This window comes from Brotocaccenecus cirricatena (assembly GCF_020687045.1).
Lineage (GTDB): Bacteria > Bacillota > Clostridia > Oscillospirales > Oscillospiraceae > Vescimonas > Vescimonas cirricatena.
Map to the genome: position 1 here is coordinate 1 of NZ_JAJEPW010000006.1, position 55309 is coordinate 55309.

Below are 55309 nucleotides of genomic sequence, written 5' to 3' on the forward strand. Positions count from 1 at the left end.
ACATTTTTGTCTGTACCATCAAGCGAAGTGCCGAAAACAGAATAACCACTCATATTCGGACGATAGGCTTTGTTATCTTCGTTTTTATCGCCCCTTGCCCGAAGCCGCCGGATGTGCTACACTGATAGGGAATCGTACACACGGAGGACCCCCGCATGAAACGTATTGCCAGTATCCAGGATATCTCGTGTCTGGGCCGCTGCTCGCTGACGGTGGCACTGCCGGTGATCTCCGCCATGGCGGTGGAGTGCGCCATCGTACCCACGGCGGTGCTCAGCACCCACACCATGTTCCCCGGCTTCATCAGCCGGGACCTGTCGGACCAGCTGCTGCCCATCGCCCGCCACTGGAAAAGCCAGAACGTGACCCTGGACGCCATCTGCACCGGCTATCTGGCCTCCCCCCGGCAGACGGAGGAGGTCTGCGACTTTTTCGACCTGCTGGCAGGGCCGGACACCCTGCTGTTCGTGGACCCGGCCATGGCCGACGGCGGACGGCTGTACAGCGGCTTCGGCCCGGATTTTCCGGCGTATATGCGCCGGGTGGTGAGCCGGGCCCATGTGGCGGTGCCCAACGTGACGGAGGCCTGCCTGCTGACGGACACCCCCTACCGGGAGACGGAGGACCTGTCCTGGTGGCGGGACCTGCTGCGGCGGGTGGGGGACCTGGGGCCCCGCTGCCCGGTGCTCACCGGGGTGCCCTTCGGGCCGGACCGCCTGGGGGTCATGGCCCTGGACCCGGAAAGCGGCGGCATCTTCCAGTATCACACCCCCCGGGTCCACGACCACTTCCACGGCACCGGCGACATCTTCTCCGCCGCCTGCGCCGGGGCCATGGTCCGGGGCAAGGGGCTGCCCGACGCCCTGCGCCTGGCGGCGGATTTCACCCTGGCCTGTATTCAGGCCACCCAGCGGGACCCCAACGCCCCCTGGTACGGGGTGGAGTTTGAGAAGGCCCTGCACCTGCTGCCGGGGCTGCTGGAGCGGTGATTTCCCCCCTGCCCCGGGAGGTTTTCCGGAAATTTTGCTGAAAATCCCTAAAAATATAGTTGTCAGAACCGGCAAAATATTATATAATCCATATGTTGAACGAATGCACGGCGGGAAAAGCCGCGCTTGCACAGAAAACGAAGGGAGAACAACCATTATGACTGCCAACGACATCCGCAACATCGCCCTGCTGGGCCACGGCGGCTCCGGCAAGACTTCTCTGGCCGAGCAGATGCTCTTTATGACCAAGGGCACCGACCGCCTGGGCCGCACCGCCGACGGCAACACCACCTGCGACTACGACGCCGAGGAGATCAAGCGCCAGATTTCCATTTCCCTGGCCTTTGCTCCCGTGAATTATAAGGGCGTGAAGATCAACGTGATGGACGCCCCCGGCAACTTCGACTTCTCCGGCGAGGCTCTGTCCGCCATCCGTGCCGCCGAGTGCGCCGTTCTGGTGGGCGCCGCCAAGGACGGTCTGTCCGTGGGCATGGAGCGCTCCTGGAAGATGCTGGGCAAGAAGCCCCGGATGATCTTCATCAACCGCACCGACGAGGACAACAGCGACTACGCCTCCTGCCTGGACGCCCTGAAGGGCAAGTTCGGCCAGGCCATCGCCCCCATCGTTGCCCCGGTCATCGACGGCAACAAGAAGGTCACCGCCATTGTGGACCTGCTGCACAACACCGCCTATGAGGTCAAGGGCGGCAAGGCCGCTGCCTGCGCCATCCCCGCCGACATGGCCGACGAGGTGGAGGCCCTGCGCGCCGAGCTGATGGAGGCCGCCGCCGGCGCCGACGAGGAGCTGATGGAGAAGTTCTTCGACACCATGGAGCTGTCCGCCGAGGATATGGCCAAGGGCCTGAAGATCGGCGTCCGGGACGGCAGCGTCTGCCCCGTGCTGTGCGGCTCCGCCAACACCGGTCTGGGCGTGGAGATGCTGCTGCAGACCATCCTGGACCTGGCTCCCGTGGCCACCGATATGCCCGCCGAGGCCGCTCAGGATGACGACGGCAACGACATCGAGGTGGCCTTCGATCCCAACGGCCCCACCGCCGCCATCGTGTTCAAGACCATCTCCGACCAGTACGGCAAGTATTCCATGATCAAGGTCATCCGCGGCAAGGTCACCGGCGACATGGCCCTGTATAACCCCACCACCGGCAACACCGAGAAGCTGGGCCGCCTGTATGTCATGAAAGGCAAGAAGGGCGAGGAGACCAAGGAGATCTGCTGCGGCGACATCGGCGCCATCGGCAAGATGGACAAGGTCAAGACCGGCGACACCCTGTGCGATGCCAAGAACATCGTCCGCCTCCACGGCATGGACTATGCCCAGCCCTGCTACAGCCGCGCCATCTCCCCCAAGACCAAGCAGGAGATCGAGAAGCTGGGCACCGGCCTGAACAAGCTCAACGAGGAGGATCCTACCTTCCACGTGGTCAACAACGCCGAGACTCACCAGACCGTGATCTCCGGCGCCGGCGATATCCAGATCGACGTGCTGTGCGCCAAGCTGAAGACCCGCTTCGGCGTGGACGCTGAGCTGTCCGCCCCCCGGGTCGCCTACCGCGAGAAGATTCGCTCCACCGTCCGCAAGCAGGGCCGCTATAAGAAGCAGACCGGCGGCAGCGGCCAGTTCGGCGACGTCCATATCATTTTCGAGCCCCAGAGCGAGCAGGAGGATATGATCTTCGAGGAGAACGTGTTCGGCGGCTCCGTGCCCAAGAACTACTTCCCCGCCGTGGAAAAGGGCCTGCGCGAGAGCTGCCAGCACGGCGTGCTGGCGGGCTATCCCGTGGTGTTCCTGAAGGCCACCCTGGTGGACGGCTCCTATCACCCGGTGGACTCCTCCGAAATCGCCTTCAAGCTGGCCGCCAACCTGGCTTTCAAGGCCGCTCTGCCCGAGGCCAAGCCCGTGCTGATGGAGCCCATCGGCGAGCTGAAGGTCACCATTCCCGACAGCTACCTGGGCGACGTGATGGGCGACCTGAACAAGCGCCGGGGCCGCGTCATGGGCATGAACCCCACCGGCGACGGCGAGCAGGTGCTGGAGGCCGAGGTCCCCATGGCCGAGATGATGAGCTATGCCATCGACCTGCGCTCCATGACCCAGTCCCGCGGCACCTTCACCTTCAACTTCGTCCGCTACGAGGATTGCCCCGCCGCGGCCCAGGAGAAGGCCATTGCCGAGGCCAAGGCTCTGGCCGAGGCCGAGTAAGTCTCTCCCCCAATAAGCATCCAAGGCCCCCGGCTTCCGCCGGGGGCCTTGTTCTGTCCTGGGGATTATTGACTTTCCCCGGTGGGTAAACTATAATAGGCTGCGGCAAGAGTTTCTTCAACCGTTCCGATTTTCCGTCGGACAGACCCATCGGGGGCTTTATTTATGAATTATCGCATTATTTTCCATATGGCGGGACGGGTCCTGCTGGCGGAGGCGGGGCTGCTGGTCCTGCCGCTGGCGGTGTCCTTTCTGTATCGGGAGGACTGCGCCTGGGCGGTGCTGGCCTCCATGGCCGTGGCCGCCGTTCTGGGCGGGCTGCTGACGCTGCTGGCCCGGCCCCGCAGCCACAAGTTCTTCAGCCGGGAGGGATACATCATCGTGGCCCTGGCCTGGGTGCTGCTGTCGGCGGTGGGGGCCCTGCCCTTCTGGTTCAGCCGGGAGATTCCCTCCTATGCCGACGCATTTTTTGAGACGGTCAGCGGCTTCACCACCACCGGGGCCTCCATCCTGACGGACGTGGAGGCCATGAGCCACGGGCTGCTGTTCTGGCGCAGCTTCACCCACTGGGTGGGCGGCATGGGGGTGCTGGTGTTCATCACCATGCTCTCCGGCAGCACCGACCGCTCCATGAACATCCTCAAGGCGGAGATGCCCGGCCCGGTAAAGGGCAAGCTGACCCCCCGGACCCGGGACACCGCCCGGGTGCTGTACCTGCTGTATTTTCTTATCACGGCGGTGCTGGTGGGCATGCTGCTGCTGGGGGGTATGCCCCTGTTTGACAGCCTGGTCCACGCCTTCGGCACCGTGGGCACCGGCGGCTTCGGCATCAGGGCCGACTCCATTGCCTCCTACTCCCCGTATATCCAGGGGGTCATCACCGTTTTCATGATCCTGTGCGGCATCAACTTCAACCTCTATTATCTGCTGTTGCTGCGCCAGTGGCGGGCAGCCCTGCGCAGTGACGAGCTGTGGACCTATCTGGGACTGGCAGTCGTGGCCACCGGCGTTATCACCCTGGACCTGCGGGGGGTGTACGGCGGTCTGGGCACCTGCCTGCGGCAGGCGGCGTTCCAGGTCAGCTCCGTCCTCACCACCACCGGCTATGCCACGGCGGACTTTGACCTGTGGCCGGGACTGTCCCGGGCCATCCTGTTCGCCCTGCTGTTCATTGGCGGCTGCGCCGGGTCCACTGCCGGCGGCCTGAAGGTGTCCCGGGCCATGATCCTGCTGCGCACCATCCGGCGGGAGGTGAACCGCCTGGTCCATCCCCGGCGGGTCACCGCCGTCCGCTGCGACGGCAAGGCCCTGAGCAGCGAGGTCCAGCGGGGCGTCAGCATCTATTTCGCCCTGTACTGTCTGTGCATCCTGATCACCTTCCTGTGCCTCAGCGGGGAGCCCTTCTCCCTGGAGACCAACCTGTCGGCGGTGGTGTCCTGCTTCAACAACGTGGGTCCGGGCCTGGGGGCCGTGGGCCCCGCCGGAAGCTACGCCGGGTATTCCGTCCTGTCCAAGCTGCTGCTGTCGGCGGCCATGCTGATGGGGCGGCTGGAGATCTATCCCATGCTGGTGGCCCTGTCCCCCTCCGTCTGGAGGAAGGACTGATTTCATGCAGGACAAACGCGGGACGCGCCGGGTTATTCCGGTGCGTCCCGCGTTTTTGCTATGCAAAAGCATAGCAAAAAATAGAATGTGCCATTCCCTCGCCCCTTCGGGGCAACCGGGAATGATGCACAAATCTTCATGCACAGAAGATTTTGCCTGTTTTCGCGGTGCGCCGCACAGTGCATGAAGTTTTATGCCCGGCTGCTTCACAGCCATTTTTTCCACTTGAAGATCACCAGCTCCACCAGAATGCACACCGCGCTGACGATGCACACGGCCAGATACCCGTGCCGGGCGGTGAGCTCCGGCATGTTCACAAAGTTCATGCCGTACCACCCGGCGATCAGGGACAGGGGCAGAAACACCGTGGTAACGATGGTCAGGATCTTCATGATCTGGTTCTGCCGCATGTCCAGCTGGGTCTGGTGCATTTCACGCAGCTGTAAGGCGTACTCCTTCTCCTGCTCCGTGGCGGACAGCAGCCGCTGGGCCCGGCCCGTCAGGTGGTCGAACAGCCGGGAGGCGTGGGGGTCTCCCTCCTCCGTCTCCTCCGACAGCACCGCAAACAGGTCGTCCAGCTGCTCATAATACGCCGCGAACACCGACAGCTCCCGGCGGATGCGGAACAGCTTCTTGTCCAGGTCCTGGGCCTGGTCCTGCATCAGGTCCTCCTCCAGGGCTGTCAGCCGCTTTTCGTATTTCTGCAGGGTGGGCATGTCCTCCTGCAAAAGCCGGGTAAACAGCTCCGCCAGGGCCTGGGCCGGGGTCCCGGCCTCCAGGTCGTCCGCCAGGCCCCGCAAAAACTCCCCGTCCTCCGCCAGCAGCAGCCGCCGCTGGGTCAGATAGAAGCCGAAAAAGTGCTTCTCGCCGGTGGGGGCCATGGGCCGGGGCATGGCATAGGTCCCGGCGGCCCCGCCGCCCTTGAGCCGCTCCGCCCGGCAGAAGGCGCCGCCGGAGGGGGCAATGCGGTGCTGCTCCAGCTGGGGATACCGCTGGCGCATCTGGTCAAAGGTCACCAGCTCCACGCAGGATGCGCACATCTCGCCCATGGCCTTACAGGAAAAACTTCCGGTGCAGGGACCGGCGCAGGGGCTTGCACACGGCAATGATCAGCAGCATGGCCCCCAGCAGCACTCCCGCCGCCAGGGGATAGAAGGACCAAATGAACGTGTGATGCAGCCCGAAGGTCAGGTTCAGCAGGAACTCGATGAGCACCGCCAGTCCGCCTCCGGCTATCAGCGCCCCGCCGAAGATATACAGGTGCCCCCGGCTCAGATACCGCAGCAGCGTCACCACCGTAGTCACCAGAACCCCGATGGTCCCCGTGACCGGAAGGGCGAAGGTCAGGAACCAGTGTCCGCCGGTGGCGAAGTTGATATACAGCAGATACAGCCCGATGGCCACAAAGTCCGCCGGGACGAAGATCACCGGGTTGGGCCTTCTGAACCACAGGGGCAGCACCGCCAGGATGTACAGCAGCGCCACGCCCCCTGCGGCGTACCCGGACCACAGGATGGCCCCGTTGACGCTCCAGTCGCACAGGATGCAGATCACGATGGGCAGCACCGCCAGCATGGTCAGGATAAACAGCACGCCGGAGCGGTTCACCTCCTCGGGATGGCCCATGGGATCCGGCGGAAAGGGAGGCTCCCCCTGCTGCCGGGGCATATCCGGGTGAAACACCCGGGTCCCGCACAGGGGACACACGGTTTCGCTGTCGGCCAGCTCCACGCCGCAATTGATGCAATACATATCGGACACTCCTTTCCCTTATCCCCGGCCCCGGCGGTTGCTCTCCACCTTCACAGGCAGACCCAGCCGCTGCAGGACCCGGTAAAAATGCAGCTCCAGCTCCGGCTCCTGGATGCTGCGGATGCAGTTGATATACATAGTCCCGTTCCAGGACACCACGCCGCAGTCGTGGGGCGCGGCGGCCTGAACGCCGATGATGAAGTCCAGCCTCTGCACATACGGGGCCATGGCCTCCGGCAGCTCCACCGCCCCCAGATTGGACAGGCACAGACAGGATTTGCGCTCGCCCACGGCGTTAAACACCGCCTTCATGGCGATGTTTTTGATGAACAGGGGCATCACCTTCAGCACCGGGGACTTCTCGCTGGCCACATTGGCGGCGAACTTGGAGCGCAGGGTGTGGGTGTTGTTCTCCAGGCCCATCCGGTGGTGCACGGCGGCGCAGATCTCGGAAAAGCTATAGTCCCCGGTGCGGGGGTCGATCTCCGGGGTGATATACGAGGCAAAGTTCCGCAGGCTGCGGCTGGGGAACAGAGTCCGCAGGTTCACCGGCAGCAGCACCTTCACCGGCTTGCGGCGGCTGCGCCGGGGCACCTTCTCCGCCTGCAGGTCGGCGATGGCCTGCATCATGGCGGCGCACAGCAGCTCCGTCACGGACACCCCGTATTTCCTTGCGCATACCCGCACCCGGTCCACCGGCACCATCATGGTCACCAGGTTCTTATACCCGTCCTTTTCCGGGGTGCCGCTGAGGTGATAGGCGGTGCTCTCCGCCCGGCTGGCGGTAACGTCCCCGGCATAGCGCAGGAAGCTGTCCTCCAGCTCCTGGGGGCTTGGCTCCTCCAGCCGGCCCAGAACGCCCTTTTCCGCCGGAACGGTGATGCCGTACTTCTGGCACAGATACTCCGCCACCAGGGTTTTCAGGAAGATGAGCCCCCCGGTGCCGTCGGTGACGGCGTGGAAAAACTCCACCGCCACCCGGTTGTGATACACCAGCACCCGGAAGGCGCAGCGCCGCACCTGGCCGAAGGGAACGTGGGCCAGGGGACAGCTTTTCTCCGGCTGGATGTCCGGCGCCTGGGGAATTTCCTCCAGATAGTACCAGAACACCCCCCGCCGCAGCCGCACGGCCATGGACGGGAACCGCCGCACCGTCACGTCCAGAGCCGCCCGCAGCACGGGCACGTCGATGGGCTCCGTCAGGGTGGCGGACAGGCGGAAGAAGTTGTTCCAGTTCCGGCGCTTGGCGGCGGGATAGATCTTGGCGGCGTTGTCCAGCCGCATCCACCGCAGGCTCCGGGCCGGGGACAGGGTCCGGTCCAGGAAGTGGTTGATGGCCTCAAAATCCTGCTCCATATTCTCGTTCAGGCAGTACAGCACATAGGCGTGCCACCGCTCCGGGGCAATATGCAGACTGCTGCGGCACCCGGCGGCCAGGAGCTTTTCGTGCAGGGCCCGGGTGTCGTCCAGCATCACCTCGTCCCCGCCCACAAACAGCAGAGACGGCGGCAGGCCCGTCAGGTCGCCGAACAGCGGCGAGCACAGGGGGTTCGCAGGGTTCTCCGTATAGCACTTGGCGTAAAATTGCAGCAGCTCCGGAGTCATGGAGGGGTCCTTCTCCCGGTTCTCCCGATAGGAGTCCCCGGAGCCGGTCAGGTCCGTCCAGGGAGAGATTCCCACAAGCCCGCAGGGCAGGGCCATGCCCAGCTGCTTGAGCCGCAGACACAGGCAGTAAATGAGCCCGCCTCCGGCGGACTCCCCCGCCAGCAGGATCTGCCCCGGCTCATAGCCCTTTTTCAGCAGGTATTGATAGCTCTCCAGCGCGTCGTCCAGAGCCGCCGGATACGGATGCTCCGGGGCCAGGCGATAGGCCGGGCAGAACACCCGCACGCCGCACTCCGAGGCCAGGGCGGCGGCAAAGCCCTTGGCGTATTCCAGACTGCCGCAGGTATAGCCCCCGCCGTGGAGATACAGGATCACCCCGGTGCGGCGCTGGTCCTTGGGCATGACCCACGCCCCCTGAAAATGCTCAAAATCGTGGTCCCGCACCAGCACCTCCCGCCGGTGCAGGGCGGTCATCAGCTCGCCCAGCTTGTCCTGGCCCTTCCGGGTGGCCTCCAGAGACAGGCCCGCCACAAAGGGCTTGAAAAAAGACAGCTGCGAGCGAACCAGCTTTGCGTGCAGCTCCATGCAATGTCGTTCCTTTCCTGAAAATCTTCTGAACCCTTTTATTATACCAGTTATCCCGCGTCTTCACAAGGCGTGAAGGCCGCAATTTTTTTCCGTTGCGTTTTCCCGCCGGAGACGCTACAATAGCCTGGGCGGAACATCCGCCGGATTTTCAATTGCGTTTGTGGAGGGATTTTCATGCACAAATATGCCTTGGTGGTCATCGACATGCAGCGGGGCTTTCTGGACCCGTCCAGTCCCCTGTATATCGCCGGAGCGGCGGACACGGTGCCCGCCTGCGCCCGGGCCATCGACTGCTGCCATCGGGCCGGGGTGCCGGTGGTGTTCGCCGTGCGGCACTATCGGGCGGACGGGTCCGATGTGGAGCGGGCCCGATATGACGTGTGGGCCAAAGGCGGGAAGCCCCTGTCCGAGACGTGCCCGGCGTCCATGTCCGACGCCTGGCCGAAGGAGTTCCGCCGGGCCCCGGCGGACTACGTCATCGTGAAGCCCCGGTTTTCCGCCTTTTTTCACACGGAGCTGGACCTGATCCTCCGCCGCCTGGGGGTGGAGACGGTGCTGCTGGCCGGGACCACCACCCCCAACTGCATCCGCTCCACCTTCTATGACGCCCTGTCCCTGGACTATGACGCCGTGGTGCTGTCGGACTGCACCTCCTCTGTGACCCCCGCCGTGCAGCAGGCCAACCTGGCGGATATGCAGCGGGTGGGCGGCCACATTATGACGGCGGCGGACCTGGAGCAGCTGCTGGGCTGACCCGCGCACCAACTTATCCGCCGCCTGCGGGCGGCAAACTCTGCGAGGCTTTTTGACAAGCTGAGGAATCCATCCGGCCCAGGCCGGAGGGGTTCCTGTTTCCGCAGGGGCGGACAAATCTGTCCGCCCCTCTTTTTATATCGTGTACACAAACGGGTCCCCGGGGTTTTTCAGCACCGGGGCCGGGGCGGCGGCGGGGTCGGACTCAAAGGTGGCGTCCGGGTCCTCCAGCAGCAGCTTCTGCACCTGGGGCAGGCGGCGGGCAAACTCCCGGGTGATCTCCTCCGCCCGATCCACCTGGTCCTCCGGCAGGGCCAGCTTCAGCTGCTCGGTGAGCTTTTCACAGATGCGCTCCAGCAGCAGGGCGGCGTAGTTCTCCGGGGCCAGGGACATCAGCGCCGGGTCCCCGAAATAGGCGGGAAACAGCAGGCGGCGGACCTCCTTCACCAGCTCGATGACCGCCCGGCGGTCCGGCAGGCGCAGGCCGCTGCCATACAGGGGGGTGGCGCTTTCCGTCAGGGTGCGGCCCATGGCCGCGGCGGCTTCTTGGATGTGTTGGGGATACATAAGCAGGCTTCCTTTCCGTGTGTGGAAAAATCAAAGCGGCAGAGAATGCGTCATGCATCCTCTGCCGCTGCTTTTACGCGCTTTTCCCGGACGCGTCAGGCCCGGGCCTTCTGGGCAAACCATGCATGACCGTTCCGGGCATGACAACAACAGGCCATGGTACAAATGGCCCGGCAGCTGTTCATGGAAACGTTGCGGTTCATGGCGTTTGCTCCTTTTGGAATCTGGCCCTATTATATGCTCCCCACGGCCCCGCGTCCATTGTCATTTTGGACAAAATGCGCTTTTTATTCTCCCCGCACCCGGCGGTACAGGGTCCCGCAGGCAGGCTGCACCCCCTTGACGGCGAACAGCTCCTCCACGGTGACGAACTGCACCCCCCTGGGCTGCAAGCGGTCCACGATCTCCAGGGCCGCCGTGACGCTGGTGGCGTAGCAGTCGTGGAGCAGGAGGATATCCCCGTCTCCGGCCTGCCGCAGCACGATGTCCAGGATGCTGTCCACGTTCCGGCTTTTCCAGTCCTCCGTGTCCACGGACCAGCAGATGGCCGGAGTCCCCAGGGCCCGCAGCTCCTCCTGTGATATGAAGCCGTAAGGGGGCCGCAGCCAGTAGCTTCCCGGCCCCAGCACCTGTTCCAGGGCCCGGCTGCATTTGTCCAGGTCCGCCAGGGCCTGGGCGGCGGACAGGTCCGTCAGGTCCCCGTGGCCGAAGGAGTGATTGCCGATCTGGTGGCCCTCCTGCCGGATGCGCCGGACCAGGTCCTCCCGGCCTTCGATCCGACTGCCCACCAGAAAGAACGTGGCCCGGACGCCCCGCCGGGAAAGGCCCTCCAACAGCCGGGGGGTGTTGGACGGGGAGGGGCCGTCGTCAAAGGTCAGGGCCATGTACACCGGCTCCGCCGCCGGTTCCGCCGCCGGGCCTGCCGGTTCCGCCGGGGTGCAGCCCGTCAGCACCAGCAGCAGGGCCAGAACTATCCCCGCCCGTCGCCTCATACCGGCCCCTCCAGGGCCACCGCCTGCATCCCCAGCTCCCGGTGCCGCTGCCACACCGTCTCCCGGGGCCAGGCCGCCATGCCCCGGTCCTTCCAGGGGTCGCAGCAGATATAGTGCTCCCGGTCATACCCCGCCAGCACCACGCAGTGCTCGTTGGAGATCCACATGAAGGGCTCGCCTCCCGGCTCCAGACGGTACCAGGGTCCGTTGACGGTGGGGCGCAGGTCGATGCTGACCCACAGCAGCACCGGCAGGTCCCGGTCGATGTATCGGCGGCACAGATAGCCCAGCTCCGCGCCGGTCTCGTTTTTGACCCGGTATGTCCCGGCTCCGTCCCGGGACTTAGCCGCCAGAAACCGGGACAATCCGGTCTGTACCGCGCTGGCCCAGCAGCCCAGGGCCTCCGGGTCGTGGGGGTCCCCCACAAAGGCCCGGCGGGGGTCCGGCCCGTGGCGGACGCCGTTCTCGTCCCGGTAAAACCGGCCCCGGGGCAGCCACTCCCGGGCGAACTCCTCCGCCGTCACGGAGAAGCCCAGGTATTGCAGCACCATGGCGGCGCTGACGCTTTCGCAGCCGGTGGGCAGGTCCTGCCCCTGGCCGATAAAGGGCACCGGAAGCCGCTTCATACCGCCTCCCCTGCCCGCCGCCGGGAAAGCCGGTTCAGCAGGAACACCTGCCCCGTTACCAGCGCAGCCCCGATGGCCAGGGGCACCCAGGGATTTCCCAGCGCCGGGGCCAGCAGATAGCACACCGTGCAGTCGGCGGCAACCGCCAGGCCGTACCACAGCTGGGTGTTCACATGGGCCATGTGGTCGCAGCCGGCTCCGGTGGAGCTCATGATGGAGGTGTCGGAGATGGGGGAGCAGTGGTCCCCCATGACGGCCCCGGCGCACACCGCCGCCACCGCCATGGGCAGCAGCGGGCTTCCGGCAAACACCGGCACCGCCACGGGAATGAGAATGCCCATGGTGCCCCAGCTGGTGCCGGTGGCAAAGGCCAGCACCCCGCCCACCAGGAACAGGGCCAGGGGGAACAGGGCCGTCAGGGTCTCCCGGCCGTCAAACAGCTCCCGGACAAAGGCCGCCGTGTCCAGCCGGGCGGCAAAGGATTTCAGCCCCCAGGCGAAGGTCAGCACCAGCAGCGCCGGGGTGATGAGCTTGAATCCGTCCAGAAAGCCCTCCACAAACCCGGAAAAGCTCATGACCCCCCGGGGGATATACAGCAGGGCCATCACCAGCAGGGTGACGGAGCAGCCGAAGCACAGGGCCATGGGGGCGTCGGTGTTGGCAAAGACGTTGGAGGCCGTCAGGGCCAGGCCCGTCTCCCGGCAGCTGCGGCGGCCCAGCACCGCCATGCCCCACACCACCGTGACGATCAGGCACGCCGTGGGCAGCAGCAGGTCCACCGCCCGGCCCCGGGGACGGTCCCGGCCCTCCGGCGCAGTCTTGGGCCGGGGCGGCTCCTACCGGATGGCCAGCTGCTCCCGGCGGTACATGGGGCCGAAATCCCGGCCCGTCAGGGCCACCAGAAACACCAGCCACAGCATCAGCAGGGCGTAGAAATTATACGGTATGGCCTGAATAAACAGGGCGAAGCCGTTGACATGGCTGTAATCCGCCGGGATGTACGACGACACGGCGGCGGCCCAGGAGCTGATGGGGGCCAGGATGCACACCGGGGCGGCGGTGGCGTCGATGATAAAGGACAGCTTCTCCCGGGAGACCCGGCAGCGGTCGGTGATGGGCTGCATGATGGCCCCCACCGTCAGGCAGTTGAAATAGTCGTCCAGGAAGATCAGGCAGCCCAGGCCCGCCGTGGCCGTTACCGCCCCCCGGCGGGACCGCACCCGGCGGGAGGCCCACTCCCCGAAGGCCCGGGAGCCGCCGGACCGGGCAAACAGCACCACAATGGCCCCCAGCAGCACGTCAAAGAAGAAGATCTTCAGGTCGATGCCCTCCATCAGGGTCAGGAACAGGGTCTCAAAGCTGCGCCAGGGGGCAAAGCCCTCCGTCAGCAGTGCTCCCACCACGCACCCGGCCAGCAGGGAGGAATACACCTCCTTGGTGGCAAAGGCCAGCACAATGGCCACCGCCGGAGGCAGCAGCGCCCAGCCGGTGGCCGCAAAAGAGGCCGGGCCGCCGCGATCGGCAAAGGAGACGGCGCACAGCAGCACCAGCGCCGCCGCCAGCACCGCCCCCCGCCTGCGGAAGGTTCGTTTCATGGTCAATATCCTCACTTTCCCCATAAGTCGGCGCCCCGGCGGGGCAGGCCGCTTACTATGAGTGTATGCGGGAGTATGACAGGGATATTTCCGGGGCATGCACCGTCCGTCCCCCAGGTGCATTTGACTTTTTACATAAATTTTCCTGGCGTTTCTTGTAAAAATCGTTGGTTTTTTGGAAGCCTATTGACACGGCCCGGTAAAGTTCATATAATCATTTATAGATTTGTCGGACATAGAACAAATGACAAAGTTTGAACAATCTTGGAGGGAACCGTAATATGAAGCACGGAAGATCAATTGTCGCTGCGCTGTTGGGAACTGCCCTGCTCATCGGCAGTCTGTCCGGCTGCGGCAGCACCGAGCCGTCCGGCGGAAGCGACGGCGAATATCAGAAAATCAACCTGTCCATGGCGGTCAACGGAACCGACACCCAGATCGACTCGCTGGTGGCCCACCACTTTGCCGATCTGGTGGAGGAGCGCTCCGGCGGCAACGTGGTGATCGACGTATTCTCCAACGACACCCTGGCCGGCGGCAACAGCACCAAGGGCGTGGAGTACATCGCCGTGGGCGGCTCCGACCTGGGCGCTTACGCCACCTGCGTGCTGGCCAACCTGGAGCCGAAGATGTCCGTGGCCACCCTGCCCTGGTCCTTCACCTCCTATCAGCAGGCCCGCCAGGTCATCGACACCACCGGCGGCGCTTACTATGCCAAGCTGCTGGAGGCCAAGGGCATCACCTATCTGGGCTCCTTCCACAACGGCTTCCGCCAGCTGACCAACAGCAAGCACCCGGTGACCAAGCCCGAGGACCTGAAGGATCTGAAGATCCGCGTGCCCGGTTCGGCGGTGTATATGGGCGTGTTCAATGCCCTGGGCGCAAGCCCCACGGCCATGAGCTGGAGCGAGGTGTTCACCGCCATCCAGCAGAAGACCATCGACGGCCAGGAGAACGGCTGCTCCGTGACCAAGTCCGCCAAGATGGACGAGATCCAGCAGTATATGACCATCTGGAACTACAGCTATGAGAACGACCTGTTTGTGGCCAACAGCCGGGTTTGGGGAAGCCTGGACGAGAACACCCGGCAGCTGCTGCAGGAGTGCGCCACGGAGTCCTGCGAGTGGGGCCGCGACCACCTGGAGGCCGAGGAGGACCAGCTGATCCAGGGCTTCATGGACAGCGGCATGCAGGTGGATATCCTGACCGAGGACCAGCTGCAGGCGTTCAAGGATGCCGTGGCCGGCGTCACGGCTGAGCTGAAGACGGAATACGGTGAGGACGCCTGCGCCGCCTTCGGGATCAACTAAGGAGGGGCCAACATGTTTGAGAAAATCGAAAAATTCGTCGCCTGCGCGTGCGTGGCGGTTATGGCGGTGCTGGTGTTTGCCAACGTCGTGGCCCGCTTTGTGTTCAAGCACTCGCTGGCTGTGTCCGACGAGATGTCCACCTATCTGTTTGTGCTGATGAGCTTCATGGGCACGGCCATCGCCGCCCGGCGGAAGGCCCACCTGGGCCTGTCTATCGTGACGGACCGGGTCAGCCCCAAGGCCCGCATCATCATCCATCTGACCGTTTATGCGATTTCCGCTCTGTTCTGCCTGCTGATCGTGGTCACCGGCGTGCAGATGGTTATCAGCCAGTATCGGCTGGGTCAGGAAACGGCCAACATGCAGTGGCCTGAGTGGATCTATGGTTCGTTTGTACCCGTGGGCGCGGCCTTCGCCGCCATTGCGTTCCTGCAGACCATGGTGCAGATGTATAAAGACTATCGGGCAGAGGAGGGCAAATAAATGGTCGGTATCGTATTACTGGGTATCTTTGTGCTGCTGCTGGCCTTCGGCGCACCCATCGCCGTCTGCCTGGGCATGTCCAGCGTAGGCGCTATCCTGGTGCAGGGCGCTGGCAAGCCCCTGGACGCCATCATGAGCGTGCTTCCCCGTCTGTGCTCCTCGGCCAGCAGCAAGTTCGTCCTGCTGGCGATCCCGTTCTTCATCCTCTCCGGCAACGTGATGGAGAAGGCCGGTATCTCCGGCCGCCTCATCAACCTGGCGGAAAAGTGCCTGGGCCACATCCGCGGCGGCATGGCCATGGTCTGCGTGGTGGTGTCCTGCTTCTTCGCGGCCATCTCCGGCTCCGGTCCGGCCACCGTGGCGGCCCTGGGCCTGATTATGATCCCCGCTCTGAAGAAGGCGGGCTATTCCCCGGCCTTTGCCTGCGCTCTGATGGCCGCCGGCGGCGCCATCGGCGTGGTTATCCCCCCGTCCATCACCTTCGTGGTGTACGGCTCCATCGCTGACGCCTCCATCACCGACCTGTTCAAGGCCGGCGTCATCCCCGGCCTGCTGATGGGCCTGGGCCTGATCGTGGCCGCCCTGTTCGTGGGCCGCAAGGCCAACCTGACGGTGCAGCCCAAGGCCTCCGGCAAGGAACGGCTGAAGGCCTTCAAGGATGCCTTCTGGGGCCTGCTGATGCCCGTGATCATCCTGGGCGGTATCTATGGCAGCATCTTCACCCCCACCGAGGCCGCCGCTGTCTCCGTGTTCTATGGCCTGATCGTGGGCGTGTTCATCTATCGCGAGGTCAACTGGAAGAAGATGAAGGACATCCTCATCGACTCCTGCTCCACCACCGCCACGGTTATGTTCATCACCATGGGCGCCACCCTGTTCGGCTATGTCCTGACCCGTGCAAGACTGGATCTGGCCATTGAGAACTTCATGCTCACCGTTACCAACGGCAACACGGTTATCTTCTTCATCATCGTCAACGTGGTGCTGCTGATCGCCGGCTGCTTCCTGGACTCCACCTCCGCCCTGTACATCTTCACCCCGCTGTTTGCCCCCGTTGCGGTGCAGCTGGGCATTGACCCCATCCACCTGGGCACCGTTATGATCGTGAACCTGGCCATCGGCCTGTTCACCCCGCCGGTGGGCGTCAACCTGTATGTGGCCTGCGGCATCGGAGATATCAAAATCGAGGAGATCACCAAGGGCATTGTCCCGTGCCTTATCGCCGAGCTGGCGGTGCTGCTGCTGATCACCTACGTCCCCGCAATTTCCACATTCCTCATTCATTAACGCTTCCTTTCTCTCTCCACACACAGCTTTCTATCCCACGCATGCAGCACCGGGCGGATGAAATCCGCCCGGTGCTGCATTTTCTTATTCCGCCGCCCCATATCTGTCCAGATTTCGGTCAATTTCCATAAAAAACATGCAAAGAATTAGGCAAAAGAGAAAAATCCAAAAAAGCTCTTGACTTTGTCAGACAAAACGCTATACTGTAATTGTCATTTGTCCGACATTAAACAAATCCGAACATTCCGAAAATTTTCAATGAGGTGATTTTTGTGAAAGATATCTCCATGCAAGAGCTGAAAAACATCGCCACGCAGATGCGTATGAAGGTCATCGACATGATCTACAAGGCCCAGTCCGGTCATCCCGGCGGATCCCTGTCTGCGGCAGATTTTGTCACCGCCTGCTACTTCAAATACATGAACCTGGACCCCAAGAACCCCCGCTGGGAGGACCGGGACCGCATGGTGCTCTCCAAGGGCCATGTCTGCCCCATCCAGTATGCCTGCCTGGCTACCGTGGGCTTCTTCCCTGAGTCCGTGCTGGACACCCTGCGCAAGGAAGGCTCCATGCTTCAGGGTCACCCCTCCATGAACCGCTGCCCCGGCATCGACATCTCCACCGGCTCCCTGGGTCAGGGTCTGGCCTGCGCCGCCGGTATGGCTCTGGCCGGTAAGCTGGACCACAAGGACTACAAGGTCTTCTGCGTGGTGGGCGACGGCGAGGCCCAGGAGGGCGAGATCTGGGAGGCTGCCAACACCGCTCACAAGTACGGTCTGGACAACCTGATCGTTTTCGTGGATAACAACAACCTGCAGCTGGACGGCACCTGCGACGAGATCATGCCCAACGGCGACCTGGGCGAGAAGTTCCGTGCCTTCGGCTGGGAGGTCCTGGAGCTCGACGGCCACAGCATGGAGGAGATCACCGCCTCCATCGACAAGTGCTATGCCTCCCAGAACGGCAAGCCCAAGTGCCTGTATGCCCACACCGTCAAGGGCAAGGGCGTTTCCTTCATGGAAAACCAGTGCGGCTGGCACGGCGTTGCCCCCAACGATGAGCAGTATAAGCAGGCCATGGCTGAGCTGGAAGCCCAGCTGATCCACTAAGCAAGGAGGAAAGAGCAATGAGCGAAAAGAAAAAGATCGCTACCCGCGAAGGCTTCGGCAAGGAGATCGTGGCCCTGGGCAAGGAAAACCCTGACATTCTGGTGGTGGATATTGATATCGGCAAGAGCTGCAAGACCGGCGACTTCCGCAAGGAGCTGCCCCAGCAGTATCTGAATGTGGGCATCGCCGAGCAGAACGGTGCAGGCCTGGCTGCGGGTCTTGCCACCTGCGGCAAGGTCCCCTTCGTGGTCACCTACGCCGTGTTCGGCTCCCTGCGTATGTGCGAAATGATCCGCCAGGAGGTCTGCTATCCCAACCTGAACGTGAAGATCGCCTGCTCCCACGGCGGCGTGACCCCCGCCAACGACGGCGCCTCCCACCAGTCCATCGAGGACATGGGTGTGCTGCGCACCATCCCCAACATGACCGTGATCATGCCGGCGGACTATAACGCCGCCCGCAAGCTGGTCCGCCAGGCCGCCGAGACCTACGGCCCCATGTATCTGCGCTTCACCCGTGACGCCGTGCCCCAGATCTATGACGAGGACGTGGAGTTCACCATCGGCAAGGCCCACCAGATTCAGGACGGCAAGGACGTGGCCATCATCGCCAACGGCGACACCGTGTGCCTGGCCATCGAGGCCGCCAAGGTCCTGGCCGGTAAGGGCATCTCCGCCCGCGTGCTGGATATGCACACCATCAAGCCCCTGGACGTGGAGGCCGTCACCGCCGCCATCAACGACATCGGCAAGGTCATCACCGTGGAGGACCACAACATCATCAACGGCCTGGGCTCCGCCGTGTGCGAGGTAGCCGCCGAGATGGGCAAGGGCCTTGTCAAGCGCGTTGGTATCCGGGATCAGTTCGGTCAGTCCGCCCCCTATGAGCGCCTGCTGGCCATGAACGGCGTGACCGTTGAGGACATCGTGGCCATCGCCGAGAGCATGAACGCCTAACATCGGAAAAATCAGGAGGTTATCATTATGAGAATCGGTTTTGTTGGCTGCGGCGCCATCGGCAGCTGCTATGCAAGCTATCTGTCCCGGAAGCATGAGGTCTGCGTGCTGGATACCTATGCCCCGGTGATTGAATCCATCAAGAAGAACGGCATTCTCCTGGACGAGTGCGCCCCCGGCAGCGGCACCGGTGAGACCGTGTCCTTCCGCCCGGCCATGGCCACCACCGACCCCAAGGAGATCGGCGTGGTGGACCTGCTGATCGTGTTCGTGCACTATCAGTATCTGGAGGCCGCCGTGCGCAACGCTCTGCCCATGATCGACCGGCACACCATGATCCTGTGCCTGCAGAACGGCCTGGGCAACTATGACGAGATCGCCAAGGTGGTTCCCGAGGAGCAGATCATCATCGGCAACACCGCCTTCGGCGCCACCCCCATGGAGCCCGGCCATGTGAAGCACACCGGCACCGGTGTGACCAACATGGGCTCCCTGAAGGCCCCCAAGGAGAACGTGGAGCGCATGGCCGAGGCCCTGCGCGAGGCCGGCCTGGAGGTCTGCGTCCACGAGAACGTCATGAACGCCATCTGGCACAAGCTGCTGGCCAACGTGGCCATCAACGGCATGAGCGCCCTGCTGGAGACCAAGAACGGCTTTGTGGACGGCAACCAGTATGCCCACGAGGCCGCCCGGATGCTGGTGGAGGAGGCCATCACCGTGGCCAACGCCTGCGGCTGCACCCTGGACCACGACGCCGAGCTGGAGCACGCCTATGAGGTGTCCCGCATGACCGACGAGACCATCAGCTCCATGGTGCAGGACGTGACCCATCACCGGGAGACCGAGATCCGCATCATCACCGGCGCTGTGTGCCGCCTGGGCCGGGAGCACGGCATCGCCACTCCCTGCAACGACCTGATGCTGCAGCTGGTGCTGGCCAAGCAGTCCATCTATCTGGGCCGCTGACAAAAATTACACAGTCAAACACATCTTCTTTTACCCTTTTCCCCTCCGAAAGCAGCGGACGGCAGACAAAAGCTGCCGTCCGCTGCGCGTTTTGATGTCTTGGTGAAACTTTTACTTGACGGTATTCAAACTTTGTACTATGTTATACATATGTTATAGAGTTAACAGTCCCATAAAGGAGCGATTTATATGAGTGATACCCCCGGCTATGTGAAAAATCTGAAGAAGGAGTCGGTGGTGCAGAGCGTTATCAACTGCCTGACCGATGCCATGCGCAATAAGCAGCTCAAGCCCGGAGACCGCATTCCGCCGGAGCCGGATCTGGCCGCCTCCATGGGCGTGGCCCGCAGCTCCGTGCGGGAGGCCATCAAAATTCTCACCTATCTGGGCGTGCTGGAGAGCAAGCGCTCCGAGGGGACCTTCGTTTGCAGCGGCTTTCAGGAGAGCATGATCGACCCCATGATCTATGGCATGATCCTGAACCAGGACTCCTTTGACAACCTGATGGAGCTGCGCGAGATGGTAGAGGCCGGCATCATGCGCCTGGCCAGCGCCAAGTATAATGAGGAGGACGGCCGGGTGCTGGAGCAGCTCCTGGACCAGATGCGCGGCATCGTCCGCGGCGATGGCCAGGACAAGGTGGAGCGCTTTTTCGCCGTGGACAACCAGTTCCACGACATGGTGTCCCAGATGGGAAAGAACCCCCTGGCCGACAAGATCAGCCGGGTGGTGCGCACCCTGACCCACGCCGTCCGGTATGAAACGGTCAGCACCATGATCAACACCGGCCGGGGCGAGGAGCTGCTGGAGGCCCACAGCGACCTGTTCGAGACCCTGCGCAGCCGCCGCCAGGACAACGTGGAGGAGATCGTCCGGGCCACCTATTTCAAAGCGGCCCTGTATGGCCAGGAGAAGAACTGAATTCCATAAAAAAATCTCAAAGGGCCAAAGCCCTTTGAGATTTTTTTCTTATTCCGGCAGGCCCTGCCGCATTTCCCGACAGGCGGCGTTGGTGATGAATACCGAGCCCGGGCGCAGGGGGTCCAGGAAGGAGCCGTCCAGCCGGACGGCGACGCCTCCGGCCTCCTGGGCGATCAAAGACCCGGCGGCATAGTCCCAGGGAGACAGTCGGCACTCGAAGAAGATCTCCGCCCGGCCGCAGGCCACCATGCAGCAATCCAGGGCCGCCGAGGCAAACCGCCGGTAGTCCAGGCACCGGTCATACAGGTGCCGCAGGATGGCAAAGTGCCGGTCGGTATAGCTGCGGTCATAGATGGTGGAGCCGCAGGCCACAATGGCGTGGGCGGCATCCCGGGAGCTGGCGCGGATGGGCGCGCCGTTGAGGGTGGCCCCGCAGCCCCTTTGAGCGGCGAACAGCTCGCCCACAAAGGGGTTATACACCACGCCGTATTCCGTCTGTCCGTTGTGGACCAGGGCCACGGACACGCTGCTGCAATTCATGCGGCGGGTGAAATTGGTGGTGCCGTCGATGGGGTCCACCACAAAAATCCAGGGGTGGGTCAGAGCGGGCCGCTCCCCCTCCTCGCCGAAAAACTCCGCCTCCGGCAGCAGCTTCAACAGCTCCTGCCGTAGAAACACCTGCACGGCCTCGTCATATTGGGTCACCAGGTCCGCCGGGCCGTGCTTCTCCCGGGTGACGTTCTGAATGTCGTGGGCGGAGAGGACAATGTCCCCCGCCCGGCGCACAATGTCGATGATCTGCTCCAGCATACTTAGCTCCTTCTGACGATCTGCCCGGCCATGACGCCGGTGTATTGGCCGCCGTCGATGACCGGCTGTCCGGCCACCAGCACGGTGTCCAGCCCCTCCGCCATGCGGCAGGGGTCCTGATACGTCCCCGGCTCCCGCAGGTCCTCCGGGGCAAACACGTTGATATCCGCCTGGGCCCCGGGGGTCAGCACGCCCCGGTCCTTCATGCCCAGCACCGCCGCCGGGCGGCCCGTCATCTTGTGGATGGCCGCCTCCGGCGTCAGGTCCCCCCGCTCCCGGACGAACCGGGTCAGCAGGTGGACAAAGGTGCCGTATACCCGGGGATGGGGCTGGCCCTCCGTGGGATAGGTGGAGTCGGAGATCAGGTTGGAGAAGGGATCTTGCAGAATGGCGGCGATGTCCTCCTCGTGGGCCATGAAGTCGATCATGGTGATCTCCCCCTGCTCCCGCACCAGCAGGTCGCAGCAGCAGGTCAGGGGGTCCTGGCCGGTCAGCTCCGCGATCTGCTGCAGGCTCATGCCCTGATAGGGGTGATCCTCCGGGCAGTGGAGACTGGTGAGAAAAATGCCGTCCCAGCCCGCCAGCTTGGCGATGTCGTCAAAGCCATCGCCGCTTTCGATGCGCCGGGCCAGCAGCTTCCGCTGGTCCGGGTCCCCCAGGCGGCGGACAATGGCCTCCATGCCCCCGGCCAGAAACTCCGGCGGCAGGATGTGCAGCAGCTGGGTGGACCCGGCGGTGTAGGGATACACGTCGCAGGACAGGTCCAGCCCCTCCTGCCTGGCCCGGTCCAGCAGAGCCAGCACCTGGGGGATCTTGCGGTTCCAGTTGTCCCGGCCCATGGCCTTCAGGTGGGAGATATGCACCGGGGCCTTCAGGGCCCGGGCCACCTCCACCATCTCCCGGGCGGCCTCCACCACGCCGCCGCCCTCCTGGCGCATATGCACGGTGATGGGGATGCTCTGCCCCGCCAGCGGGGCCAGGGCCCGGATCAGCTCGTCGGTGGTATAGAAGCACTCCGGCGCATAGCCCAGGCCCAGGGACACGCCCAGGGCCCCGTCGGCCAAAGCCCCCTCCAGCCGCCGGTGAATGGCGGCGTAGTGCTCCGGCTCCAGGCGCTGCACCTGATACCCGGCCACGCTGGCCCGGACGGTACCGGCTCCCGCCAGCATCCCCGTGTGCAGTGGGGCTGCAGGCTGGGCGGCGAAATACTCCGCCAGGGTCTCCCGGGCCGCCTCCGGCGGCACCCGGCCGCAGATGGGCTCCAGATACGAGGTGATGGCCGGCAGGTTCTCCGGCCCCACCGGGGCGCAGGACAGGCCGCAGTTGCCGTTGACGATGGTGGTGAGCCCCTGGCGCAGCTCCAGCTCCCCGAAGCCGGGCCGGAAGGCCGCGGCGTCGGCGTGGCGGTGGATGTCGATAAAGCCCGGGGTCACCCACCTGCCCCGGGCGTCGATGACCCGGGCGGCCTGGGCCTGGGGCAGCGGCTCCACGGCGGCGATTCTGCCGCCGGACACCGCCACGTCCGCCTGGATGCCGGGGCGGCCGGCGCCGTCATAGACGGTTCCGCCCCGGATGATCAGATCAAACATGAGATTCCCTTCTTTTGCGCGATTATTTCTTCCCGCCCGCAGGCAGGGTCACGATGAATCGGGTGGAGCGCCGGTCGCTTTCGCAGCGGATGGTTCCCTTATGCTCCCGGACGATGGCCTGGGCGATGGACAGCCCCAGGCCGAAGCCCCCCTGGGTGCGGCTGCCGTCGGCCCGGTAAAACCGCTCGAACAGATGGGGCAGCACCTCCGGCGGAATCGGCGGACCGCCGTTTTCCACCGTCAGCACGGCCCTTCGCTCCGCCTGGGTCAGGGTCATGTGCACCCCGGCCCCCTGGGGGGCGTATTTGATGGCGTTGTCCAGCAGGACCCCCGCCACCTGCTGCAGCTGGTCCCGGCTACCGGTGACGGTGATGCCCTCGTCGATGTCATAGCTCAGCTGCCGCCCGGCCTCGAAGGCCACCGGCTCGAACCGCAGCGCCGTGTCCACCACGGCGTCGGACAGGTCCACCGGGACCATGGCAGCCTTCAGCCGCCCGTCGTCGGCCCGGGACAGGGTCAGCATATCCTCCACCAGCCGCTTCATCCGCCGGCCGGACCAGCGGATGTTGTCCACATACGGCTGCTGGTCCGGCTGGACCGCCGTCTGCTGCATCAGGTCCGCCGAGGACAGGATCACCGTCAGGGGTGTTTTCAGCTCATGGGACGCGTCGGACAAAAACCGCCGCTGCTGGTCCAAAGACCGGGCCACCGGCCGGGCGGCAAGGCCCGCCAGCAGATAGCTGCACCCCAGCAGCACCGCCAGGGCCGCTACGCCTACAATCAGGCACATTTTCACCACCGCCCGGAGGGTGGCGTCCTCCTGGGCGGCGTCGGTGAAGGCAATGCGGGTATACAGGGGGCCGTCGGCCCGGAGATACCGCAGATGATAGCTCCGCAGGATGCCGGAGGAATCCCCCTGCTCCAGGCAGGCGGTGACGATCTCCGCCATGGCATCCTGGTCATCCAGCTGGTAATAGCTGCTGCCGGACAGGCGCACGGTGCCGCTGGGGTACACGTCCGCCACAAAGCAGGGGGCGGCGGACCCCTCCCCGGGCAGGGAGGCGTCATACCGCCCGGTCTGGACCACCTGCATGAGCCGCTGGTTCACGGTGCGCTCCACGGCGGCCCGGCTGGACACCAGCACCCCCACGAACACCGCCAGCAGCACCGCCGTCACCATGGCCATGTTGATGGCCACGATCTTCCAGCGAAGGCGGCGGATCATGCCTCCACCTCCAGGAAATACCCCACCATCCGCCGGGTGCGGATGGACACGGCGGAGTGCAGATGGGCCAGCTTCCGCCGCAGGAAGCTGATATACACCTCCACGTTGTTGTCCTCGGCGTCGGAGTCATAGCCCCACACCTTCAGCAGCAGCTGCTCCTTGGGCACCACCCGGCCCTGGCTGCGCAGCAGCAGCTCCAGCATGTCGTATTCCCGGCGGCTCAGCCGCAGGGACCGCTCCCCGCAGGACAGCTGAAAGGTCCCCGGCTCCAGCCGCAGATCCCCGAAGGTGATGGCGTCGTCGGTCCGGGCGTCGCCGCCGCCCCGCCGCAGCAGGGAGCGCACGCAGGCCAGCAGCTCCTCCGGCTCAAAGGGCTTGGTGAGATAATAGTCCGCCCCGCAGTCCAGTCCCTGGACCCGGTCGGACAGGTCGCTGCGGGCCGTCAGCATCAGCACCGGCACGGCGTGGCCCCCGGTGCGCAGCTTCCGCAGCAGGGTGAACCCGTCCATCCCCGGCAGCATAGCGTCCAGCAGGATCAGGTCATACAGGTCCGTGGATGCATTGTCATAGCCGGACACGCCGTCGCTGCTGACGTCCACGGTGTAGCCCTGCCGCCGCAGCAGCTCCGCCAGGTTCCGGGCCAGGCGCTTTTCATCCTCGATCACAAGCAACCGCATGGAGCGCCTCCTTCTTTATGCCAGGCCCGTCTGGGCCAGGGCCAGCAGCGGGGCCAGGGCCTCCGCGCTCATCAGATAAATGGTGTCGTCATCGGAAACGGTGACGCAGTAGCCTGCACCCCGCTGACCGCCTACCATCAGGGTGAAGCTGTGCTGCACCCCGTTATGGGTATACTCCGCCGTCAGAACTGCACCCGGCTGGTCCAGCCCGCATAGGGCCGCTGCCCCGGCGCTGGGCCGCCAGTCCACACAGGCCGCCAGGTGCATATCCCCCAGCCAGGCAGTCAGGTCTGCCAGCTGATCCGTTACATCCCGGCCATCGGCGGTCCAGTCCCCCTCCGCAGGAGTCAGGGTAAAGCTGACGTCCCCGGCGGCAACGGTCAGGGACTGCACGTTCTCCGCCGTCAGCTGCGGAAGCTCCGGCAGGGCCATCATGTCATAGATGCTGCGGCCGATCTGGCTCAGCAGGTCCGGCACGGCGTACACCGTGGCCTCGGCCCCCTCCCGATAGACGTACACGCTGCCGTCGGACTCGCTGCCCAGGCGATAGGTGACGGACGTGTCCTGGCTGTCGGTGACGGTGACGTATTTGGTGGGGCTGTCCAGGCCGTAATCCGTCAGCTGGGCGGAGTTGGTGACCGGAGGCAGGTGCTCAATGCCCTGCACCGTCTCCAGCAGGGTCAGGGCATAGCTCTCGTCCAGGGGGAAGGTCTTGTCATCGGCCCACAGCCAGCGTCCGTTCTCCTCCCGGCTGAAGCGCAGGGTGGTGGAGCCGTTGCTGCACACCAGCCGCACTGGCACCGTCTCCTCCTCCTGGGGGACGTCCGGGTTCTCCGGCTGGGTGGGCTGCTCCTTTTGGCCGCAGCCCGCCAGGGCCAGCAGCATCAGCGCCAGCAGCAGGGCGCACAGGTTCCGTATCTTCATGGCAAATCTCCTTTGATCGTGTATCACCGCTCCAGGCCCAGCAGGGCCATAACGGCCTCCTCCCGGGCCCGCATCTGCTCCTTCATGGGTCCCTCGTCCAGGTGGTCATAGCCCAGCAGGTGCAGCACCGAGTGGGTCACTAAGTACGCCAGCTCCCGCCGCCGGGAGTGGCCGAACTCCTTGGCCTGGGCCGCCACCCGCTCCATGGACAGCACCATGTCCCCCAGGGGGATCAGTCCTGTGCCGGGGTCGGCGTCCTCCGGCCCCGGATGCTCCCCGGGGGCCAAGTCAAATTCCGGAAAGCTCAGCACGTCCGTGGGCCTGTCCACCTGCCGCATATCCAGGTTGATGCGGTGGATGCCCTCGTCGTCGGTCAGCAGCACGTCCACCTCGCAGGGGGCCGTGACCCCCTCCGCCGCCAGGGCTGTGCGGATGGTGCGGCGGATCAGGGCGCAGTTGGCATCGCCGGCGGCGCCGGGCACGTCGGCGGTAACGGGGATATAGTGGGTCTTTCTCATCTCTTTTTCTCCTCAAACCGGGCATAGGCCTCGATGATGCGCTGGACCATCACATGCCGCACCACGTCGGCCTTGCCCAGCTGGCAGATGGACACGCCCTCCACCCCCTTCAGGACCTTCATGGCCTCCTTCAGGCCGCTGGGCTTGTCCCCGGGCAGGTCGATCTGGGTAATGTCGCCGGTGATGACCACCCTGGAGCCGAAGCCCATGCGGGTCAGAAACATTTTCATCTGCTCCCGGCTGGTGTTCTGGGCCTCGTCCAGGATGATGAAGCTGTCGTCCAGGGTGCGGCCCCGCATATAGGCCAGGGGGGCCACCTCGATGTTGCCCCGCTCCAGGTATTTCTGGTACGTCTCAGCCCCCAGCATATCGAACAGGGCGTCGTACAGGGGCCTCAGATACGGGTCCACCTTGCTTTGCAGGTCGCCGGGCAGGAAGCCCAGCCGCTCTCCGGCCTCCACGGCGGGGCGGGTCAGGATGATGCGGTTGACCTGCTTGTCCCGGAAGGCGGCCACCGCCGCCGCCACTGCCAGATAGGTTTTGCCGGTGCCGGCAGGGCCCACGCCGATGGTGACGGTATCCTTCAGAATGGCGTCCACATACTGCTTCTGGCCGATGGTCTTGGGCTTCACCGGGCGGCCCTTGGACGTGATGCAGATCACGTCCTGGGTCAGCTCCCCGATGCGCTCGGACTGGCCGCTGCGGCACAGGCCCACCACATACCGCACGTGCTGCTCGCTGATGCTCTCGCCCTTGGCGGACAGGGTCAGCAGGGCCTGCACCGCCTTCTCCGCCAGCATCACGTTCTCCGGCTCACCGGAGATCACCAGCTCGCCGCCCCGGTTTACCACCGTTACCTGGAATTCCGATTCCAGCAGGCGAATATTTTCGTCAAAGGAGCCAAACAGATTGATGGCCTCCTCCATGCGCTCGATGCCGATGCGCTGTTCCATTGGGCATGCCTCCCTATTGTGTATCCAGATTGTATAGCCATATTTTTCAGTCGTCCGTCAGCGGGACCTCCCGGCCGATCTCCTCCAGGCACTCCGCCCGCAGGGTCACCAGCAGCCACGAGCCCTGCTCCACGGCGTCGATGCGGACGTTCTCCGCCGTGCCGGTATCTCCCAGCAGCTCCTCCAGCTGTCGGCGCAGCAGGGACTCCCCCTCGTCCCGGGCCTCCCGGGTGCTGCGGGGAACGTCCGTGGACGGGCCATAGGCCGTCACCGTCTCCGCCGCCACCGTGATGGGCAGGCGCAGGCCCCAGGGCAGGCACACGGGCCTATACTGGGTTATTTTATCACAGTCGCCCCCCAATGTGCTACCCTTTCCGTATAATTTTATCCGCTTTTTGCCGATATCCAGGGCATACCGGGTCCGGGAGGACAGGGGGACCCCCCTCTGCCGCACCGTCAGGGGCACCTGGGCCGTCAGCTCGTACCAGGTTCTGGCCCACACCCGGCCCATGCCGTGCTGCCACCGCAGCCCCCCGTTGTCCAGGTCCACCGCCCCGGAGATCAGCAGCTGTCCCTGGGTCACGGTGTCCCCGGGGACCACGGCGGCCTGGCCCCCCAGGGCCTCCACCCGGGTCACAAGCCCCGGCCGCCGGGCCACCACGTTGGCCGGGCCGTCCTCCACCATGTCCTGCCCCCGGACCCGCTCCACCACCTGCACCCGGGCCACGCAGCCCCGGACGTTCACCGCCAGCCACACCACGTCCTCCAGCTCCAGCAGCACATGGTTGCGCATGTCCTTCTGGTCGATGTCCAGGCTCCGGGTGCCGATGGTGATGCCGTAATCCTCCAATGCCCGTAAGACGGCCTCGTCCGGCACCGTCTCGTTGCCGCTGACCTGAAATTCCCAGATGGTGAAGTTCCCCTCCACCACCAGCAGCACCGTCAGCAGCGCCGCCGCCAGCAGCACATACCGCCGCCGCAGCCGCCTGGCCAGCAGGGGCGCCCCCTGCTCCCGCCGCACCGTGGCCGCGGCCCCCACCTGCTCCGCCGCCCGGCGCACCTGCGCCAGTCCCCGCCGGGTGGTGCGCAGGGTCAGCTCCACCGGCGAGAGCCACTGTACGTCCCAGAAGGGCACCTCCGCCCCAGCGCACAGGTTCACCACCCGCTCCGGGCAGCCGCTTTCGATATGGACCAGCACCTGGCCCCGCAGGAAGTTCACCGCCGCCTTATACATGGCCGCCTCCCGGCCGCAGCTCCACCGCGGCGATGCGGCCCCGCAGCCGCAGCTCCTCCTCCGTCATGGCCACCAGCTGCAGCTCCGTGCCGATCACCCGCACCGTCAGGCTCCCGCCGCCGATCTCCACGGTTTCCGTGCTGTAGGACAGCACCCCCCGGTGCCGGCACATGAAAAACTCCCGCTCGCCTATCAGCTCCATATGCGGCACCCCCGCCGGGATATCCCCCGGCAGGTCCAGCCGCTCCATGGCCGCCTGGCCCGCCCGGGTCAGCCACCCTCTCTCCATGCCGCGCCACCGCCTTTCTCCCGATTCCGTAAACCCTATGCGCGCCGCCGGAAAAACTTGCAAGTCCCACCGCCGGGGCGCATACAGTGGCCATGGAGGTGAGGGATATGAAGGGAAGGCTGGCGGCCTGGGCATGCCTGGCGGCTCTTGGGCTTCTGCTGGCCCGGTCGGCGGAAGCAGCCCAGGCCGTCCGGGATGGGCTGGCCCTGTGCGCCGGGTCGGTGATCCCGGCGCTGTTTCCATTTCTGGCGGTGTCGGGCCTGCTGACGGCACTGGACGCCGGGGCGTCCCCGGCTCTGGGTCCTCTGGCCCGGCTGCTGGGGTGCAGCCGGGCTGGAGCCAGGGCCTTTCTCCTGGGTCTTACGGGCAGCTATCCCGTGGGGGCCCGCACCGTGGCCCAGCTGTATCGCCGGGGCGGCATCTCCCGGCGGGAGGCCTGCCGCCTGCTGCTGTTTTCCAACAACTGCGGCCCGGCGTTTATCCTGGGGGTGGCGGGGCTGGGCTGCTTCGGCAGCCTTCGGGCCGGGGTGCTGCTGTGGGGGGTGCATATTCTGGCGGCGCTGGTCATAGCCCTGGCCCTGCCCCGGCAGGCGGCGGAACCGTCGGAACGTCCCGGCTCTGTCCCGGCCCGTCCCCCCCTTGTCCCGGCCCTGATCGCCGCCGTGCGGGACGCCGCCGGGACCATGGTGTACATCTGCGGCTTCGTGGTGTTCTTTCTGGTGCTGCTGCGGGTAATGGGCCGGGTCACGGGTCTGAGCCACCCGGTGCTGTCGGGAGCGGTGGAGCTGACCCAGGGGATCCTGGCCCTGCCCCATACCCGCCGGGGCTTCGTGTGGGCGGCGGGCCTGCTGGGCTGGGGCGGCCTGTCGGTCCACGGGCAGTCCGCCGCCGTGCTGTCCGGCACGGACCTGCCCATGGGGCCGTATCTGGCGGCCAAGGCCGCCCACGCCGCCGTGTCCGTCCTGCTGGCCTGGCCGGTGAGCATGTGCCTGTGAAAAAAGAACGCACCTGGCGGTGCGTTCTTTGAGGACAAAAGCCCTGCAGCCTGATTTGTCTGCTATGCACGGTTTATTATGACCGCTTGCAGATATCCGGCCTCTGCCTGTAAAGATACAGCGCCGTTTGCAGGGCCAGTCTTGCATCGCCCTCGGGCTGTCCGCCGGGAAGTATGCCCCACAGCTGATGCAGGCGATAGGCAACCGTGTTGTAGTGCAGGTGCATCAGCTGGGCCATCTGCCGCTGGTTGCCGAAGCAGACAAACCAGCATTCCAGCGTGTCCAGCAGTTCGCGCCGCCGCCCGGACTCCTGGCAAAAAATCGGCGCCAGGTGATCCCGGACATAGGAGGCAATGGCCGCCTCCGGCGAATCGCTGCCAATCATCCGCACCACCCCTGCCGGGTCATCCGTCAGGCAGGAAATCCCCTGCGCACGCGCCATTTGCAGCGCCGTGCGGGCGCTGTCATCGGCCCGGAGCAGCCCGCAGATTCCGGCATATGGCCGCCCGATGCCGCAGGAGCTTCTCTCCGGGCATCCGGCGGCGAATATCTTCGCTATACGGGAAAATCTCTCCTCTGCGGCAGGATCATCCCCACACGCCAGCAGGATCACCAACTCTCCATCCAGCACAGCGGCCCAGACCTGGACACCTGCCTGTCGGAAGCAGTGAACCGCCTCGTGCATCAGGCGGCGTTTTTCCGATGCGGCTGCCTCGATGTGCAGGCGCAGGATCATGTGTGGCTGTTCGGGGTTTATGTCCAGCTCCCGAGCCGTTTGCAGGGCGGCGCTGTCGGAAAGCGGAGCGCTCAGCAGCTGGGCAAGGCACAGCGCTTCTCTCCGTTCCTGCTCGGCCGGAATCTGCCGCCGGGCAATCTCCTGGGACACGGCGCTGGCCAGGTCCGAAAATCTCGCCTGTGCCGGAAGCGCGATCAGCGGAAGGGACAGCCGGTCTGCCGCCTCCACCAGCCCGGCAGGCATAACATCCGGCAGATATCTGCCGGCCTTAATGCAGACGCCGGACAGTCCGCAGCGTTCCGCCGTGGGCAGCAGAGCATCAACGGCCTGCTGATCCCCGGCAATGGAAAAGCCGGTGGTGATAAGCAGTTCACCGGCAGAGAGCCAGCGGGAATAGTCCGGCGTATCTGTCAGGTTGACTCCCCGCACAAGGCGGTCAAGTCCTGCATGGCCGCCGCAGACTCGACTGCAGCTGAAGCTCGGGAGCCTCAGAAGCTCCTCCACAGTGGGATATCGGTCAAAATGGCTCAAGTCCATAGCTGCTCCTTCTTCTGGTTCTCCTTTGTGATACCTTCACAAAGATATCGCAAAAGTTCCCGTCCATTCCACATAGCCGCCGCTTCCCGCCGAATGTATAATTCATGACATCCGGAAACGGAATCTATCAATAGGGAGGCGTCAACTATGACCCAGAATACTACAAAAAAGCCCGCCTGTAAAGAGGTCGGACAGCCGATGCAGGACCGCAGCCGCCTGCGGACGGACTCACGGCAGTGCGCCTTGGAGAAGCAGGAAGCGATCTCCGAGCATGCCCGGCGCTGTACAGATGCCGGACCGGCACAAGCCATGCGCTGCTATGGCTAAAGCTGCTGCGAGCCAGCCCGTGGGCCGACTCGCAGCAACAGATTTTTTGCGTATCGGGATGCTTTATCTTGCGTTATAGGCCCGGATGCCCAGGGCCAGCAGGTCCATGGCCCGCTCCAGGTCCTCCTGCTTGAGCACATAGGCGATGCGGATCTCGCTGCGGCCCCGGCCGGGGGTGGCATAGAAGGGCTCGCCCGGAGCGAACATCACGGTGTCGCCGTTGTCCTGGAACTCCTCCAGCAGCCAGCGCTGGAAGGTGTCGGCGTCGTCCACCGGCAGGTGGGCCATGACGTAGAACGCCCCCTTGGGACACTCGCAGATGACGCCGGGGATGGCCTGGAGCTTCTGCATCACCGTATCCCGGCGGCGCTTATACTCCTCCCGGACGGCGGCAAAATACTCCGGGCCCACGTCGTACAGGGCGGCGGAGGCCACCTGGTCCAGGGTGGGCACCGACAGGCGGCACTGGGCATACTTCATGGCGTGGGCCATCAGCTCCCGGTTCCGGGTGATCAGGCAGCCGATGCGGGCGCCGCAGGCGGAGAACCGTTTGGACACGGTGTCGATGACGATGACGTTTTCCGCCGCGTCCGCAAACTGACCCATGGACTGCAGAGGCTCCCCGGCGTAGACAAACTCCCGGTACGCCTCGTCGCCGATGATGAACAGGCCGTGCTCCTTGGCCACGTCCACCAGCATGCGCATTTCCTCCGGCGTCAGTACTACGCCGGTGGGATTGCCGGGGTTGGTGCAGACGATGGCCCGGGTGTGCTCATTGATCTCGGCCTCGATGCGGGCCCGGTCGGCATAGCGATAACCCTCATGGGGGCTGGTGGGAATGGGGTGGATGGACGCGCCGCAGGTGCACACCATGGTGTTGTAGTTGGGATAGAAGGGCTCGGGAATCAGGATCTCGTCGCCGTCGTCGAGAATGCAGTTGAAGGCGATCTGCAGGGCCTCGGAGCCGCCGTTGGTGATGAGAATATCCCCGGCGTCGAAGTGCATGTCCAGCTTGTCATAGTAATGCCGGATGGCGTCGATGAGCACCGGCATGCCGGGGGAGGGGGCATACTCCAGCACCGGCAGGTCAAAATGCCGCACGGCCTCGAAATACGCCTTGGGGGTCTCGATGTCCGGCTGGCCGATGTTCAGGTGATAGATCTTTCTGCCCTTGGCCTCCGCCGTCACGGCGTAGGGATGGAACTTCCGCATGGGGGACAGGCCGCATTTCTGGACCTTGCTGGAGAATTTCATATCAGGTGACCTCCTACACACTTTTAACAGAATTGGGTACCCTTTCTACCCTCCATCTTAGCGTATTTTCCGCAAAAGTCAACCTTGAGTTTTTATGGCGGGGAAAGTGCGTGAAAAAGCAAAAGGAGACGGGCCTCGGCCCGTCTCTTTTTGTTAAGACTGTAATATTGCAATTTCTTCACCGAACCCTGCCATCAATGAAAATCCACAAAGAATCTGACCTGTATCGGCCGCCTGCGATCTGCTTTATTCGGCAAAGATGCCGCCCTCCGAATTTTGAATATGCTCTCTGATAGCTGCTTCATGTTCTTTGCAATAAGCATAACTATTCCGCATAAAATCCTCGATACGCTGACTCTGGTACATGGTGTCCAGCGTGTCCAAAATCGGTTTGCCATCCACCACCATATCGAAGAAATAGGGGTAGACGCAGCCGCCGTTCTCTCTGGGGAAGTAGGGATTGATGGAACTGAGTCGTTCATCCTTCATCACAGACTCAACCACCATTTCACTCAAAATCCATTTGAGTGATGGGCGTTCATATTCATCGTAACTGTCTCCGAACAACCGATTCCATACATGGAACCAAACAAAATGTATGATCTCGTGTATTCCACCACCGATCGCGCCTCTTTCGCTGTTCAGATAGAAAGTATCATAACAGCGCTCTTTTAGAAACCGCGGCTCAATGGGATTCAAGCTCAAATTGCACCGTATGTCGTTAAATAAGTTAGCACAATCCACGTCAAAAGCATCCGATAAAGCTGCTGTAATCTGTGGCTTACAAGCGTTCCAATGGCGAATATATAAAGCTACCTTTTCATTGATCGTATCTTCTAACTTAGCATAAACGGCTCGCATGGTTCGCTCAATGTATTCGTTCCTTTCGGAGAAAGGTAAACTGATCGCATAGGCTTTATCAAGCTGCGGATAGAAACGGTATAGGGGTTCAGACCAAAAGGCTGATTCGTCTTCGGTCTGAAAGTCCATCATCCGCTGAATCATATAATCAACGCCCGGATTTACAAATTCAATGTCCATAGTCTTCTCCAATCAAAAGCAAAACGGATTTACCACATGCTCCGCCCCGAACACTTTTATCGCCATTCGATACATTGCCTTTGCGTGAATGCGGTCATGCCAGATAAAGCGGCGCAGGACTTTACGCAGTGACCAATCCTCACCATAGCTTCCTTCTGTGACGGCATTTTGTAAAAAATCAGGGTTAGATTCCAGCGCTTCAAATCCCCGCTTGCGGCATTCGTATATGTTGCCGTCATGATCGGCCTCCACAGCAATCTCCGCAAAATAATATGTATTCACATTCTTTGTATGCTCGTACATTTCATTTGCCGTGCGGGGAACTTGTCCGTAAAAGGTCTTGCGTTCCGGTGCGGCGGCTGCGTCCTTATCCGGGATAGATTCGTACAATGCGAGGAAATCCTTTGCTGACTTCAGCGCAAGGGTTTTAAGCGCCTCATATTCTTCTATTGTCAGTTGTGCTTGTTCGCTTTCAAAAAGCACATCGGAATCCGCATCCGAAATTGTAAGCTCGGAGCGTTTTTCTCCGACGATCACGATTTCCGCTTTGCCCTCGGCCTCCATGCCCAGCCAGCTGCAATAAGAAACGATCTCCTGCGGCATCTTTGCCTTTGCGATTTCAAGGCTTTCGCCACGGGTATATGCACCGACAAAATTTGTGGCATAAAGCAAGGTGTCATTGCCATTATGCTCCCATACGCAGTTAATGATCATAACACTCCTCCGATCTGAGGTTACTCCGAAGATCAATACTCGTTGACCGCTTTAAGGTGCGCCTCCGGATTGCTGTTCATATGGAACGCAAGTCTTTTGTCTCAGTCCTCGATGACGCCGCCGCCCAGCACCTGGTCCCCGTCGTACAGCACCACCGCCTGTCCGGCGGTGACGGCCCGCTGGGGCCGGTCAAAGACCACCTCCATGCGCCCGTCCGGCAGAGGGGTCACGGCGGCCTCGGCCTCCGTCTGGCTGTATCGGGTCTTGGCGGTGACCCGGATGGAGCCCGCCGGGGCGGCCCCGGCGATCCAGTTCACCCGGCAGGCGGTGAGACGGTCGGTGAACAGGTCCCGGTCATCCCCCAGCAGAATGGTGTTGTCCCGGGCGTTTTTCCGCACCACATAGACGTGCTTCCCGGCGGACACCCCCAGGCCCTTCCGCTGGCCGGTGGTGTAGCAGGGAAGGCCCCGGTGGCGGCCCAGCACCCGGCCCTCCCGGTCCACAAAGTTCCCGGGCTCCAGGGTCACATGGCCGTATTCCTGCAAAAACGCCGTGTAGTCCCCGTCGGGGACAAAGCAGATGTCCTGGCTGTCGGCCTTGCCGGCGTTCAGCAGCCCCGCCTGGCGGGCGCTTTCCCGGATGGCGGGCTTGTCATAGTCTCCCACCGGCAGCAGCAGGTGGGCCAGTTGGCCCTGGGTCAGCTGATAGAGCACATAGCTCTGGTCCTTCCGCCGGTCCCGGCCCCGCAGCAGGCGATACAGCCCCGTGACCGGGTCCCGGTCCACCCGGGCATAGTGGCCGGTGGCGATGTAGTCATACCCCAGCACCAGGGCCCGGTCCAGCAGCGCGCCGAACTTCAGGCAGCGGTTGCAGTCGATGCAGGGGTTGGGGGTATGTCCGGCGCAGTATTCCGCCACGAACCGGTCCATGACCTCCCGGGCGAAGCGCTCCGTCTCGTTGAACACATAAAACTTCATGCCCAGGCGATAGGCCACAGACCGGGCGTCGTCGGCGTCGTCGGCGGAGCAGCAGGTCCCCGCCTTTTCGCCGTTATACAGCCGCAGCATGGCCCCGTCGCACTCGTACCCCTGCTGCCGCAGCAGCAGAGCGGCGGCGCTGCTGTCCACGCCGCCGGACATGGCCACCAATACGCGTTTTCCTTCCATGTGTGACCTCCTATGCATAAAACAGGGAAAAAACGGCAATCCTTCAATCAATATAATTCCTGGTGAACGCCTGGACCGGCAGGGCGTCGGCCAGCTCCACCAGCACCGGGTTGAAGCCGCCGGCATAGTGGAAGAGCGGCTGGCGCACCAGGGTCACGCCGCTGCGGCGGTCCGGCAGGCGCACCGTCACCGCGGTGCCCTCCCCCTGCCGGGAGGAGACCACCAGGCTGCCGCCGTGGCCCTGGGCAATGCGGCGGCACAGGGGCAGGCCCAGGCCCAGCCCGTGGACCGGCAGGTCCATATTGCTGTGCTGCCAGCGGTCAAACAGACGCTCCAGCTTGTCCTGAGGAATGCCGGGGCCGCTGTCCTTCACGCACAGCAGCACGCACTCCGGCCCCGTCCGCAGGGATACCTCGATGGTCCCTCCGGAAGGCGTGAACTTCATGGCGTTGGACACCAGGTTCCAGAACAGCCGCTCCAGCAGCTCCCGGTTGGCGGCGATGACGTGGGCCCGGTCCCGGCAGGTGAACACCAGGCGCAGGTCCAGCAGCTCCGCCAGGACCTGCCCCTGGCGGCACAGGCCCTCCAACAGCTCCACCAGCTCCACGTTCTCCGTGTCCAGGGGCTTGTCCTCCGCCAGCATGGGGGCGTCGGACAGATTGTTCACCACTCGAAGGATCTTGTAATAGCTCTGGCACAGAATGGCGGCGCTGCGGTCCGTTCCGGTGTCCTGCTCCCGCAGCCGCTCCGGAGCCAGGCGGCCCAGAGCCCCATGTATATTGGCCAATGCCCCGCGCAGCTGGACGGCAATCCCCGGCAGCACCTCGCGGAGCATCTGCTTTTCGGCTTCGCTGTATTCCATGTGATATACAGCCTCCTTCCACTATTGTTTACGATTCCGGAAAAGCCCGACGCTTATTCCCGGAACGTTCTGTCTGTCATGCAAATTTATACCATACTATATCAAAGAAAGAGGAAAAACACAAGATATTTGTCGCATTCTGGAAAATCAGAAAAATTTTAAAAAGGGTCTTGCATTTTTGGAATTCATCGCATATAATACTAAACGTACCATACATTTGATATATTCCATTACGGAGAGGAAGCTGTGTTTATATGAGCATCAAAGTCGGCATCAATGGTTTTGGCCGCATCGGCCGCATGGTCCTGCGCTGCAGCCTGCAGCACCCCGAGATCGAGATCGTGGGCATCAACGACCTGTGTCCCGCCGATTACCTGGCCTATATGCTGAAGTATGACACCATGCACGGCAGGATCAATGCCCAGGTGTCCTCCGGCGATAATTCCATCATCGTGGACGGCCACGTGATTCCCGTGTACGCCGAGCGTGACCCCGCCAACCTGCCCTGGAAGGAGATCGGCGCGGAGTACGTCATCGAGTCCACCGGTCTGTTCCTGACCAAGGACAAGGCCAAGGGCCATATCGAGGCCGGCGCCAAGCATGTGGTCATGTCCGCCCCCTCCAAGGACGACACCCCCATGTTCGTTATGGGCGTGAACCAGGACAGCTACACCTCCGATATGACCTTCGTGTCCAACGCCAGCTGCACCACCAACTGCCTGGCCCCCATTGCCAAGGTGCTGCACGATAACTTCGGCATTGCCGACGGCCTGATGACCACCGTTCACTCCACCACCGCCACCCAGAAAACCGTGGACGGTGTGTCCGTGAAGGATTGGCGGGGCGGCCGCGCCGCTTCCGGCAACATCATCCCCAGCTCCACCGGCGCTGCCAAGGCCGTGGGCAAGGTGATCCCCAGCCTGAACGGCAAGCTCACCGGTATGTCCATGCGCGTGCCCACCCTGGACGTGTCCGTGGTGGACCTGACTGTGAACCTGGAGAAGCCCGCCAGCTATGACGAGATCTGCGACGCCATGAAGGAGGCCGCCGAGGGCCAGCTGAAGGGCATTCTGGATTACACCGACGAGCCCGTGGTGTCCTCCGACTTCCTGGGCAACACCCACACCTCTATTTTCGACGCCAAGGCCGGTATCGCCCTGACCGACACCTTCGTGAAGGTGGTCTCCTGGTACGATAACGAGATCGGCTATTCCGATAAGATCCTGTGCCTCATTGAGCACATGTATTCCGTGGATCACAAGTAAATCCAGCCAATTTCCCCTTTTATTGTTTTCCTTCTTTTTGTTCCGGAAAAAACGCCGTCCATCCTGGGCGGCGTTTTTTCCGTCCTCCGGCAAGGGGATATACAAATATAAGCGCCGCACCGGCACCCTTTGAGTGTAAAAATAGCCGCCCGGCGGGGGGAACTCCCCCGCCGGGCGGCTTTGATATATATCCGGTTGTCGGGAAAAGGGCGGTTATTCCGCCAGCAGGCCCGCGTGGACCATGGCGTGGTACAGGCCGTCCTCCGCCGGGGTGCCGGTGACATACTCCGCCACCGCCTGCACCCGGGCCGGGGCATTGCCCATCACCAGCGGGTGTCCCACGCATTGCAGCATCTCCAGGTCGTTGGCGCTGTCGCCAATGGCATAGCAGTCGGCCAGGTCCTCACCCAGGGCCTGGGCCACCGCCAGGCAGCCGGAGGCCTTGGAATACCCCCGCACCGGCAGCTCCAGCATGTTGCCCCGGTCGATGACCTGGCACATGGGGGCCACCTCCGCCAGGAACTCCTCCCGGAGGCTGTCCGGCGCCGTCAGCACGCACACCTTGTCAAAGTGGAAGTCCGGGTCTCCGTCGGGCTGTCCCACCCGGACGCCCCGGGCCTCCAGCCGGGCGATGGCACCCCGCAGCTCCCGGTTCACGACGCCGTGTGGGGTGTCGCACCAGATGCGCTCCGCCTCCTCAAAGTACATATCCACCCGGCACCGGCGGCCGATCTCCAGGATTTTCCGGCTGGTCTCCCGGTCGAAGCCCACATGGCGGATGATCTTCCCGTCCAACTGGATATACTGGCCGCAGGAGCACACCAGTCCGTCAAAATCCATGTCCATAAGCTGCGGGTCCAGGGCAAGCCTGGGCCGCCCGGTGTTGATGACGCAGTGGTGCCCCGCCTGGCGCAGCCGCCGCACCGCCGTCACGGCGGAGGGGGGAATGGTGCCGTCCAGGTCCATGACGGTGCCGTCGATGTCAAAGAAAATAATGCTCATATTCCGGTTCTCTCCCTGTATATTTTCCCATTCATTGTACGGCAATTTCCCCCGAAAGGGAATCCGCATAATGCACAAATGTGCCGCCCCGGCGGACGGGAGTTTTTCCCGGGCTTGCAATGGCTGCCGCCCTCTGCTACAATAAAGCAAAATTGCCAGAGCATCCAAGGAGGAGCATCCCATGACCAAGCAGGAAACCTATGACTATCTCCGGGCCCGGGGCGTGGCCTTTGAGATCACCGAGCACCCGGCGGTGTTCAATATGGAGGAGTGCGCCGCCGTGGATATGCCGTATCCGGAGGACGATGCCAAGAACATCTTCGTCCGGGACGCCAAAAAGCAGAATTACTATCTCATCACCATCCGCCACGACAAGCGGGTAGACCTGAAGGAGTTTCAGCGCCGCCACGGCACTACCCGGCTGAGCTTCGCCTCCCCAGAGGACCTGATGGCCCGGCTGCACCTGGCCCCCGGGTCCGTGACGCCTCTGGGCCTGCTGAACGATCCGGACCGGTCGGTGCAGTTCTATCTGGACCGGGATTTCGAGGGAGGCCGCATCGGCGTTCACCCCAACGACAACACCGCCACCGTGTGGCTGTCCACCCGGGACCTGCTGGACCTGCTGCGGGAGCACGGCTCCCCGGTCCAGTGGGCAGAGATCTGAGGTAAGGAGGTCCGCCATGAATCCCACCGATCTGCTGGCCGCTCTGCACACAGCGGAGCGGCTGAAGGACACCACCCGCCACTGCTGCACCTCTCACCGCCGCCCGGAAAGCGTGGCAGAGCACAGCTGGCGCATCGCCCTGATGGCCTTCTGGCTGCGGGACGAGTTTCCGCAGGCGGATATGGACCGGGTCATCCGCATGTGCCTGATCCACGACCTGGGGGAGTGCTTCACCGGCGATATCCCCACCTTCCGCAAAACGGCGGAGGACGAGGTACGGGAGGAGCGGCTGCTGCATGAGTGGGTGGACACCCTGCCCGCCCCTTATGGAACGGAGATGCGCGCCCTGTACCGGGAGATGGCCGCCCAGGAGACTCCGGAGTCCCGCATCTATAAGGCCCTGGACAAATTTGAGGCCGTGATCCAGCACAACGAGTCCCCCATCGACACCTGGGAGCCTCGGGAATACGACCTGAACCGCACCTACGCCATGGAAAACGCCGCCTGGTCCCCCTATCTGACCCGCCTGCGGCAGGCCATCCTCCGGGAAACGGAGGAGAAGATCGCCAACGAACAATAAACGGCAGTCCCCCCGCCCCGGCCGGGGGGATTGGTTGTACTCCTTGTGCATACGCTTCACTCCTTATAGTAGGATCATACCCGCCGGAGGAAAATAAAAGACTCATGCACAGGCAAGGCCTATGCATGAGTCTCATTCTTTCAAAGCAGTCCGGGCGCAGAAGCGCCGTTTTGACGAAACTGCCTAACCCCAAAGCGGGGCGGAATTACTCCCTCACAGCGGTATTCGATTGGAAATATTATACCAGGCCCGGCCCCCTGCGTCAAGTAAAGGATTTGTAAAGTATGGGGGAGCACAGGGGTGGGGGACACCTTTTTGATAAAATCTTTGCGTCCTGGCTTGCCTTTTCGCCGGGAATATGATATGATGCATTGCCAATAGCCCTTCAAAAATGCACGGATGGCTTTTGAAAACGATAACAAAGGAGTATTTTTAGTATGAAAAAGTTTCTCACTATGCTGCTGGCCCTGGTGATGGTCCTGTCCCTGGCGGCTTGCTCCTCCCAGAAGGGCGGCGACGTCAACGGCGGCTTCCCCGTCAGCGCCGTGGACCTGCTGACCGCCGTGTGGAACGCCTATCCCGAAAGCGAGAAGTTCTCCGTGGTGGGCGGCAGCCTGGATAACCCCGTAGACAACGCCCCCGGCGCTTTCCCGGTGGACGATGCCGACAATCTGGACTATATGCTGCACTTCCCCGCCGACAAGGCCGATCTCATTGACGACGCCGCGTCGCTGACCCACATGATGAACGCCAACAGCTTTACCTGCGGCGCGTTCCATGTGAAAAACAGCGGCGACGTCTCCGCTGTGGCCGACGCTCTGCGCCAGAATGTCCAGAACACCCAGTGGATGTGCGGCTTCCCTGACAAGCTGGTGGTCCTCACCTATGGCGAGTATGTAGTGGCGCTGTTCGGCGCCGACGACCTGGTGGACGACTTTGTCAACACCATGACCGCCACCTACACCGGCGTTCAGACCGCCTGCGACGAGCCCCTCCAGTAATCCGCCGCAGCCATGCTGTTTTCCAGTCTGCCGTTTCTCTTTTATTTTCTTCCCTGCGCCCTGGGGCTTTACTTCCTGGTCCCCCGGCGGCTGAAAAACGCCGCGCTGCTGCTGTGCAGTCTGGTGTTCTACGCCTGGGGCGAGCCCCGATTTGTGCTGTTTATGGCCGCCGCCATTTTACAGGGCTATGCCGCCGCCCGGCTCATGGAGCGGTATCCCCGGCGGAAGCGGCTGCTGCTGACCCTGTCCGCCGTGCTGAGCCTGGGGATGCTGGCCTACTGTAAGTATGCCGACTTCCTGATCTCCGGCTTCAACGCCGTCACCGGCCTGTCGGTGCCTCTGCTGCGGATGGCCCTGCCCATCGGCATCAGCTTCTATACCTTCCAGATCCTCAGCTATGTCATCGACGTGTACCGGGGGGACGCCCCGGCCCAGCGGAACCTCATTGACCTGGCGGCGTATATCGCCATGTACCCCCAGCTGGTGGCGGGCCCCATCGTCCGCTACGCCGACGTGGCCCCCCAGCTGCGAAGCCGCACCCACACGGTGCAGGACGCGGCTCTGGGGGCCCGCCGCTTTGTGCTGGGCCTGGGGAAAAAGGTACTGCTTGCCAACGTCCTGTATGAGCTGGTGACGGTGTATCAGCAGAGCGGGCAGAAAACGGTGCTACTGACCTGGCTGTACGCCGCGGCGTATATGCTCCATGTGTACTTCGACTTCTCCGGCTACAGCGACATGGCCATCGGCCTGGGCCGCATCATGGGCTTCCGCTTTGCCGAGAACTTCCGCTATCCCTTTGTGTCCGGCAGTCTCACGGAATTCTGGCGGCGCTGGCACATCAGTCTGGGGTCCTGGTTCCGGGACTATGTGTATATCCCCCTGGGCGGCAACCGGGTGCGGCTGGGACGCTGGGTGCGGAACCTGGTGATCGTGTGGGGCCTGACGGGCCTGTGGCACGGGGCCGCCTGGAACTTCGTGGCCTGGGGCCTGTATTTTGCCGCGTTCCTGCTGCTGGAAAAGCTGTTTCTGGGCCGGTGGCTGAAGCGTGTCCCGCTGCTGGGCCATGTGTATGTGCTGCTGGCGGCGCTTTTCAGCTTCGTGCTGTTTGATGCCGCGTCTGTCCCCGCCGCCCTGGGGACTGCCGGGGGCCTGCTGGGCCTGGGGGGCCTGCCCCTGTGGGACAGCGGCGCCCTCTACTATCTGCGCAGCTATGCCCCGGTGCTGCTGATCGCTGCCCTTGGCTCCACGCCGCTGCCTGCCGCCCTGTGCCGCCGGATCGCCGCCGGACGGGCCGGGCGGGTGCTGGACGCGCTGGAGCCTGCGGCGCTGCTGGCCCTGCTGGCGGTGTGCACGGCGTTTCTGGTCAGCGGCTCCGCCAATCCCTTCCTGTATTTCCGGTTCTGAGGAGGTGCACATGAAGACCAAGCAAATCATCACCGTGTGCCTGCTGGCGGGCTTTCTGGCGGGCTTCGGCCTGTGGGGCCTGCTGCGGACCCCGGGGGACGTGTCCCAGGCGGAGCGCCGCCCCCTGGCCCAGTGGCCGGAGCTTACCGTCTCCGGCTTCCTGTCCGGCCAGTATGCCGGCAAGCTGGAGCACGCCGCCGCCGACCAGTTCCCCCTGCGGGAGCAGTTCCGTACCCTGCGCTCCCTGGTGTCCTATGACCTGCTGGGCCAGCGGGACGTGGACGGGGTGTATCTCTCCGGGGGCTATGCCGCCAAGCTGGACTTCCCCCTGAACACCGGTTCCGTGGACCGGGCCGCCCAGCGCTTCCAGTATGTGTACGACACCTATCTGGCCGGGACGGAGGCCAACGTCTATCTCTCCGTGATCCCGGACAAGGGGTATTTCCTGGCCCCGGCCTCCGGCCGCCCGGCCATGGACTATGACGCCTTGGTGTCCCGGCTGCGGGAGGGCACGCCGGAGATGACGTATATCGACCTGTTTGACCGGCTGACCCTGGAGGACTATTACCGCACCGACACCCACTGGCGGCAGGAGCGGCTTCCTGCCGCGGCCCGGTATCTGGCCGCCGCCATGGGGGCGGACGCCGCCGCGGATTACACGGAGGTGACCCTGGACCGCCCCTTCTATGGGGTGTATTCCGGGTACGCGGCCCTGCCCCTGGCCGGGGAGACCCTGCGCTATCTCACCAACGACACCATCGCCGCCTGCCGGGTCACCAATTATGAGACCGGCGGGGAAGGCCCGGTGTACGACCTGGAAAAGGCCCGGGGCAGCGACCCGTATGAGCTGTTTCTGTCCGGGTCCGTGTCCCTGCTGACGGTGGAGAGTCCCAACGCCCGGACGGACCGGGAGCTGGTGATCTTCCGGGATTCCTTCGCCTCCAGCCTGGCCCCGTTGCTGCTGGAGGGCTACAGCAGGGTCACTCTGGTGGATATCCGCTATCTGTCCCCCACCCAGCTGGGCCGTTATCTGACCTTCACCGATCAGGACGTGCTGTTTCTGTACAGCACCGGTGTGCTGAACAACAGCAGCACCCTGAAATAATTCTCAGCTTGTCAAAAAAGCCTTTTTGACAAGCTGAGTGCGGTTTTTCAGAACTTAAAAAGTTCTGAAAAACCTGTGATTGCAAACGAAAGACACCCCTGATGGGTTTCTTTCGTAACTATCTTCCTTTCCGATGGCGGAAAATCTCCGAGTTTTTCGACAGTCTCCCCGCCGCCTGCCTCCGCAGGGGCGGTTTTCTCGTTTACAATTTGTTTACAGAAAAGGTCAAAGAAAGTCAAAATATCCTATTGACATTTTGAAACCCGGTGGTATACTATAGCCAAAGGTCAAAGAAAGGCAAAGTCAGATAGACCGAATCGAAACAGAAAGGAAGTGAAGGGCTTGGGTACATCGGATATGATCGCCCGGTTCATCCAGGCGGAGCTGGAGGAGGCCAACGGGGTTCTGGAGCTGCAGCGCAGCGACCTGGCCCAACGCTTTGGCTGCGTCCCCAGCCAGATCAATTATGTGATGTCCACCCGGTTTTCTCCGGAGCACGGCTACATTGTGGAGTCGCGCCGGGGCGGCGGGGGCTACATCCGCATCACCCGGGTGCAGGTGGATCGCCACACGCTTTTGATGCACGTCATCAACTCCGTGGGCGATACGCTGGACCTGGCCAGCGCCCGGGCCATTCTTTCAAACCTGGTCCAATCCCAGGCGGTGGAGCGGAACGTGGCGCAGACCCTTCTGTGGGCCGTGTCCGACAATTCCCTCCGCTCCGTTCCCAAGGACCGGCGGGACGATCTCCGGGCCAGTATTTTCAAGCAGGTGCTGATCCACCTGGTTTGAGTTTTCAATAAGGAGGCAATCATTATGAAATGTCAGAACTGCGGAAAGAACGAAGCAACGTTTTACTATAAGAGCAACATCAACGGCCGGGTCATGGAGAGCCATCTGTGCCCCGAATGCGCCCGTCAGCTGGGCCTGGTGCAGGATATGCGCCGCCCCATGATGAGCAGCTTCTGGGACGATGACGATTTCTTCACCCGTCCCTTCCGGATGCTGGAGCCCCTGCTGGGCGGCTTCGGTAGCCGCCTGCTGACGGAGTTCCCGGAACCCGTGGACGTGACCCAGCAGGCCCGCCGCGCGGCGGAGGAGCCCCGGGAGGACAACCTGGTCCAGGGCGATGAGCGGGAGAAGCTCAGCCGCCAGCGCCAGCGCAACGCCCTGGAGACCCAGCTGCGCCACGCCGTGGAAACCGAGAACTTCGAGGAAGCCGCTAAGCTCCGGGACCAGCTGCGGTCCCTGCCCCAGGCGTAAGCGTTACGCCGATCAACCGAAAGGAAGTGTAAACTATGATGGAAAATAAATTCACCCCCCGTGCGGAGGAATCCCTGCGGCTGGCCCAGGAGGCCGCCGAGGAAATGGGCCACGGCTATGTGGGCAGCGAGCACCTGCTGCTGGGCCTGATGCGTGAGGAGGAGGGCATTGCCCACCGCGTCCTGGAGGAAGCGGGCCTCACCGATGATATGATCTGCGATGTGCTGCATCGCAGCGTGGGCACCGGCCTTTCCGGCGCGGCTCCCTCCCAGGGGCTGACCCCCCGGGCCAAGAGCGCCGTGGAGCTGGCCGTGTCCGAAGCGTCCCGCACCGGCGCGGGCTACATTGGTACCGAGCATCTGCTGATGGGCCTGCTGCGTGAGGGCAACAATATGGCCATCCGGGTGCTGCGCACCGTGGGCATCGACCCCAAGAAGCTGTACAGCGCCGTGGTGAAAAAGATCAACGAAGCGCCCCGGGCCGCAGCCGCCGCAGGCGGCAATTCCGCCGCTCCCTCCCGGGAGGACGGCAAGAAGGGCGGCGCTCTGGCGGAGTTTACCCGCGATTTGACCGAGGCCGCCCGCAGCGGGAAGCTGGACCCTGTCATCGGCCGGGAAAAGGAGATCGCCCGGGTCATCCAGATCCTGTCCCGCCGCACCAAGAACAACCCCGTGCTGATCGGTGAGCCCGGCGTGGGCAAAACCGCCATCGCCGAGGGCCTGGCCCAGCGCATCGTGGCCGCCGACGTGCCCGAGGACCTGCTGGACAAGCGGGTCCTGTCCCTGGACCTGTCCGGCATGGTGGCCGGTACCAAGTACCGGGGCGAGTTTGAGGAGCGCATCAAGAACACCATCAACGAGGTGAAGAAGGCCGGCAACGTCATCCTGTTCATCGACGAGCTGCACACCATCGTGGGCGCAGGCTCCGCCGAGGGCGCGGTGGACGCCGCCAACATCCTCAAGCCTGCTCTGTCCCGGGGCGAGATCCGGGTCATCGGCGCCACCACCCTCAACGAGTACCGCAAGTACATTGAGAAGGACGCCGCCCTGGAGCGCCGGTTCCAGCCCATCACCGTGGGCGAGCCCTCTCCCGAGGCCACGCTGGAGATCCTGAAGGGCTTGCGGGACAAGTATGAGGCCCACCATCACCTGACCATCACCGACGGGGCCCTGGAGGCCGCCGTGCGGCTGTCCCGCCGGTATATCAACGACCGTTTCCTGCCGGACAAGGCCATCGACCTGATGGACGAGGCCGCCAGCCAGGTGCGTATGTCCGCCGAGTCCGCCTCCCCCGATCTGAAGGATCTGGAGGAGAAGATCGCCGCCCTGCACCGGGAGAAGGAGGAGGCCGTCACCGCCCAGGACTTCGAGAAGGCCGCCCAGCTGCGGGATATCGAGAAGGACTATCAGGAGCAGGTGGAAATTGAGCGCGACAAGTGGCACAAGCAGATGTCCGCCAACCGCGGCACCGTCACCGAGGACGACATCGCCAAGGTGGTGGCCGGCTGGACCGGCATTCCCGTCACCCGCCTGACGGAAGACGAAAGCCAGCGGCTGCTGCAGCTGGAGAAGGTCCTGCATGAGCGGGTGGTGGGCCAGGACGAGGCCGTGGCCGCCGTGGCCAAGGCCATCCGCCGCAGCCGTGTGGGTCTGAAGGATCCCAAGCGGCCCATCGGCTCCTTCCTGTTCCTGGGCCCCACTGGCGTTGGCAAGACCGAGCTGTGCAAGACCCTGGCCGAGGCCATGTTCGGCGACGAGAATGCCATGATCCGCATCGACATGTCCGAGTACATGGAGAAGCACACGGTGTCCCGTCTGGTGGGTTCGCCTCCCGGATACGTGGGTCACGAGGAGGGCGGCCAGCTGACGGAAAAGGTGCGCCGTAAGCCCTATTCCGTGGTGCTGTTCGACGAGATCGAGAAGGCCCACCCCGATGTGTGGAACATCCTGCTGCAAATTCTGGAGGATGGCATTGTCACCGACTCCCAGGGCCGCCGGGTGGACTTCAAGAACACCATCATCGTCATGACCTCCAACGTGGGGGCCAAGAATATTACCGCCGCCGACACGCCTCTGGGCTTTGACGGCAGCGGTGAGGCGGCCAAGCGCACCGAGGAGGAGCGGTTTGCACGCATCAAGGACGCCGTTATGGCGGAGCTGCGCCAGACCTTCCGTCCGGAGTTCCTGAACCGTATCGACGAGATCATCGTGTTCCACCAGCTGACGGAGGAGAACATCCGCAGCATCGCCCGCCGGATGCTGGATACCATCGGCAGCCGCATGGCCGCCCAGGGCATCACCCTCCAGGCGGACGACGATGCCGTGGCCGCTCTGGCCAAGGACGGCTTCGATTCCCGCTACGGCGCCCGTCCCCTGCGCCGCACCCTCCAGAATGAAGTGGAGGACGTGGTGGCCGAACAGATGCTGGATGGTCAGCTGAAGTCCGGCGACACCGCCCACGTCCGTCTGAAGGACGACAAGGTGGTCATCGAAAAGTAAAAATCATGCCCGGCGGCAAAAGCCGCCGGGCATGATTAACTGTCCCAAAAGAGCAAAGCCCTTTTTGAACAAAGTGTTTTACGCCTTCACCAGCTCCACCAGCACCTGCACCATCTTTTCCATGGACGGCACGGGGATGAACTCATGGACGCCGTGGAAGTTTGCACCGCCGGTGCACAGGTTGGGGCAGGGAATGTCCCGCTCCCAGGAGAGCCGCGCCCCGTCGGTGCCGCCCCGGATGGGAACGATTACCGGCTCCACGCCCACGGCCTCCATGGCGGCCTTGGCGTTTTCGATCAGCTCCATATGGGGCCGGATCTTCTCCTTCATGTTGTAATAGCTGTCCTTCATGTCCAGGCGGAAGGTGCCCTGGCCCCACTGATCGTTCAGATAGGCGGTCAGCCGCTCCACAAAGGCCTTCCGGGCGTTGAACTTCTCCAGGTCGTGGTCCCGGATGATGGCGTGCAGCACCACCTGGCTCTCGTTTCCGGCCAGGTCCGTCACATGGTAGAAGCCCTCGTAGCCCTCCGTGTGGGCGGGAGCCTCCGCCGCAGGCAGCAGGGAGATGAACTGGTTGGCCAGCAGGATGGCATTTTTCATCTTGTTCTTGGCGGAGCCGGGATGGATGTTCACGCCCTCCACCGTCAGGGTCACGGCGGCGGCATTGAAGTTCTCGTACTCGATCTCCCCCAGCTCGCCGCCGTCCACGGTGTAGGCCGCCTGGGCGGGGAACTTTTCCGGATCAAAGTGATCGGCGCCCTTGCCCACCTCCTCGTCGGGGGTGAAGCACACGGCGATGGCCCGGTGCGGGACCTCCGGATGGGCCAGCAGGTATTCGCAGGCGGTGACGATCTCCGCCACGCCGGCCTTGTCGTCGGCTCCCAGCAGGGTGGTGCCGTCGGTGACGATCAGCTCCTGGCCGATGTACCGCTCCAGGAAGGGGAAGTCCTTCACCTTCAGGCTCCCGGCCTTCTTCAAGGGCAGGTCCCCGCCCTGATAGGTGACGATCTCCGGATGGATGTCCGCCCCGCTGACGGCGGGGGAGGTGTCCATGTGGGCGATGAGGCCCAGGGCCGGAGCCTGGCACCCGGGGGTGGCGGGCAGCAGGGCATACACATAGCCGTTGTCGTCCATGTGGGCCCCCTCCAGGCCCAGCTCTGCCAGCTCCTGGGCCAGATACCGGCCCAGAACCTTCTGGTGGTCGGTGGTGGGGACGGTGTCCGACGTCTCGCTGGAGGTGGTGTCGAAGGACACATATTTCAGAAAACGCTGGGTAACTTCCATGATGGTTTCCCTCCGTAAATTGGATTTGCCCCCAGTATAACACACCCGCCGCCCCGCCGTCAATCCGGGGGAAGCCGTCCCGGGACAAAGAGGGACGTCCCGGGCAGGGCCGGTTTTGTCCCGGGCGGAAGCGGGACAAAACGAAACAGGCAGATCCGTGCAAAGCGCCCCCGGCGGAAATCCGCCGGGGGCGCTTTTTCTCAATAGAAGATGTCGTCCAGCTCCATGGTGGCGTAGGCGTTCAGGTCCAGCCCCGCCCGGCGGCCCGCCAGATACTCATAGTATCCCTGGGCCCCGATCATGGCGCCGTTGTCGCCGCACAGCCGCAGGGGCGGCAGGTACAGGCGGTACCCGGCCTTTTCACAGGCCCTCTCCAGGTCTCCCCGGATGATGGTGTTGGCGGCCACCCCTCCGGCGGCCACGATGCACCGGCGGCCCCGGAGACGGGCGGCCTCCATGGCCCGGGGCACCAGCTCGTCGGACACCGCCTGGTTGAAGTCATGGGCCAGGGCGGCGGCGTCCAGAGGCTCCCCCTTCTGCTGGGCGTTGTGGGCCAGGTTCACCACGGCGGTTTTCAGGCCCGAGAAGCTCATGTCCAGGGGCGCACTCTCCACATGGGCCCGGGGCAGGACGTATTTCCCGCCCGGTGACCGGGCGGCCAGCTGGTCCATGGGCTCCCCGCCGGGGTACGGCAGGCCCAGCACCCGGGCGGCCTTGTCGAAGCACTCCCCTGCCGCGTCGTCCCGGGTGGCACCCAGGACCTCCATATCCGTGTAGCCCTTCACGTCCACGATCAGGGTGTTGCCGCCGGACATGGCCAGGGCCAGAAACGGCGGCTCCAGCTCCGGAAAGGCCAGATAATTGGCGGCGATGTGGCCCCGGACGTGGTGCACCGGAATCAGGGGCACCCCCAGGGCATAGGCGGCGGACTTGGCGAAGCTGACCCCCACCAGCACCGCGCCGATAAGGCCCGGGGCGTAGGTCACGGCCACGGCGTCAATGTCCCGCCGGGTCAGGCCCGCCTCCCGCAGCGCCTGGTCCGACAGCCCGGCAATGGCCTCCACGTGCTTCCGGGAGGCGATCTCCGGCACCACGCCGCCATACAGCGCGTGCATATCCGCCTGGGACAAAATGGCATCCGACAGCACCGTCCGCCCGTCCCGCACCACCGCCGCAGCGGTCTCGTCGCAGGAGGATTCAAATGCTAAAATATTCACTGGTCATCCTCCTCAAAGGTCCGGGTCAGGATCAGGGCGTCCTCCTTGGGCAGGTCATAGTAGTTCCGGCGGCGTCCGGCCTCCCGGAAGCCGAACCGGGTATACAGGGCGATGGCGGCGGCGTTGCTGGGCCGCACCTCTAAGGTCAAAAACGCCAGATGGTTGGCCCGGGCAAAGCGCAGGAACACGTCCAGGAGCTTTCCCGCCGCGCCCCGGCGGCGATACGGGGGAAACACCGCCACATTGGTGATGTACCCCTCGTCGGCGGCCACCAGCAGCCCGGCATAGCCGATCACCTGGCCGGTGGCGGCGTCCTCCGCCACTAAAAAGGCGGCGCATTGGTTGTCCAGCTCCTCGGCCAGCATCTTCCGGGACCAGGGCCGGGAGAAGCAGGTGCGCTCCAGCTGCTCCAGGGCGTCCAGATGGTCCGCCGTCATGGGTACGATTCTGATGTTGTTCATAATTCCCTCGGTGTATTGCGATTTTTACTCCACGGTGACGCTCTTGGCCAGGTTCCGGGGCTTGTCGATGTCGCAGCCCCGCTCCAGGGCGATGTAGTACGCCAGCAGCTGCAGGGGAGCCACCCCCAGCTGGGGCAGCAGCATAGGCTCCACGTCCGGCACCGTCAGCACCCGGGGCGTCCGGGCGGCCATGGCGTCCCGGTGGGTCTCAGTGGTCAGGGCCAGGACGTTGGCGCCCCGGGCCTGGACCTCCACCACGTTGCTCATGGCCTTGTCAAACAGAGGCCCGTAGGTGCTCAGGGCGATGACCGGCGTTCCCTCCTCGATCAGGGAGATGGTGCCGTGCTTCAGCTCACCGGAGGCGTAGGCCTCGGAGTGGATATAGCTGATCTCCTTGAGCTTCAGGCTGCCCTCCATGCTCAGGGCATAGTCCAGGTTCCGGCCGATGAAGAACACGTCGTCCCGTCCGGCGAAATCCTTGGCCATCTCCCGGATCCGGTCCGCCTGGGCCAGCACCTGCTCCAGCTTCTCCGGCAGGGCCAGGATATCCCGGACCATGGCGGTGTAGGTCTCATAGTCCACGGTGCCCATGACCTCGCCGAAATACAGGCCCAGCAGGTTCAGCACCGCCATCTGGGTGCTGTAGGCCTTGGTGGTGGCCACGGCGATCTCCGGCCCGGCCCAGGTATACAGCACGTCGTCGGACTCCCGGGCGATGGAGGAGCCCACCACGTTGACGATGGACAGAATGCGGGCGCCCCGCTTCTTGGCCTCCCGCAGGGCGGCCATGGTGTCCAGGGTCTCGCCGGACTGGCTGATGACGATGACCAGGTCCCCCTCCCCCACGATGGGGTCGGCATACCGGAACTCGGAGGCCAGGCACACCTCCACGCTGCGCCGCAGCATCCGCTCCAGGTTATATTTGCCCACCATGCCCACGTGGTAGGACGAGCCGCAGGCCACGATGTAGATGCGGCCCATGGCCCGGATCTGCTCCGGGGTCATGGTCAGGTCCTGCAGCACCACGCGGCCCCCCTGGATCCGGGCAGCGGTGGCCTTGCGGATGGCGGCGGGCTGCTCCATGATCTCCTTGAGCATGAAGTGGGCGTAGCCGCCCTTTTCGGCGGCGTCCACCTCCCAGTCCACATGGTGGTGCTTCTTCTCCACCGGGCGCAGCTGGCGGTCGTATACCCGGATGCCGCTGCGGGACAGAATGGCCAGCTCCCCGTCGTCCATATAGGCGATGTCCCGGGTGTGGCGGATCAGGGCCGTCACGTCGGAGGCGATGAAGTTCTCCCCATCGCCGAAGCCCAGCAGCAGGGGGGCGTCCTTCCGGGCGGCCACCAGCCGGTCGGGATAGTCGGCGCAGATAATGCCCAGGGCATAGGCCCCGTCCACCGCGTGCAGCAGGCGGTTCATGGCCTCGAAAAAGTCGCCGCAATCGCTGTAGTAATAGTCCAGCAGCTGGGCCACCACCTCCGTGTCCGTCTCGGACTGGAACACATAGCCCTTCTGCTGCAGCTCCTCCTTCAGGGTGATGAAGTTTTCGATGATGCCGTTGTGGACCACGGCGAACTTGCCGCTCTGGCTCATATGGGGATGGGCGTTGACGTCGTTGGGCTCGCCGTGGGTGGCCCAGCGGGTGTGTCCGATGCCCAGGGTGCCGGGCAGGTCCCCGCCGTCATGGGTCAGCTCCCGCAGAGCCGCCACCCGGCCCTTTTTCTTGCAAAGGCGCAGCACGCCATCGCCGCACACGGCGATACCGGCGGAGTCATAGCCCCGGTATTCCAGCCGCTCCAGCCCGTCCAGCAGAATGGGGGCGGCCTCCTGATGGCCAACATATCCTACGATTCCACACATATTGATGATTCCTCCTGATTTCTGATAATGGGGAGGACAAATACGCAGACAATTTGCCTCGATTTCCGGTCGCAGCGTCTCTGTTTTGCGGTCACCCGCATATTTGCCCGCTGCGTGCGCGCCCGGACGGCGCGGGAGAGCTCCCGCCGAAGGTTCGATCCTCTCTCCTCCTCGTTATCCTGCCGGAAGGGCAGGCACATGGCGCTTGGTATGGGATTTTCCCGGGGTACCTCCTTTCTCCGGTTCTGCGTTCTGTATATCAAACGGCCTGGGGCCGGTTGCCTCGGTATAACTTTCTCTCATCGGCGCATACTGGCCATAGAAGGGGGAATGCTCATGGCCACTGCTTTTTTCCGCACCATCATCCTGTATCTGCTGCTGATCGCGGGGCTGCGCCTGACCGGCAAGCGCCAGATCGGCGAGCTGGAGCCCATTGAGCTGGTGCTGACCATGCTGCTGTCGGACCTGGCGTCGGTGCCCATGCAGGACTTCGACTCGCCGCTGATCAACGGCGTGGTGCCCATTCTGACCCTGCTGGCCCTGACCACGCTTTTAAGCTATATCAGCTTCCGCAGCGGGCGGTTCCGGTCCCTGATCTGCGGGGAACCGGCCATCGTCGTCCGGTACGGGAAGCTCCAGCAGCGGGCCATGCGCCACAACCGCATGACGGTGGACGAGCTTCTGGAGGAGCTGCGGGGCCAGGGGGTCACCGACCTGAAGGACGTGCAGTGCGCCGTCCTGGAGACCAGCGGCCAGGTGTCGGTGCTTCTGCGGTCCCAGGCCCAGCCGGTAACGCCCCGTCAGCTGTCCCTGAACGTCACGGAGCAGCTTCTTCCGGTGCTGCTGATCAACGACGGGCGGCTGCTGCGGGACAATATGAAGAAAATGGACGTGGACGACGCGTGGCTGCGGCAGCAGCTGAAGCGGGAGCACTTGACGGACCCGTCTCAGGTGTTTCTCCTGTCCCTGGACCAGGGGGGCAACGTGATCTGCCAGGCCAAGGAGGACGTATGAAGCGGTTTCTGATCGTGCCCTCACTGGTGCTGGCGGTGCTGCTGGCCCTGTGCATTCTCAACGCGGCGGCTCTGAACCGCCGGACCAACCGGTGGATGGACCAGGCGGACCGGATCGCCCAGCTGGCGGAGCAGGAGCGCTGGGACATGGCCCGGGAGGCCATGGACGCCCTGTCCGCCGACTGGGAGTCGGCCCAGGACTTCCTCCATGTGGTCATCCACCACGAGACCCTGGACGCAGCCCAGGTGACGCTGACCCGCTGCCGGACCTTGTGCCGCCTGCGGCAGGGGGACGACCTGCTGCCGGAGCTGGCCCAGCTGCGCCAGCAGCTGCAGCAGCTGGACGAACTGGAGCGCCTGAGCCTGCGGAACATTCTGTAGCCCTTACTTCTCACTCAGGAGCTTGTTCAGCTCGCTCATGAAGGTGTTGATATCCTTGAACTGGCGATACACCGAGGCGAACCGGACATAGGCCACCTCGTCGGCTTTTTTCAGCTTCTCCATGACCTTTTCGCCGATAGCCACGGTGCTGACCTCCCGCTCCAGGGAGTTCTGCAGCTCCTGCTCGATCTCGCTGGCCATGCGCTCCATGTCCGCCGCGGACACCGGGCGCTTTTCGCAGGAGCGCTGGATGCCCCGCAGCACCTTGCTGCGGTCGAAGCTCTGGCGGCTGCCGTCCTTCTTGATCACCACCATGGGCAGATATTCCACGGTCTCATAGGTGGTGAAGCGCTTCTCGCAGGACAGGCACTCCCTCCGGCGGCGGATGCTGGCCCCCTCGTCGGCGGGACGGGAATCCACCACCTTGCTCTCGCGATAGCCGCAATAGGGACATCTCATGGGCATATTCCTCCTCTATGGCGATAATGTTCAGCTTATTATAGCACATGGCGGCGGAATATGCAAATTTCAATTTTCCTCCGGCGGCACAGGATACCCGTCCTCAAAGCGATATTCCGCCCAGAGGCCTCCGTCCATGGCCCGGATCCGGGCCAGGCAGAACAGCTCCGTCAGGGGAAACGGCCCCTCCCGGTCATAGGGCGCGGCCAGCCGCACCCGCCGCCCCTCCCGGCGGCACAGACTCCCCGGCGGCAGGGGCAGGGGGCAGTCCTCCGGCCCGGCGGGCCGCCACGGGGAGTCCTTCGCGGCGCAGGACTCCGCCCCGGCCCACCGGATGGCCCCCAGCGGCCCGGTGATCCGCCGGGAAAACCGGCGGCGCAGACGCCCGCCCTCCAGCAGTCCCAGTGAAAGCCGCTGTCCCTCCCCCTGGACCCAGACCCGCCACAGGCCCGGCTCCGGGGGATGGCAGATCACCTCGAACAGGTGGTCCTCCCCCGCCGCCGTCACCGTCATGGTCCCGGCGGCCCGGTCCCCGATATACACAGGATACGTCATGCAGCGCGCCTCCCCATCAAAGCATCCCCGGCAGGGGCTGTGCCAGTGTATGCACAGTCTCCGCCGGGGATGCCCCGTCCCGCCTTACCCGGCAGAGGGCAGGCTGTCCACCACCCGGTCCCACCCCAGGTTATCGGTATCATAGCAGTATGTCTCTCCGTCGGGATAGGTATAAGCCACGAACACGCCGAAGGTCTCCTCAGGGGTATAGCCGCCCCGGATCGGCACCTCCCACAGCCGCAGAAGACTGCCGTCGCCGAAGTCCAGGGTCACACCCTCTCCCTCCGGCAGCTCCTGCTGGCGCTTTCCCATTCCGGCCTGCCGGAGCTTTTCGCTGATACCGGCCCCGGCCAGCTGAGGATAGTGGACGCGGCTGCCGGCCCGCTCCAGCCACACGCCGTCATGTTCCCGGGCATACAGCACGCTGCCGTTCAGAGCGTCCATATACCGGCGGTATCCCGCGCTCTGCCGGGACGCCCACACAAGCGGCGTGGCCGTTAGCGCCAGCAGCACTGCCGCCAGGGTGATCCACAGCCCCAGCTTCAGGCGGCTGCGGTCCTTTTTGGACTGCGGCGCCTCCCGAAATGCTTCATACATGGTCATGCCTCCTTTGTTTATGTTCTGTAAACCTTATGATACCATGCCCAGGCGGCCCCGTCAAGGCAAAAAAGCTCCCCCAGGAGAGACAAATGCCTCTCCCGGGGGAGCTCCTGCCTGGGGAAGGTTATGTACCCTCCGCCGGGCCGCTATACCAATCTGCTGCGGGGCAGGCCGAAGCTCACCGCAATGGCGTCGTCCACCCGCTCCATCACCGCGCCGTCCACCCGGCCCATCCGCTCCCGCAGGCGGCGTTTGTCCAGGGTGCGGATCTGCTCCAGCAGGATCACGGAATCCTTGGGCAGACCGCAGCACTGGGCCGCCACCTCAATGTGGGTGGGCAGCTTGGCCTTGCCCATCTGGGAGGTGATGGCCGCCGCAATGACGGTGGGGCTGTGGCGGTTGCCGGTGTCGTTCTGCACGATCAGCACCGGGCGCACACCCCCCTGCTCGCTGCCTACCACCGGGCTCAGGTCGGCATAATAAATTTCGCCGCGCTTGACATTCGTATCCACAAACGTTCA

At 63.8% G+C, this 55309-nt stretch carries 54 protein-coding genes and 1 pseudogene; 24 read left to right on the plus strand and 31 right to left on the minus strand.

All coding sequences use genetic code 11. The features are described 5' to 3' along the window. The first annotated feature begins 155 nt into the window (after positions 1 to 155). The 3 genes from LKD37_RS03265 to LKD37_RS03275 all read left to right on the plus strand — a co-directional run bounded on the left by LKD37_RS03265 (position 156) and on the right by LKD37_RS03275 (position 4815). Entirely contained in the window at positions 156 to 989 is an 834-nt protein-coding gene (locus LKD37_RS03265; RefSeq protein ID WP_302927910.1) for a pyridoxamine kinase, read from the plus strand. Positions 990 to 1146: 157 nt separating this feature from the next. After that, positions 1147 to 3210, plus strand: coding sequence for an elongation factor G (locus LKD37_RS03270; protein ID WP_302927911.1), 2064 nt, complete (start codon positions 1147 to 1149; stop codon positions 3208 to 3210). A 165-nt stretch (positions 3211 to 3375) separates the two neighbouring features. After that, complete coding sequence (locus tag LKD37_RS03275) at positions 3376 to 4815, plus strand: TrkH family potassium uptake protein (protein WP_302927912.1); 1440 nt, start codon at positions 3376 to 3378, stop codon at positions 4813 to 4815. Between the two features lie 206 nt (positions 4816 to 5021). On the opposite strand, the gene LKD37_RS03280 is transcribed toward LKD37_RS03275, so the two are convergent. The 3 genes from LKD37_RS03280 to LKD37_RS03290 are packed head-to-tail and all read right to left on the minus strand — an operon-like array spanning position 5022 to position 8757. Beyond that, positions 5022 to 5864 (minus strand): magnesium transporter CorA family protein, encoded by an 843-nt coding sequence (locus LKD37_RS03280; protein ID WP_302927913.1) that lies wholly within the window; start codon positions 5862 to 5864, stop codon positions 5022 to 5024. A gap of 4 nt (positions 5865 to 5868) precedes the next feature. After that, positions 5869 to 6567, minus strand: coding sequence for a DUF6320 domain-containing protein (locus LKD37_RS03285; RefSeq protein ID WP_302927914.1), 699 nt, complete (start codon positions 6565 to 6567; stop codon positions 5869 to 5871). A gap of 18 nt (positions 6568 to 6585) precedes the next feature. Continuing rightward, positions 6586 to 8757 carry an alpha/beta hydrolase fold domain-containing protein gene (locus LKD37_RS03290; RefSeq protein WP_302927915.1) on the minus strand — a complete coding sequence of 724 codons (2172 nt, stop codon included), beginning with the start codon at positions 8755 to 8757 and terminating at the stop codon, positions 6586 to 6588. Positions 8758 to 8934: 177 nt separating this feature from the next. On the opposite strand from LKD37_RS03290, the gene LKD37_RS03295 reads away from it, so the two are divergent. Beyond that, positions 8935 to 9513: a cysteine hydrolase family protein gene (locus tag LKD37_RS03295; RefSeq protein ID WP_302927916.1), complete on the plus strand. Its 579-nt coding sequence runs from the start codon at positions 8935 to 8937 to the stop codon at positions 9511 to 9513. Positions 9514 to 9648: 135 nt separating this feature from the next. Here the strand turns inward: LKD37_RS03295 and LKD37_RS03300 are convergent, their stop codons facing one another. The 4 genes and pseudogenes from LKD37_RS03300 to LKD37_RS03315 form a co-directional block, all read right to left on the minus strand. Beyond that, entirely contained in the window at positions 9649 to 10080 is a 432-nt protein-coding gene (locus LKD37_RS03300) for a hypothetical protein (RefSeq protein ID WP_302927917.1), read from the minus strand. Positions 10081 to 10367: 287 nt separating this feature from the next. Continuing rightward, entirely contained in the window at positions 10368 to 11072 is a 705-nt protein-coding gene (locus tag LKD37_RS03305) for a polysaccharide deacetylase family protein (protein ID WP_302927918.1), read from the minus strand. Next, positions 11069 to 11698 carry a C39 family peptidase gene (locus tag LKD37_RS03310; RefSeq protein ID WP_302927919.1) on the minus strand — a complete coding sequence of 210 codons (630 nt, stop codon included), beginning with the start codon at positions 11696 to 11698 and terminating at the stop codon, positions 11069 to 11071. The genes LKD37_RS03305 and LKD37_RS03310 overlap by 4 nt, the downstream gene beginning before the upstream one ends. Beyond that, positions 11695 to 13416, minus strand: a pseudogene (locus tag LKD37_RS03315) (Na+/H+ antiporter NhaC family protein). The gene LKD37_RS03310 and the pseudogene LKD37_RS03315 overlap by 4 nt, the downstream one beginning before the upstream one ends. Positions 13417 to 13574: 158 nt before the next feature. Here LKD37_RS03315 and LKD37_RS03320 point away from each other — a divergent pair. The 7 genes from LKD37_RS03320 (at position 13575) to LKD37_RS03350 (ending at position 20325) form a co-directional block, all read left to right on the plus strand. After that, positions 13575 to 14603, plus strand: a complete 1029-nt coding sequence (locus LKD37_RS03320) for a DctP family TRAP transporter solute-binding subunit (protein ID WP_302927920.1) — start codon at positions 13575 to 13577, stop codon at positions 14601 to 14603. Positions 14604 to 14615: 12 nt separating this feature from the next. Beyond that, on the plus strand, positions 14616 to 15086 hold the full coding sequence (locus LKD37_RS03325; protein WP_302927921.1) for a TRAP transporter small permease: 471 nt from the start codon (positions 14616 to 14618) through the stop codon (positions 15084 to 15086). Continuing rightward, the gene (locus LKD37_RS03330) at positions 15087 to 16373 is read left to right on the plus strand and encodes a TRAP transporter large permease (protein ID WP_302927922.1); all 1287 of its coding nucleotides are present in this window, start codon (positions 15087 to 15089) and stop codon (positions 16371 to 16373) included. A 287-nt stretch (positions 16374 to 16660) separates the two neighbouring features. Further along, positions 16661 to 17482, plus strand: a complete 822-nt coding sequence (locus tag LKD37_RS03335) for a transketolase (protein ID WP_489696238.1) — start codon at positions 16661 to 16663, stop codon at positions 17480 to 17482. 17 nt (positions 17483 to 17499) lie between these two features. Next, positions 17500 to 18438: a transketolase family protein gene (locus LKD37_RS03340; protein WP_302927924.1), complete on the plus strand. Its 939-nt coding sequence runs from the start codon at positions 17500 to 17502 to the stop codon at positions 18436 to 18438. Positions 18439 to 18465: 27 nt separating this feature from the next. Then, positions 18466 to 19404 carry a ketopantoate reductase family protein gene (locus LKD37_RS03345; RefSeq protein ID WP_302927925.1) on the plus strand — a complete coding sequence of 313 codons (939 nt, stop codon included), beginning with the start codon at positions 18466 to 18468 and terminating at the stop codon, positions 19402 to 19404. Between the two features lie 189 nt (positions 19405 to 19593). Continuing rightward, positions 19594 to 20325 (plus strand): FadR/GntR family transcriptional regulator, encoded by a 732-nt coding sequence (locus tag LKD37_RS03350; protein ID WP_302927926.1) that lies wholly within the window; start codon positions 19594 to 19596, stop codon positions 20323 to 20325. A 48-nt stretch (positions 20326 to 20373) separates the two neighbouring features. Here LKD37_RS03350 and LKD37_RS03355 read toward each other — a convergent pair whose 3' ends face one another. Genes LKD37_RS03355 through LKD37_RS03395 form a run of 9 tightly spaced genes read right to left on the minus strand, consistent with a single transcriptional unit; the run spans position 20374 to position 28544 of the window. Next, the gene (locus LKD37_RS03355; protein ID WP_302927927.1) at positions 20374 to 21135 is read right to left on the minus strand and encodes an inositol monophosphatase family protein; all 762 of its coding nucleotides are present in this window, start codon (positions 21133 to 21135) and stop codon (positions 20374 to 20376) included. Positions 21136 to 21137: 2 nt separating this feature from the next. Continuing rightward, positions 21138 to 22724: an N-acyl-D-amino-acid deacylase family protein gene (locus tag LKD37_RS03360; RefSeq protein ID WP_302927928.1), complete on the minus strand. Its 1587-nt coding sequence runs from the start codon at positions 22722 to 22724 to the stop codon at positions 21138 to 21140. 22 nt (positions 22725 to 22746) lie between these two features. After that, on the minus strand, positions 22747 to 23949 hold the full coding sequence (locus LKD37_RS03365) for a sensor histidine kinase (protein WP_302927929.1): 1203 nt from the start codon (positions 23947 to 23949) through the stop codon (positions 22747 to 22749). Beyond that, on the minus strand, positions 23946 to 24626 hold the full coding sequence (locus LKD37_RS03370; protein WP_302927930.1) for a response regulator transcription factor: 681 nt from the start codon (positions 24624 to 24626) through the stop codon (positions 23946 to 23948). Before LKD37_RS03370 ends, LKD37_RS03365 begins: the two co-directional genes overlap by 4 nt. A gap of 15 nt (positions 24627 to 24641) precedes the next feature. Further along, on the minus strand, positions 24642 to 25550 hold the full coding sequence (locus LKD37_RS03375; RefSeq protein ID WP_302927931.1) for a DUF4340 domain-containing protein: 909 nt from the start codon (positions 25548 to 25550) through the stop codon (positions 24642 to 24644). A 23-nt stretch (positions 25551 to 25573) separates the two neighbouring features. Next, entirely contained in the window at positions 25574 to 26068 is a 495-nt protein-coding gene (gene ybeY, locus LKD37_RS03380; protein WP_302927932.1) for an rRNA maturation RNase YbeY, read from the minus strand. Next, complete coding sequence (locus LKD37_RS03385) at positions 26065 to 27021, minus strand: PhoH family protein (protein WP_302927933.1); 957 nt, start codon at positions 27019 to 27021, stop codon at positions 26065 to 26067. Before LKD37_RS03385 ends, ybeY begins: the two co-directional genes overlap by 4 nt. 46 nt (positions 27022 to 27067) lie before the next feature. After that, complete coding sequence (locus LKD37_RS03390; protein ID WP_302927934.1) at positions 27068 to 28255, minus strand: sporulation protein YqfD; 1188 nt, start codon at positions 28253 to 28255, stop codon at positions 27068 to 27070. Then, positions 28248 to 28544: a YabP/YqfC family sporulation protein gene (locus tag LKD37_RS03395; RefSeq protein ID WP_302927935.1), complete on the minus strand. Its 297-nt coding sequence runs from the start codon at positions 28542 to 28544 to the stop codon at positions 28248 to 28250. The genes LKD37_RS03390 and LKD37_RS03395 overlap by 8 nt, the downstream gene beginning before the upstream one ends. Positions 28545 to 28651: 107 nt before the next feature. Between LKD37_RS03395 and LKD37_RS03400 the strand changes: the two genes are divergently transcribed. Further along, a complete protein-coding gene (locus LKD37_RS03400; RefSeq protein ID WP_302927936.1) occupies positions 28652 to 29539 on the plus strand; it encodes a sporulation protein in 888 nt (295 codons plus the stop codon). 76 nt (positions 29540 to 29615) lie between these two features. Here the strand turns inward: LKD37_RS03400 and LKD37_RS03405 are convergent, their stop codons facing one another. Next, the gene (locus tag LKD37_RS03405) at positions 29616 to 30812 is read right to left on the minus strand and encodes a PucR family transcriptional regulator (protein WP_302927937.1); all 1197 of its coding nucleotides are present in this window, start codon (positions 30810 to 30812) and stop codon (positions 29616 to 29618) included. Between the two features lie 147 nt (positions 30813 to 30959). Here LKD37_RS03405 and LKD37_RS03410 point away from each other — a divergent pair, with 147 nt between their 5' ends. Further along, the gene (locus LKD37_RS03410; protein WP_302927938.1) at positions 30960 to 31139 is read left to right on the plus strand and encodes a hypothetical protein; all 180 of its coding nucleotides are present in this window, start codon (positions 30960 to 30962) and stop codon (positions 31137 to 31139) included. 63 nt (positions 31140 to 31202) lie between these two features. On the opposite strand, the gene LKD37_RS03415 is transcribed toward LKD37_RS03410, so the two are convergent. The 5 genes from LKD37_RS03415 to LKD37_RS03435 all read right to left on the minus strand — a co-directional run bounded on the left by LKD37_RS03415 (position 31203) and on the right by LKD37_RS03435 (position 36176). After that, positions 31203 to 32393, minus strand: coding sequence for a pyridoxal phosphate-dependent aminotransferase (locus tag LKD37_RS03415; protein ID WP_302927939.1), 1191 nt, complete (start codon positions 32391 to 32393; stop codon positions 31203 to 31205). A gap of 246 nt (positions 32394 to 32639) precedes the next feature. Next, positions 32640 to 33434 (minus strand): hypothetical protein, encoded by a 795-nt coding sequence (locus LKD37_RS03420; RefSeq protein ID WP_302927940.1) that lies wholly within the window; start codon positions 33432 to 33434, stop codon positions 32640 to 32642. 12 nt (positions 33435 to 33446) lie between these two features. After that, positions 33447 to 34148: a hypothetical protein gene (locus tag LKD37_RS03425; protein WP_302927941.1), complete on the minus strand. Its 702-nt coding sequence runs from the start codon at positions 34146 to 34148 to the stop codon at positions 33447 to 33449. A gap of 101 nt (positions 34149 to 34249) precedes the next feature. Beyond that, the gene (mnmA, locus tag LKD37_RS03430) at positions 34250 to 35314 is read right to left on the minus strand and encodes a tRNA 2-thiouridine(34) synthase MnmA (protein WP_302927942.1); all 1065 of its coding nucleotides are present in this window, start codon (positions 35312 to 35314) and stop codon (positions 34250 to 34252) included. 43 nt (positions 35315 to 35357) lie between these two features. Then, positions 35358 to 36176 carry a sensor histidine kinase gene (locus LKD37_RS03435; protein ID WP_302927943.1) on the minus strand — a complete coding sequence of 273 codons (819 nt, stop codon included), beginning with the start codon at positions 36174 to 36176 and terminating at the stop codon, positions 35358 to 35360. Between the two features lie 254 nt (positions 36177 to 36430). Here LKD37_RS03435 and gap point away from each other — a divergent pair, with 254 nt between their 5' ends. Then, complete coding sequence (gap, locus tag LKD37_RS03440) at positions 36431 to 37441, plus strand: type I glyceraldehyde-3-phosphate dehydrogenase (RefSeq protein ID WP_302927944.1); 1011 nt, start codon at positions 36431 to 36433, stop codon at positions 37439 to 37441. 213 nt (positions 37442 to 37654) lie between these two features. Here gap and LKD37_RS03445 read toward each other — a convergent pair whose 3' ends face one another. Beyond that, a complete protein-coding gene (locus LKD37_RS03445; protein WP_302927945.1) occupies positions 37655 to 38443 on the minus strand; it encodes an HAD hydrolase family protein in 789 nt (262 codons plus the stop codon). 181 nt (positions 38444 to 38624) lie between these two features. Here LKD37_RS03445 and LKD37_RS03450 point away from each other — a divergent pair, with 181 nt between their 5' ends. The 8 genes from LKD37_RS03450 to LKD37_RS03485 all read left to right on the plus strand — a co-directional run bounded on the left by LKD37_RS03450 (position 38625) and on the right by LKD37_RS03485 (position 46958). Then, complete coding sequence (locus tag LKD37_RS03450) at positions 38625 to 39107, plus strand: prolyl-tRNA synthetase associated domain-containing protein (protein ID WP_302927946.1); 483 nt, start codon at positions 38625 to 38627, stop codon at positions 39105 to 39107. Positions 39108 to 39123: 16 nt separating this feature from the next. Continuing rightward, positions 39124 to 39687 carry an HD domain-containing protein gene (locus tag LKD37_RS03455; protein WP_302927947.1) on the plus strand — a complete coding sequence of 188 codons (564 nt, stop codon included), beginning with the start codon at positions 39124 to 39126 and terminating at the stop codon, positions 39685 to 39687. Positions 39688 to 40124: 437 nt separating this feature from the next. Next, on the plus strand, positions 40125 to 40688 hold the full coding sequence (locus LKD37_RS03460; RefSeq protein WP_302927948.1) for an LptM family lipoprotein: 564 nt from the start codon (positions 40125 to 40127) through the stop codon (positions 40686 to 40688). Positions 40689 to 40700: 12 nt separating this feature from the next. Further along, positions 40701 to 42092, plus strand: coding sequence for an MBOAT family O-acyltransferase (locus LKD37_RS03465; protein ID WP_302927949.1), 1392 nt, complete (start codon positions 40701 to 40703; stop codon positions 42090 to 42092). A gap of 10 nt (positions 42093 to 42102) precedes the next feature. After that, positions 42103 to 43197 carry an alginate O-acetyltransferase AlgX-related protein gene (locus LKD37_RS03470; protein ID WP_302927950.1) on the plus strand — a complete coding sequence of 365 codons (1095 nt, stop codon included), beginning with the start codon at positions 42103 to 42105 and terminating at the stop codon, positions 43195 to 43197. A 333-nt stretch (positions 43198 to 43530) separates the two neighbouring features. After that, on the plus strand, positions 43531 to 43989 hold the full coding sequence (locus LKD37_RS03475; RefSeq protein ID WP_302927951.1) for a CtsR family transcriptional regulator: 459 nt from the start codon (positions 43531 to 43533) through the stop codon (positions 43987 to 43989). 24 nt (positions 43990 to 44013) lie between these two features. Further along, entirely contained in the window at positions 44014 to 44460 is a 447-nt protein-coding gene (locus LKD37_RS03480) for a UvrB/UvrC motif-containing protein (protein WP_302927952.1), read from the plus strand. Positions 44461 to 44495: 35 nt separating this feature from the next. Further along, positions 44496 to 46958: an ATP-dependent Clp protease ATP-binding subunit gene (locus LKD37_RS03485; protein WP_431833231.1), complete on the plus strand. Its 2463-nt coding sequence runs from the start codon at positions 44496 to 44498 to the stop codon at positions 46956 to 46958. Between the two features lie 78 nt (positions 46959 to 47036). Here LKD37_RS03485 and pepT read toward each other — a convergent pair whose 3' ends face one another. From pepT to glmS, 4 genes are all read right to left on the minus strand, one after another. Then, positions 47037 to 48245 carry a peptidase T gene (gene pepT / locus LKD37_RS03490; RefSeq protein WP_370686854.1) on the minus strand — a complete coding sequence of 403 codons (1209 nt, stop codon included), beginning with the start codon at positions 48243 to 48245 and terminating at the stop codon, positions 47037 to 47039. Between the two features lie 197 nt (positions 48246 to 48442). Next, positions 48443 to 49459 carry a tRNA (adenosine(37)-N6)-threonylcarbamoyltransferase complex transferase subunit TsaD gene (gene tsaD / locus LKD37_RS03495; RefSeq protein WP_302927954.1) on the minus strand — a complete coding sequence of 339 codons (1017 nt, stop codon included), beginning with the start codon at positions 49457 to 49459 and terminating at the stop codon, positions 48443 to 48445. Next, complete coding sequence (gene rimI / locus LKD37_RS03500; RefSeq protein WP_302927955.1) at positions 49456 to 49920, minus strand: ribosomal protein S18-alanine N-acetyltransferase; 465 nt, start codon at positions 49918 to 49920, stop codon at positions 49456 to 49458. Before rimI ends, tsaD begins: the two co-directional genes overlap by 4 nt. Positions 49921 to 49944: 24 nt before the next feature. After that, complete coding sequence (gene glmS / locus LKD37_RS03505; protein WP_302927956.1) at positions 49945 to 51780, minus strand: glutamine--fructose-6-phosphate transaminase (isomerizing); 1836 nt, start codon at positions 51778 to 51780, stop codon at positions 49945 to 49947. Between the two features lie 336 nt (positions 51781 to 52116). On the opposite strand from glmS, the gene LKD37_RS03510 reads away from it, so the two are divergent. Further along, positions 52117 to 52794, plus strand: coding sequence for a DUF421 domain-containing protein (locus tag LKD37_RS03510; protein ID WP_302927957.1), 678 nt, complete (start codon positions 52117 to 52119; stop codon positions 52792 to 52794). Continuing rightward, positions 52791 to 53174 (plus strand): DUF4363 family protein, encoded by a 384-nt coding sequence (locus LKD37_RS03515; protein WP_302927958.1) that lies wholly within the window; start codon positions 52791 to 52793, stop codon positions 53172 to 53174. The genes LKD37_RS03510 and LKD37_RS03515 overlap by 4 nt, the downstream gene beginning before the upstream one ends. Positions 53175 to 53177: 3 nt before the next feature. On the opposite strand, the gene nrdR is transcribed toward LKD37_RS03515, so the two are convergent. The 4 genes from nrdR to LKD37_RS03535 all read right to left on the minus strand — a co-directional run bounded on the left by nrdR (position 53178) and on the right by LKD37_RS03535 (position 55300). Then, positions 53178 to 53633 (minus strand): transcriptional regulator NrdR, encoded by a 456-nt coding sequence (gene nrdR, locus LKD37_RS03520; RefSeq protein WP_302927959.1) that lies wholly within the window; start codon positions 53631 to 53633, stop codon positions 53178 to 53180. Positions 53634 to 53702: 69 nt separating this feature from the next. Beyond that, complete coding sequence (locus LKD37_RS03525) at positions 53703 to 54188, minus strand: hypothetical protein (RefSeq protein WP_302927960.1); 486 nt, start codon at positions 54186 to 54188, stop codon at positions 53703 to 53705. 84 nt (positions 54189 to 54272) lie between these two features. Next, complete coding sequence (locus LKD37_RS03530) at positions 54273 to 54785, minus strand: hypothetical protein (protein ID WP_302927961.1); 513 nt, start codon at positions 54783 to 54785, stop codon at positions 54273 to 54275. A 149-nt stretch (positions 54786 to 54934) separates the two neighbouring features. Next, positions 54935 to 55300: a type II toxin-antitoxin system PemK/MazF family toxin gene (locus tag LKD37_RS03535; protein ID WP_022177773.1), complete on the minus strand. Its 366-nt coding sequence runs from the start codon at positions 55298 to 55300 to the stop codon at positions 54935 to 54937. Positions 55301 to 55309 lie beyond the last annotated feature (9 nt).

What these genes read in the sequence shown, in the direction of transcription:
- LKD37_RS03345 (WP_302927925.1), top strand. Translation starts at nt 18,466, where the DNA reads ATGAGAATCGGTTTTGTTGGCTGCGGCGCCATCGGCAGCTGCTATGCA.
- LKD37_RS03335 (WP_489696238.1), top strand. Translation starts at nt 16,661, where the DNA reads ATGCAAGAGCTGAAAAACATCGCCACGCAGATGCGTATGAAGGTCATC.
- LKD37_RS03265 (WP_302927910.1), top strand. Translation starts at nt 156, where the DNA reads ATGAAACGTATTGCCAGTATCCAGGATATCTCGTGTCTGGGCCGCTGC.
- LKD37_RS03375 (WP_302927931.1), bottom strand. Translation starts at nt 25,550, where the DNA reads ATGAAGATACGGAACCTGTGCGCCCTGCTGCTGGCGCTGATGCTGCTG.
- LKD37_RS03445 (WP_302927945.1), bottom strand. Translation starts at nt 38,443, where the DNA reads ATGAGCATTATTTTCTTTGACATCGACGGCACCGTCATGGACCTGGAC.
- LKD37_RS03290 (WP_302927915.1), bottom strand. Translation starts at nt 8,757, where the DNA reads ATGGAGCTGCACGCAAAGCTGGTTCGCTCGCAGCTGTCTTTTTTCAAG.
- LKD37_RS03415 (WP_302927939.1), bottom strand. Translation starts at nt 32,393, where the DNA reads ATGAAATTCTCCAGCAAGGTCCAGAAATGCGGCCTGTCCCCCATGCGG.
- LKD37_RS03385 (WP_302927933.1), bottom strand. Translation starts at nt 27,021, where the DNA reads ATGGAACAGCGCATCGGCATCGAGCGCATGGAGGAGGCCATCAATCTG.
- glmS (WP_302927956.1), bottom strand. Translation starts at nt 51,780, where the DNA reads ATGTGTGGAATCGTAGGATATGTTGGCCATCAGGAGGCCGCCCCCATT.
- LKD37_RS03450 (WP_302927946.1), top strand. Translation starts at nt 38,625, where the DNA reads ATGACCAAGCAGGAAACCTATGACTATCTCCGGGCCCGGGGCGTGGCC.
- LKD37_RS03390 (WP_302927934.1), bottom strand. Translation starts at nt 28,255, where the DNA reads ATGTATAAGGCGGCGGTGAACTTCCTGCGGGGCCAGGTGCTGGTCCAT.
- LKD37_RS03510 (WP_302927957.1), top strand. Translation starts at nt 52,117, where the DNA reads ATGGCCACTGCTTTTTTCCGCACCATCATCCTGTATCTGCTGCTGATC.
- LKD37_RS03365 (WP_302927929.1), bottom strand. Translation starts at nt 23,949, where the DNA reads ATGATCCGCCGCCTTCGCTGGAAGATCGTGGCCATCAACATGGCCATG.
- rimI (WP_302927955.1), bottom strand. Translation starts at nt 49,920, where the DNA reads ATGAACAACATCAGAATCGTACCCATGACGGCGGACCATCTGGACGCC.
- LKD37_RS03515 (WP_302927958.1), top strand. Translation starts at nt 52,791, where the DNA reads ATGAAGCGGTTTCTGATCGTGCCCTCACTGGTGCTGGCGGTGCTGCTG.
- LKD37_RS03330 (WP_302927922.1), top strand. Translation starts at nt 15,087, where the DNA reads ATGGTCGGTATCGTATTACTGGGTATCTTTGTGCTGCTGCTGGCCTTC.
- LKD37_RS03455 (WP_302927947.1), top strand. Translation starts at nt 39,124, where the DNA reads ATGAATCCCACCGATCTGCTGGCCGCTCTGCACACAGCGGAGCGGCTG.
- LKD37_RS03420 (WP_302927940.1), bottom strand. Translation starts at nt 33,434, where the DNA reads ATGGACATTGAATTTGTAAATCCGGGCGTTGATTATATGATTCAGCGG.
- LKD37_RS03435 (WP_302927943.1), bottom strand. Translation starts at nt 36,176, where the DNA reads ATGGAATACAGCGAAGCCGAAAAGCAGATGCTCCGCGAGGTGCTGCCG.
- LKD37_RS03485 (WP_431833231.1), top strand. Translation starts at nt 44,496, where the DNA reads ATGATGGAAAATAAATTCACCCCCCGTGCGGAGGAATCCCTGCGGCTG.
- LKD37_RS03350 (WP_302927926.1), top strand. Translation starts at nt 19,594, where the DNA reads ATGAGTGATACCCCCGGCTATGTGAAAAATCTGAAGAAGGAGTCGGTG.
- LKD37_RS03325 (WP_302927921.1), top strand. Translation starts at nt 14,616, where the DNA reads ATGTTTGAGAAAATCGAAAAATTCGTCGCCTGCGCGTGCGTGGCGGTT.
- LKD37_RS03425 (WP_302927941.1), bottom strand. Translation starts at nt 34,148, where the DNA reads ATGATCATTAACTGCGTATGGGAGCATAATGGCAATGACACCTTGCTT.
- LKD37_RS03460 (WP_302927948.1), top strand. Translation starts at nt 40,125, where the DNA reads ATGAAAAAGTTTCTCACTATGCTGCTGGCCCTGGTGATGGTCCTGTCC.
- gap (WP_302927944.1), top strand. Translation starts at nt 36,431, where the DNA reads ATGAGCATCAAAGTCGGCATCAATGGTTTTGGCCGCATCGGCCGCATG.
- LKD37_RS03360 (WP_302927928.1), bottom strand. Translation starts at nt 22,724, where the DNA reads ATGTTTGATCTGATCATCCGGGGCGGAACCGTCTATGACGGCGCCGGC.
- LKD37_RS03340 (WP_302927924.1), top strand. Translation starts at nt 17,500, where the DNA reads ATGAGCGAAAAGAAAAAGATCGCTACCCGCGAAGGCTTCGGCAAGGAG.
- LKD37_RS03525 (WP_302927960.1), bottom strand. Translation starts at nt 54,188, where the DNA reads ATGACGTATCCTGTGTATATCGGGGACCGGGCCGCCGGGACCATGACG.
- LKD37_RS03355 (WP_302927927.1), bottom strand. Translation starts at nt 21,135, where the DNA reads ATGCTGGAGCAGATCATCGACATTGTGCGCCGGGCGGGGGACATTGTC.
- LKD37_RS03280 (WP_302927913.1), bottom strand. Translation starts at nt 5,864, where the DNA reads ATGGGCGAGATGTGCGCATCCTGCGTGGAGCTGGTGACCTTTGACCAG.
- LKD37_RS03270 (WP_302927911.1), top strand. Translation starts at nt 1,147, where the DNA reads ATGACTGCCAACGACATCCGCAACATCGCCCTGCTGGGCCACGGCGGC.
- LKD37_RS03530 (WP_302927961.1), bottom strand. Translation starts at nt 54,785, where the DNA reads ATGTATGAAGCATTTCGGGAGGCGCCGCAGTCCAAAAAGGACCGCAGC.
- ybeY (WP_302927932.1), bottom strand. Translation starts at nt 26,068, where the DNA reads ATGAGAAAGACCCACTATATCCCCGTTACCGCCGACGTGCCCGGCGCC.
- LKD37_RS03295 (WP_302927916.1), top strand. Translation starts at nt 8,935, where the DNA reads ATGCACAAATATGCCTTGGTGGTCATCGACATGCAGCGGGGCTTTCTG.
- LKD37_RS03400 (WP_302927936.1), top strand. Translation starts at nt 28,652, where the DNA reads ATGAAGGGAAGGCTGGCGGCCTGGGCATGCCTGGCGGCTCTTGGGCTT.
- LKD37_RS03410 (WP_302927938.1), top strand. Translation starts at nt 30,960, where the DNA reads ATGACCCAGAATACTACAAAAAAGCCCGCCTGTAAAGAGGTCGGACAG.
- LKD37_RS03305 (WP_302927918.1), bottom strand. Translation starts at nt 11,072, where the DNA reads ATGAGGCGACGGGCGGGGATAGTTCTGGCCCTGCTGCTGGTGCTGACG.
- LKD37_RS03275 (WP_302927912.1), top strand. Translation starts at nt 3,376, where the DNA reads ATGAATTATCGCATTATTTTCCATATGGCGGGACGGGTCCTGCTGGCG.
- LKD37_RS03480 (WP_302927952.1), top strand. Translation starts at nt 44,014, where the DNA reads ATGAAATGTCAGAACTGCGGAAAGAACGAAGCAACGTTTTACTATAAG.
- LKD37_RS03310 (WP_302927919.1), bottom strand. Translation starts at nt 11,698, where the DNA reads ATGAAGCGGCTTCCGGTGCCCTTTATCGGCCAGGGGCAGGACCTGCCC.
- LKD37_RS03285 (WP_302927914.1), bottom strand. Translation starts at nt 6,567, where the DNA reads ATGTATTGCATCAATTGCGGCGTGGAGCTGGCCGACAGCGAAACCGTG.
- LKD37_RS03405 (WP_302927937.1), bottom strand. Translation starts at nt 30,812, where the DNA reads ATGGACTTGAGCCATTTTGACCGATATCCCACTGTGGAGGAGCTTCTG.
- nrdR (WP_302927959.1), bottom strand. Translation starts at nt 53,633, where the DNA reads ATGAGATGTCCCTATTGCGGCTATCGCGAGAGCAAGGTGGTGGATTCC.
- LKD37_RS03300 (WP_302927917.1), bottom strand. Translation starts at nt 10,080, where the DNA reads ATGTATCCCCAACACATCCAAGAAGCCGCCGCGGCCATGGGCCGCACC.
- LKD37_RS03465 (WP_302927949.1), top strand. Translation starts at nt 40,701, where the DNA reads ATGCTGTTTTCCAGTCTGCCGTTTCTCTTTTATTTTCTTCCCTGCGCC.
- mnmA (WP_302927942.1), bottom strand. Translation starts at nt 35,314, where the DNA reads ATGGAAGGAAAACGCGTATTGGTGGCCATGTCCGGCGGCGTGGACAGC.
- LKD37_RS03470 (WP_302927950.1), top strand. Translation starts at nt 42,103, where the DNA reads ATGAAGACCAAGCAAATCATCACCGTGTGCCTGCTGGCGGGCTTTCTG.
- LKD37_RS03370 (WP_302927930.1), bottom strand. Translation starts at nt 24,626, where the DNA reads ATGCGGTTGCTTGTGATCGAGGATGAAAAGCGCCTGGCCCGGAACCTG.
- LKD37_RS03320 (WP_302927920.1), top strand. Translation starts at nt 13,575, where the DNA reads ATGAAGCACGGAAGATCAATTGTCGCTGCGCTGTTGGGAACTGCCCTG.
- LKD37_RS03395 (WP_302927935.1), bottom strand. Translation starts at nt 28,544, where the DNA reads ATGGAGAGAGGGTGGCTGACCCGGGCGGGCCAGGCGGCCATGGAGCGG.